The organism is Pseudomonas sp. NPDC087639, assembly GCF_044743385.1.
Lineage (GTDB): Bacteria > Pseudomonadota > Gammaproteobacteria > Pseudomonadales > Pseudomonadaceae > Aquipseudomonas.
On record NZ_JBIUWI010000029.1, the window covers coordinates 23704 to 65691 of the forward strand.

Sequence of the window (41988 nt, forward strand, 5' to 3'; positions counted from 1 at the left end):
GCCGGCACGGCCACGCAGCAGGTTGTCGATACGACGGGATTCGTGACGCTCGGATGCAATCACCTGCAAACCGCCGGACTCCAGCACTTGCTGGTGACGCTTCTGCCAGTCGGCCTTGATCTGGGCGATCTGCTCAGGGGTCGGGTCTTCCAGCGATGCGACTTCCACTTCCCAGTTACCGCCCAACAGGATGTCGGTACCACGACCGGCCATGTTGGTGGCGATGGTCAGTGCGCCCGGACGACCGGCTTGCGCGATGATCTCGGCTTCTTTTTCGTGGAACTTGGCGTTCAGAACCTTGTGTTCGATGCCTTCCTTCACGAGCAGTGCGGACATGTGCTCGGAGGTTTCGATGGTCGCAGTACCCACCAGCACCGGACGGCCAGCGGCCATGCTTTCCTTGATGTCCGTCACGATCGCCGCGTACTTCTCTTCGGCTGTCAGGAATACCAGGTCGTTGAAGTCTTTACGCGCCAACGGCTTGTTCGGCGGAATGACCATGACTTCCAGACCATAGATCTGGTGGAATTCGAACGCTTCGGTATCGGCCGTACCGGTCATGCCGGACAGCTTGGTGTACAGACGGAAGTAGTTCTGGAACGTAGTCGATGCCAGGGTCTGGCTCTCGGCCTGAATGTTCAGGTTTTCCTTGGCCTCGATGGCCTGGTGCAGACCTTCGGACAATCGACGGCCCGGCATGGTACGGCCGGTGTGTTCGTCGACCAGCACGACCTGACCGTCCTGCACAATGTATTCAATGTTGCGATTGAACAGCTTGTGCGCACGCAGACCGGCATAAACGTGGGTCAGCAGGCCCAGGTTATGCGCCGAGTACAGGCTCTCGCCCTCAGCCAGCAGGCCGACACGGGTGAGCATGTCTTCGATGAACTGGTGACCGGCTTCGTTGAGTTCGACCTGACGGGTCTTCTCGTCGACAGTGTAGTGGCCAGCCTTGGTGACTTCGCCTTCGACTTCTTCGACGTGCAGTTCCAGCTGCGGGATCAGTTTGTTGATCTCCATGTACAGCTTGGAGCTGTCCTCGGCCTGACCGGAAATGATCAGCGGGGTACGCGCTTCGTCGATGAGGATGGAGTCGACTTCGTCGATCACGGCAAAATTGAGTTCGCGCTGGAATTTTTCTTCCATGCTGAACGCCATGTTGTCGCGCAGGTAGTCGAAACCGAATTCGTTGTTGGTGCCGTAGGTGATGTCGGCGGCGTAAGCGAGACGCTTCTCTTCCGGCGGCTGGAACGGCGTCACGACGCCGACGGTCAGGCCGAGGAATTCATACAGCGGGCGCATCCAGTTGGCGTCACGGCGGGCCAGGTAGTCGTTCACCGTCACAACGTGCACGCCCTTGCCGGACAGTGCGTTGAGGTAAACACCCAGGGTAGCCACGAGGGTTTTACCCTCACCGGTACGCATTTCGGCGATTTTGCCTTCATGCAAGGTCATGCCGCCGACGAGTTGCACGTCGAAGTGGCGCATACCCATGATGCGCTTGCCGGCTTCGCGGGCGACCGCAAAGGCTTCTGGCAACAGCTTGTCGAGGGTTTCCCCTTTGGCGATGCGGGCCTTGAACTCATCGGTCTTGGCGCGCAATTGATCGTCCGAAAGGGCCACCATTTGCTCTTCGAAGGCATTGACGAGCTGCACCGTCTTGAGCATGCGTTTGACTTCACGCTCGTTCTTGCTTCCAAAAAGTTTCTTTAACAAAGGCTCAAACATATCGGCAGGATCTTCCACACTAACGGGATGGAGGGCGGCCCCGTGAGTCGCCCGTGCAGCCCTCATGGCCGCATGCGAACGAGCATTCTACCCGGAAACGGTGGTGAGGAAAGTGGCGATGTTCCACGATGCTGGCACTGCGCTTTGACGGGGCTCACTTAAAATAGGGGCGTTTTGCTCAACTTCAAGTCGTACGCAAAAGAAGTTAGTCGTTGATTTAATGGGCAAAGCAGGGGCAAAAGCAATGGGCGAGTGAATTCGGTGCTTTCTGCTACCATGGCGCCTCTGTACTTTCAGGTGTTCGATCATGGCGTTTCGCCCTCTTACGGCCAAAGCACCCGCCGTTTTGCTACGCGAAGCCAAGCCGCTCAAAGCCATCCTCGGCCATGCCCAACGACTGGGCCATCTGCAACGCCTGCTCGAAAGCCAACTGCAACCCGCCGCCCGCGAACATTGCCATGTGGCGTCGTGGCGTGAGGGCAGTCTCCTGTTAATTGTCACCGATGGTCATTGGGCCACTCGCCTGCGCTATCAGCAAAAGCGCTTGCAACGGCAATTGCAGATGTTCGACGAGTTCGCCAGCCTGACGCGGATTCTGTTCAAGGTTCAACCACCGACGGTTCAGCGTGGAGCAACCGGGCATACGATGGATCTTTCAACGGATGCAGCGGCGACCATTCAGGCAACGGCGGACGGGATCAGTGATCCGAATCTGCGGGCGGCGCTGGAGCGCCTTGCGGCGCACGCCAAAGCCAAGCCCTGAAAAGATCGCAGCCTGCGGCAGCTTCTACAGCTGGAATGCATCCCCTGTAGGAGGTGCCGCAGGCTCGGGCCGCGATCGGACGATCTTTGCTTTTAGCGGCGTTTGCTGCCTCCGAGCAGCGAACCCATCAGGCCACGCACCAGTTGCTTGCCCAGGTTGTTGGCCGCTTGACGCATCGCCGACTTCAGCGCCTGCCCTGCCGCGGTACCCAGGAACTCGCCAGCCCTGTCCGCCAGACTCGGTTCTTGAGTAGCTGCCGGCGCTTCAGCCTCCGGGGCCAACCCTTTACGCCCCATCAGGATTTCATAAGCCGACTCCCGATCGATCGGTTTGTCATAGCGCCCCTTGAACGGCGATCCGGCAATCAGCATTGTTCGCTCGGTTTCGGTCAACGGCCCGATCCGCGATTGCGGCGGTGCGACCAACACGCGCTGAACCATTTCCGGCGTGCCTTTCTCGGCAAGCGTACCGACCAACGCCTCACCGATCCCAAGCTCGGTCAGCACCGACAGACTGTCGAACGCCGGATTAGGCCGAAACCCATCGGCCACGGCACGCAGGGATTTCTGTTCTTTGGCGGTAAACGCCCGCAAGCCATGCTGGATACGCAACCCCAACTGTGCCAACACGTCATCCGGCAAATCCGTCGGCGATTGGGTGACGAAATACACACCCACGCCTTTGGAACGGATCAACCGCACCACCTGCTCCAGCCGCTCCTGCAACGCCTTTGGCGTATCGCCAAACAACAAGTGCGCCTCATCGAAAAACAGCGCCAGCAGCGGTTTATCGGCATCGCCGCGCTCCGGCAACTGCTCGAACAGTTCGGCCAGCAGCCATAACAGAAACGTCGCATAAACCTTCGGCGCCTCGTGTACCAGACGGCTGGCATCGAGCAGATGAATGCGCCCACGGCCATCGGCAGCGGGTTGCAGGATGTCTTCCAGTTGCAGCGCCGGCTCGCCAAACAAGGCTTCGGCACCCTGCTGCTCCAGCGTTGCCAAGCGGCGTAACAGTGCCTGACTGGAACCGGTGGTCATCAGCGCGGCGTCTTCGCCCAACAGCTGTGGATTGTCCTTGAGGTGATTGAGCAGCGCTTTCAGATCCTTCAGATCCAGCAACAACAGGCCTTCGCGATCGGCGACCTTGAACGCCGCATAGAGCGCCGACTGCTGACTGTCGGTCAGCTCGAGCAGGCTGCCAATCAGCAGCGGCCCCATTTCACTCAACGTGGTGCGCAGTGGATGACCGGACTGACCGTGAATGTCCCACAAGGTCACGGGATAAGCCTGCGGTTTGTAATTGAGCCATGGCATGCCGGCGATGCGCTCGGCGACCTTACCCTGCGGGTTGCCGGCAGCACCGAGGCCGCACAGATCTCCCTTGATATCAGCGGCAAACACCGCGACGCCCGCGTCGCTGAAGGCTTCGGCCAGACGTTGCAAAGTCACGGTCTTACCGGTGCCGGTCGCGCCGGCAACCAGTCCATGTCGGTTGGCCAGGCGCATGGCCTGGGCTATCGGTTGCCCCGCGAGATCGGCGCCGATTACGAGTTGCGATGAGTCAGGCATTTTGTCACCCAATGGTTAATCTTTAATTCGCGATGGCCGATAAATAAAGGCGTGAACCTGACTGAAAAGTCGGGTCGGACATTTCCCTAAGGAGAGACGGAAATATCAGCTTTTTTCACCCTTGCCCATATTGAGCGTCTTTATAAAAGCACGCCCAGGACATTAAGACCTTAGCGGAACCCCAAGCCATGAACAAAAACCTGCGCTTCAGCCATAAAATTTTGCTTGCCGCCGCCCTCATCGTCATCGCCGCTTTCGCCTCGTTCACGCTGTACAACGACTGGCTACAGCGCAACGCAATCCGCGATGACCTGAACAACTATCTCAACGAGATGGGCGAGGTCACCGCCGACAATATCCAGACCTGGCTCAATGGCCGCATTCTGCTGGTCGAGAACGCTGCCCAGAACATCGCCATCAACCCGGAAGCGACCAATGTCGCCAGCCTGCTGGAACAGAAGTCCCTGACCTCGACATTCATGGCGACCTATCTGGGCGATGCCACCGGCCACTTCACCATCCGCCCGGACGTGAAGATGCCGGACGGTTTCGATCCACGCGTTCGTCCTTGGTACAAAGGTGCCGAGAGCAGCAGCACACCGACCCTGACCGAACCGTACATCGACGCCGCGACCGGCCAGTTGATCATCTCCATCGCCACCGCCTCGAAAAAGGCCGGTCAGAGCGTTGGCGTGGTCGGCGGTGACTTGAGCCTGCAATCACTGGTCGACACCCTGGCCGCCCGGGATTTCGACGGCATGGGTTATGTGTTCCTGGTCAGCGCCGACGGCAAGATCCTCGTGCACCCGGACAAAGCCCTGGTGATGAAATCACTGAAGGAGGCCTATCCGCAGGACACCCCGCGCATCAGCAGCGACTTCAGTGAAGTCACTGTCGATGGCAAGACCCGCATCGTCACTTTCGCCCCGATCAAGGGCCTGCCGTCGGTGAACTGGTACATCGGCCTGTCGGTGGACAAAGACAAGGCGTTCGCGATGCTCAGCGAGTTCCGCACCTCGGCAGTAATCGCAACGGTGATTGCCGTGGCGATCATCATTGCCCTGCTCGGCATGCTGATCCGCATCCTGATCCAGCCGCTGCATGTCATGACCCGCGCCATGGAGGACATCGCCGATGGCGAAGGCGACCTGACTAAGCGCCTGACCATCGTCAATAACGATGAATTCGGTGTACTCGGTACCGCGTTCAACCGTTTCGTCGAGCGTATTCATGGCTCGATCCGCGAAGTGTCGTCGGCCACCGGGCAGGTTAACGAAGTCGCCCTGCGTGTGGTCGCGGCGTCGAACTCGTCGATGTACAACTCCGATCAGCAGGCGTCGCGCACCAGCAGTGTCGCCGCCGCGATCAACCAACTTGGCGCCGCCGCCCAGGAAATCGCCCGCAACGCCGCGCAAGCCTCGAACCAGGCCAGCGACGCCCGCGGCCTCGCCGAAGACGGCCAGCAAGTGGTGGATCGCAGCATCAAGGCGATGAATCAACTGTCGAGCATGCTCAGCGCGTCGAGCAGCAATATCGAGTCGCTGAACAGCAAAACCGTGAACATCGGGCAGATTCTCGAAGTGATCACCAGTATTTCCCAGCAAACCAACCTGCTGGCGCTCAACGCGGCGATTGAAGCCGCGCGTGCCGGTGAGGCCGGGCGCGGATTTGCCGTGGTGGCGGACGAAGTGCGTAACCTCGCCCACCGCACCCAGGAATCGGCGCAGCAGGTACAAACCATGATCGAGGAGCTGCAAGTCGGCGCCCGGGAATCGGTGAGCACCATGAGCGACAGCCAGCGTCACAGCCAGGACAGCGTGGAAATCGCCAACCTGGCGGGCGAGCGCTTGAACAGCGTGACCCAACGCATTGGCGAGATCGATGGGATGAACCAGTCGGTGGCTACGGCGACCGAGGAACAAACCGCCGTGGTCGAGTCGATCAACGTCGATATCACCGAGATCAATACGCTGAACCAGGAAGGGGTGGAGAACCTGCACGCGACATTGCGTGCCTGTTCGGATCTGGAACAGCAGGCTTCGAGGTTGAAGCAGTTGGTGGGCAGCTTCCGCATCTAAAAATCTAAAGATCGCAGCCTTGGCAGCTCTTGCAGTTGGAATGTGTTTTCCCTGCAGGAGCTGCCGCAGGCTGCGATCTTTTCGCATCGACCCTACCCCGCGCAATCCCGACCGAACATCTATTCTGGATAAAGGTCAACCAAAGGAGAGCAACGCTGCGGAGGGACGATCACCGTGCATATCGCCGACATCACCATGTTCTACGCCCCGGCCAGCGGTGGCGTACGTACTTATCTGGATGCAAAACACCGTCGGTTGAGCGTCAAGCCCGGGATTCGTCACAGTTTGCTGATCCCCGGCGCGCATTTCGGTGAACACGATGGCGTTTACACGGTTCCCGCCCCCGCCCTGCCCTTCGGCAAGGGCTACCGCTTTCCGGTACGCCTGGCTCCTTGGAGAAATGTTCTGCAGGATTTGCAGCCCGATCTGATCGAGGTCGGCGATCCGTATCTCACCGCGTGGGCAGCTCTGGATGCCCGGCGGCAGCTGGACGTGCCGGTGATCGGTTTCTATCACTCGGACTTGCCGCTGTTGGTCAGCAACCGCATGGGGCATTGGGTCACGCCCAACGTCGAGGCCTATGTCACCAAGTTGTATGGCAACTTCGACCGGGTTCTCGCGCCCAGTCAGGTGATGGCTGACAAGCTCACAGGCCTGGGCGTGCGCAACGTCTTCGTACAGCCGTTGGGCGTTGATCTGCAAACCTTTCACCCCGGCGCCCGCGACCCGGACTTGCGGGCCGAATTGGGCATTGCCGAAGACGTCCGCCTGCTGATCTTCGCCGGGCGCGGTTCGAAAGAGAAAAACCTGCCGGTCTTGCTCAAGTGCATGCAGCGCCTTGGCTCGCGCTATCACTTGTTGCTGGTCGGCTCGGCGATGCCGGCCGCAGTGCCGGACAACGTCAGCGTCATTGATGAGTTCTGCCCGGCACCGACCGTGGCACGCCTGATGGCCAGTGCCGATGCGTTGTTGCATGCCGGCGATCAGGAAACCTTCGGTCTGGTGATCCTCGAAGCGATGGCCAGCGGTATTCCAGTGGTCGCTGTGGCGGCCGGTGCGTTCGAAGAAATCGTCACTGAGTCCTGCGGTCTGCTGTGTGCGCCGAACAATCCCCAGGCCATGGCCAATGCCGTGCGGGAATTGTTCAGTCGCGGCAGCGTGAAACTCGGCCAGCAAGCACGCCAGCATGTCGAACGGCATTACGCCTGGGACACGGTGGTCGACAGTCTGCTCAGTCACTATCACTCCGTCCTCGGCCATGGGATTCCACGGGTGGCTAATGGCTGACTCGCTCAATCGGCCCGCCGTGTTGCTGGTGCTGCACGACGTGGCCCCCTCGACCTGGACGGATTACCGACCCTTTGTTGAAGCCGTCGATGCTTTGGGTGACGTGCCAATGACCTGGCTGGTGGTGCCGAATTTTCATCGCCACAACAACCTCGATGCTCACAAGGACTTTCGCCGGCTGCTGAGCGCACGCGTCGCCCGCGGCGATGAGTTGGCTCTGCACGGTTACTTTCACGACGACCAGGAGCCAGGCCCGACCACGCCGCGCGATTGGTTCATGCGGCGCATTTATACCCATGAAGGCGAGTTTTATCACTTGTCTCGCGAAGCCGCTCTCGCCAGACTGCGCGCCGGCATTGACCTGTTCCGGCGTTACGACTGGCCGCTGCAGGGTTTCGTCGCCCCCGCCTGGCTGATGAGCGACGGCACACGGCAGGCCCTGCGTGAACTGCCGCTAAGCTACACCAGCGACCCGCAGCATCTTTATCGTTTACCGGACTTCACCTCGATCGATGCGCCGGGGCTGGTCTGGAGCGCCCGCAGTGCATGGCGTCGCGGCCTGTCGAAGATCATCAGCGACCAGCGTGAACAGCTCTGGCGCCAGGCGCCGGTGATTCGGCTAGGCTTGCACCCGGTGGACATGCGCCACGAATTCTCCCGCCATTACTGGCTGAACACTCTCGAACGATTGCTGAATGAAGGACGAGTACCGATGACCAAAGTGAACTGGCTCGCCCAACAGCGCGGTCAACAGGAACGCGCCGCATGAGTCGCGGCATTGTGTTGTTGATCGGCCTGCTCGCCGCAGTGCTGATCCCGCTGCTGCTCGGTGGCAGTGAAATCTGGTCGCGCCTGCAAAGCTTTCCGCTGCAATGGCTGCTGATCATGTTCGGCATGATCCTGCTGTGCTGGGGCATCAACACCTTGCGCCTGCGTTTGTTGCTCGGTGATCAACGGGATCGCGTCACGCCGATGAAAAGCCTCGGCGTGGTCATGGCCGCCGAATTCGCCTACTGCGCGACACCCGGCGGTAGCGGCGGGCCGCTGACGATCATGGCGTTGCTGGCCCGCAGCGGCGTACGCCCGGCCCGGGGCAGCGCGGTGTTTGCCATGGATCAGTTGAGCGATTTGTTGTTTTTTCTCTGCGCCCTTAGCGGGATTCTGATTTACGCACTGTTCCAACACCTCAGCGATCGCATGGAATGGCTGCTGATCGTCAGCGCGGTGTCGCTGTTCGGCGGTTTGTGCAGTTGTGTACTGCTGGCGCGCTACCACCGCCAACTGATTCGCCTGAGCGGACGGCTGCTGGCTCGAATGAACGTGCGCGCCAGCACCCGTCGCCGCTGGGCACGCAAGCTGCTGCATTTTCTTGCCGCGTTCATCGATACGCTGAAGTTGCCTTGGCAGACCTTGAGCAAAGTCTTCGCCCTGACCTGCGTGCACTGGCTACTGCGCTATAGCGTGCTGTATCTGGCGCTGCGTGGGCTGGGGGCGGATTTGCAGTGGGCGTGGAGTTTTCTGGTGCAGATGCTCTCGCTGGGCGCCGGCCAGTTCAGCCTGCTGCCGGGCGGCGCAGGTGCCGCAGAATTGACCTCGGCGGCGCTATTGGCACCGATGGTCGGCAAATCCACTGCCGCGGCGGCGATTCTGATCTGGCGGGTGGTGACGTTCTACTTTTATCTGGTGGTGGGCGGGCCGGTGTTTCTGCTGATGCTCGGACGGCCGCTACTCAGAAAGCTGCTGAAGGTCAGGCAGGCTTCTTAGGCTCGCTCTGTTCATCCTTGAGTTGCTCCCACAACTCGGCAGCGCCGGGAAACTCCGTCCCGTCGTCTGGACTCAGGTCATCCGGGTCATACCGACTCAAACAGCCCTCGCCCAATGTCGCGGGTGCTTTGGAAGTGGCTTTGTCCAGTGGATCGCTCATCTGCATGTCCTCTGATTCTGAAACGGCGAAGGGCTTGGGCGATTCAACGCCCAAGCCCTTCGTTTTTCAAGCATGAAGTGATTCGATCAGAACACTACAGTCTTGTTGCCATGTACCAGCACACGATCTTCGAGGTGATAACGAAGGCCACGCGCCAACACCATCTTCTCGACGTCACGACCGAAACGCACCATGTCTTCGATGCTGTCGCTGTGGCTGACGCGGACAACGTCCTGCTCGATGATCGGACCGGCGTCCAGCTCTTCGGTCACGTAGTGGCAGGTCGCACCGATCAGTTTCACGCCACGCAGGGAGGCCTGGTGGTAAGGCTTGGCACCGACGAACGACGGCAGGAAGCTGTGGTGAATGTTGATGACCTGGTGCGCGTATTCGCGGCACAGCGCCGGCGGCAGGATTTGCATGTAGCGCGCCAGCACCACCACTTCGGCATCGTGTTGTTTGACCAGACGCGACACTTCGGCGAAGGCCGGTTCCTTGTCCTGCGGATTGACCGGGACGTGGTAATAAGGAATGCCGTGCCACTCGACCATGCTACGCAGATCGTCGTGGTTGGAAATCACGCAGGAGATTTCGCAATCCAGTTCATCGCTGTGCCAGCGGTGCAGCAGATCGGCCAGGCAATGGGATTCGCGGCTGGCCATCAGCACCACGCGCTTTTTCTGCTCGGTGTCGGTGATGCGCCAGTCCATCGAGAACTCTTCGGCGATCGGTGCAAACTTCTCGCGCAAGACTTCAATACCGAACGGCAGCGAATCGGCACGAATTTCGTGACGCATGAAGAACCAACCGATCTGATTATCCGAGTGGTGGCTCGCTTCGGTGATCCAGCCATTATGGGATGCCAGAAAATTACTGACTTTGGCAACAATGCCAACGCGGTCCGGGCAAGAAATCACCAGCCGAAAAGTGCGCATGAGGGGGAAACTCCAGAACTTCGCAAAGGCCGCCATTCTAGCGACTGCGCAGCAAAACTGCAGTATTGATGAGCTCGGGGGCGTTCGCCCCACCCCGGCGTACAGCTTTTTGACGGGGACAACCGTCAACGGGACGGCGATTCGGAGGTACTGCTAGATCAGATAACTGTGAGTATCTGTGATGACTGCATCACACTATTTAACCGAACATTCAATTTGCCGCTAATTCTTGTAACTAATTTAAATAAAAACCCCGGTTAAATGTTTACTTGATGAAACAGCCTGACTATTATTGCGGCACTGTCCCCTGCCACTCAGCACTCTACTAAGGTAGTAATCATGTCCTTGATCAACGAATATCGCGCCACCGAAGAAGCTATCAAAGAGCTGCAAGCCCGTTTGAAGAACCTGTCGCAAGACGACAAACTGCAAACCGAGCTGGAATTCGAAGGCAAACTGCGCACCCTGATGGGCGAATACTCCAAATCCCTGCGTGACATCATCGCCCTGCTGGATCCAGAATCCAAAACCAAGGCTCCACGCGGCGGCGCAGTAAAAACTACCGGCACCAAGCGTGCTCGCAAAGTTAAACAATACAAAAACCCGCACAACGGCGAAGTCATCGAAACCAAAGGTGGCAACCATAAAACTCTGAAAGAGTGGAAAGCCAAGTGGGGCGGTGACGTGGTTGAAGGCTGGGCTACCCTGCTGGGCTAAGCCGCAACGCCTGCCGCAGACTGATCTGCGGTGAAAAAGAAACGCCAGCGAATGCTGGCGTTTCTTTATGTCCGGAATTAACCCGGTCATGTTCGATTTCAAAGATTCAAACGTTTGCGTAATGCCTGGACATAATTCTGCCATTCATTGAGCACCGCACTCTGCACCGGCGTCGCACTAATCGCCCATTTCTCTGCGGCCTCTGTAAAAGATGTCAGGGTATTTGGAGCCCCCCATTCAGGCGCGGACAAACGCTGCTGACAAAATATTCGCCAACGTTCCTGCTCTTCAAAATTCAAGGTGTCGGGAAAGTTACGCGCTCGATATCGAAAGAGTAATTCAGGCAAACGTTCATCATCGAAAGGCCATTGCTCTTGCGCTAATTGCGCAGGATCGGCCGTTCTCACTTGCTCACATAGACGTCGGTCGCGGTCACCGATAAATCCGTCGTACAACTGTTGTTCCGGATCCTCGCTCGGGGTGAAGTCTTCGCTGGCATAAATCGCCGCAACTTTATCTTTCCAAACTTCTTGTGCGTCAGTTAGTCGCAGCGCTCGGTCCTGATAAAGCGCCATGTCCAGCCCCAGTCTCTGCTGATCTTGCGCACGCAATACCGACAGTGGCGCCACCACCGGGCAACGATTGATATGAATCAGTTTGAGCGGCACCGGCAACTCACCTTCCAGCAAATCGTCACGGCGGGTGTACAGGCGCTGGCGCAGGGTCTGCGCATCGAGATCGAGCAAGCCCTGGGGATCCAGATGCAGATCGCAGATGATCAAGGCGTTGCGGTTCTTCGGATGCCAGGCCAACGGCAGCACCACGCCGACATAACTGCGCGCCGCCGAGAAGCGCCCGGAAATGTGCACCAGCGGCTGCAACAGACGAATCTGATCCATGACCTTTTGCTTGCTGCGCAACTGGAACAACCAGTCATACAGTTTTGGCTGCTTCTCGCGGATCAACCGCGCCAGCGCGATGGTCGCGCGCACGTCCGACAAGGCCTCGTGGGCGTGGCCATGATCAATATTGTTCACGGCCGTCAGGCGCTCGAGCTTGAGCGTTACCCGACCTTCGTCATCGGTCGGCCAGACCAGCCCGTCCGGACGCAGTGCATACGCGGCGCGGACCACATCGATCAGATCCCAGCGACTGTTGCCACCCTGCCATTCACGCGCGTATGGGTCGAAGAAATTGCGGTACAAACTGTAGCGCGTCATCTCGTCGTCGAACCGCAACGTGTTGTAACCGGCGCCGCACGTACCGGGAGCCGCCAGTTGTGCATGCACCCGGGTCATGAAATCGGCCTCGCTCAAGCCCTTGTCGGCGAGCTGGCTCGGAGTAATGCCAGTGATTACGCACGCCGCCGGATGCGGCAGGATGTCTTCGCTGGGTTGGCAGTAGAGATTGACCGGTTCATCGATTTCGTTGAGGTCATGATCGGTGCGAATCCCGGCGACCTGCAGCGGGCGGTCGTTGCGGGGATTGATGCCAGTGGTTTCGTAGTCGTACCAAAAGATGGAAGTCACGGGCGGTTCCTGAACTGAAGATCGGCGAAGTCTAGGCGTTCAACCGCGGTCGCGGCCAGCCTCGCGTCATTCAAACACCTGGCGTCACACGATGTGCAATACATAGTTATGTCGTTTCCCCCCGAGAGGCTGCTAGCATCGGCCCCACTTGCATCCCGAACAGGCGAACATCAGGAAGCCCATGCTCGAGCCCACAGCACCGCCAAGGAAAGCACCGCTGGATACGCGGCATCAGGTCGAAACGCCGGAAGGCATCGACTTGCCGCTGCGACCCGCCGGGTTGATGGTGCGGGCCATCGCCTTCGCGATTGACCTGAGCATTCGCGGCGCGGTCATGGGCGTGCTGTTCATCGTCCTGGCGTTTTTTGGCAAGCTCGGCATGGGCCTCGGCTCGCTGCTGCTGTTTGCGGTCAGCTGGTGGTACATGGTGCTGTTCGAAGTGCTGCGCCAGGGACGCTCGCCGGGTAAGCAATGGATGGGCCTGCGCGTGGTGCACGATGACGGCACGCCGATTGGCTGGTCGGCGTCCTTGCTGCGCAACCTGTTGCGCTTTGTCGATCTGCTGCCATTCGGTTATTTCCTCGGCACCCTCAGTTGCCTTAATCACCCGACCTTCAAGCGTCTGGGCGACATCGCCGCCGGCACGCTGGTGGTCTACAGCGAACGCCCACTAACCCGCCCGCAACTGCCCGCCGCCGAACCGCGCCGCGCGCCGATTGCTCTCACCCTCAGCGAACAGCGAGCGCTGCTCGGATTCGCCGAGCGGCAGGCCGAGCTGACACCGGCGCGGGTCAATGAACTGGCGGCGTTGCTGGCCCAGCCGCTGCATATTTCTGCGCCCAGGGCAGTCACCGAACTCAACGGCATCGCCCGCGGCTTGTTGGGTCCGACATGAAGCAAAGCCTTTTCGAAAATCGACACAAGGCCGAATGGGAGCGTTTTGCGCTGGCCCTTGAACGTCTCGAACGGGGTAAGGAAACCTCACAAGTGGCAGGCTTCCCCAAAGCGTATCGGCACCTCTGCCAACATCTGGCACTGGCGCAGGAACGCGGTTACAGCAGTTTTCTCATCGACTCGCTGCAACAACAGGTATTGCGCGGTCATCAACAGCTTTACCGGCATCGCAGTCGTTTGGGCGCCAACCTGTTGAGCTTCATCCTCGCCGACTTCCCGCGTCTGGTGCGTGCCGAATGGCGTTTCGTGCTGGCCGCCGGCCTGTTGTTTTTCGGCAGCCTGATCGGCGTCGGTGTGCTGGTCTATGTGTTTCCCGAACTGGTCTACAACCTGCTCCCCGCCGATCAGGTGCGCGAGATGGAGGGCATGTACGACCCGGTGGCCGGTCACCTCGGGCGCCCGGCCGAACGCGCGGCCAGCGAAGACTGGGTGATGTTCGGCTACTACGTGATGCACAACATCGGCATCGCCTTTCAGACCTTCGCCAGCGGTTTGCTGATGGGGGTGGGCAGTGCGTTTTTCCTGTTCTACAACGGCCTGGTCATCGGCGCCGTGGCCGGGCATCTGAGTGAAATCGGCTACGGCCAGACCTTCTGGTCATTCGTGGTCGCCCATGGTGCCTTTGAACTGACAGCCATTGCCCTGGCCGGCGCGGCAGGTCTGCAACTGGGCTGGGCGTTGATCGCACCGGGACGCCTGACCCGTGCCGAAGCGTTGAAACGCGCCGCGCGCAAAAGCGTGCTGCTGATCTGTGGGGTCATGTTGTTCCTGCTGATCGCCGCGTTTATAGAAGCCTATTGGTCGTCGAAAACCAGCGTCGCTCCGCTCACCAAATATCTGGTCGGTGCCGCTCTGTGGATGTTAGTGGCGAGCTATTTGCTGTTCGCCGGAAGGACACGCCATGCGCCTGAGTGACGCAACCGTGGTCATCCGTCCGCGTACCACCTGGGAAGCCATGGATCTTGGCGTGCTCATGAGTCAGCAGCATCGACGCTTGTTGATGACCAGTTGGGCCATCGTCACCCTGCCGCTGTTCGCCTTGCTCAGCATATTGCTGTGGGATTCGCCGTCACTGGCGGTGTTTATTTTCTGGTGGCTGAAACCGGCCTATGAACGCCTGCCACTGTACATCCTGTCCAAAGCGCTGTTCGGCGAAACGCCGACGCTCAGACAAGCCCTGCGTGAGTGGCCGCGCCTGCTCAAACCGCAACTGCTGGCCAGCCTGACCTGGCGACGCCTGAGTTTGAGCCGCAGTTTCCTCATGCCCGTGGTGCAACTCGAAAGTCTGGATGGCGACGCCCGTCAGCAGCGTTTGCAGGTGTTGCTACAACGCAACGCCGGCGCCGCACAGTGGCTGACGATCATCGGCGTGCATCTGGAAACGGCGCTGTGGATTGGCCTGATGGTGCTGTTCTACCTGCTGTTACCGCAACAGATCGAAACCGACTGGGACTGGCAGTCGTTGATCCTCGCGGCGGATCAGGACTGGCGCTGGCTGGAGCACCTGACCAACGCCTTTTATGCACTGGTGCTGGTGGTGTGGGAGCCGATTTACGTGGCCTGCGGTTTCAGTCTCTATCTGAATCGGCGCACACAACTGGAGGCATGGGACATTGAACTGGTGTTCCGCCGTTTGCGCCAACGCCTGAACAGCAGCGTGGTCGGCGCGCTGCTGGCGGTGTGTCTGCTGCTGCCGAATGTGCCCCAGGTCTGGGCGGCCGAGCCCGTCAGCAGCCCGGATGCGCCGCGCTTGTTGAATCAGCCGCTGACCAGTCAGGAATCACGTGACAGCGTCAAGGCCCTGCTTGAACAAGCGCCATTCAAGAACAAGGAGTCCGTCACCCGCTACCGCTTTGGCGACGACCCGGCGGCCCCGGCAAAATCCGAGAAGGACGGTGAAGCCCCGCAGTGGCTGAAGACCCTGCTCGGCTGGCTCGACGGCCGCCACTTCAATACCTTGGCCACGCTGATCGAAGTGGTGTTGTGGGGCACATTGATTGCGGGACTCGGCTGGCTGGTCTGGCGCTATCGGGAGTTTCTGCAAACCTTCGTCAGCCGGCCGAAACTGCCCGCCCGCGCCAAGCGACCACCCCCGCAGCAAGCCTTCGGCCTGGATCTGAACCGCGACACCCTGCCAGACGATATCGCCGCCCACGCCGAACAACTCTGGCAGAGCCAGCCCCGCGCAGCCTTGAGTTTGCTCTATCGGGGCCTGCTCAGCCATTTGCTGCACGACTTTGCTCTGCCCCTGAAAGACGCCGACACCGAAAGCCAGGTGCTGGCGCGTGTCGAACAGTTGCAGCGTCCGGAATTGCTCGCCTTCAGCCGCACGCTGACCACGCACTGGCAGAGCATGGCCTACGGGCATCGGATACCGGCGGCGCATCTGCAACAGGAGTTGTGTGATGGCTGGCGCGCCCTGTTCGGCCATGGAGTCAGCCGTTGAACCGGCGCACGCTGTGGTGGATTGGCGCATTGATCGTCGCGCTGCTGGCTGCGCTGAGCATATTCCTGTACCTCAACGCCAAGCCGTATCAGGAGCAGATCGATCACGGCCCCTCACCGGCCGCGCAGGCCAATCCCTATCTGGCGGCAGAAATGTTTTTGCGCGAGCGCGGCATCAAAGTCGCCCATGCCGAAAGTCTGGCAGTGCTGCCGGACACCGATCCACGGGGCCACACATTGCTGCTGTTCAACGACCGTTCGCGAATGACGCCGCGTCAGGTCGATCAAGTGTTGAACTGGACGCGGGCCGGTGGGCGGCTGGTGTTTGTCGCCGAATCGCTGTGGGATGAGCAGGCGAAACAAAGCAACGACCTGTTGCTTGACCGCGTGCAACTGCATCAGTCCATGAGTAAAGATCTGAAGGATCCCCCCACCGATCAGGAACAAGACCCTTTTCCGAAATTGACCAAGCTGTACATGGAAGATGAAGACGCGCCGGCCTATGCGGGGTTCGACACCGACTTTCACCTCGATGATCCGAAAAATCTTGCCCAGGCCTGGGCCAACAGCGCCAAAGCCACGCACATGATGCAACTGCCCTACAGCCTCGGTTCGATCACCGTGGTTACCGATGCCGAGTTGTGGAAAACCCCGGCCATCGCCCAGTACGACAACGCCTGGCTGCTCTGGTACCTGAGCGCCGACACCGACGTCACGCTGATCTACAACACCGAGCACGATGGCCTGTTGACGCTCCTCTGGCGCTATTTCCCACAAGCCATCGTCGCCCTGCTTGCACTGATTGGCCTGTGGTTGTGGCAAGCCGGCGTACGCCACGGCCCGCTTCAGGCGCCCGCCTCGACTGGCCGTCGGCAGTTGCAGGAACACCTGCGTGCCAGTGCCGATTTCATGCTCCGGCACAACGGACAGCAGTCGCTATTGCAGGCGTTGCAACAGGACGTATTGCGTCGTGCCCGGCGACGGCACCCTGGTTTTAATCAATTGAACGTCGCCGAACAATGGCTGGCGCTGTCGCGCCTGACACGGCAACCCACCCGAGCCATCAGCCAGGCCATGAGCCCGGTGCCGAACCGGCGGATGTCCAGCGCCGACTTCTGCCGCCAGGTCGCCCACCTGCAAACCTTGAGGAACACGCTATGACTGAACAGATCGAGCCCGGCAGCGCCAGCCACGCCGCCCAGCAACGCCAGCGTGCCAGTCAACTGGCGCAAGCGGTGCGTGGCGAATTGCAGAAAGCCGTGATCGGCCAGAACGCGGTGATCGACGACGTGCTCACTGCACTCATCGCCGGCGGCCACGTGTTGCTTGAAGGCGTTCCCGGACTGGGTAAAACCCTGCTGGTACGCGCATTGGCGCGGTGCTTCGGCGGCGAGTTCGCACGCATTCAGTTCACCCCGGACCTGATGCCCAGCGACATCACCGGCCACGCGGTCTACGACCTTCAGACAGAGCAGTTCAAGCTGCGCAAAGGCCCGTTGTTCACCCATCTGTTGCTGGCCGACGAGATCAACCGCGCCCCGGCGAAAACTCAGGCCGCGCTGCTCGAAGCCATGCAGGAACGCAAGGTCACCCTTGAAGGCCGCGCACTGCCAATCGCTCAGCCGTTCATGGTGTTGGCCACGCAGAACCCGATCGAACAGGAAGGCACTTATCCACTGCCGGAAGCTGAACTAGACCGCTTCATGCTCAAGGTGCGCATGGACTACCCGGACGCGGATCAGGAATTGAACATGGTGCGACAGGTCAGCCGTTCGACCCGCGCCGACATGCTCGATGTGCAGCCACTGCGCACCGTGCTGCAAGCCAAAGATGTGCAAGCCTTGCAGCGCATTGCCAGTGATTTGCCGCTGGACGATCAGGTGCTCGACTACGCCGTGCGTCTGGCGCGCAGCACCCGCACCTGGCCAGGCCTGATCCTCGGTGCCGGGCCGCGCGCCTCGATCGCACTGGTGCGTTGTGCCCGCGCACGGGCGTTGTTGCGCGGCGGCGAGTTCGTGATCCCGGATGACATCAAGGGCTGCGCACTGGCCGTGCTGCGCCATCGCGTACGCATTGCCCCGGAGCTGGACATCGAAGGCCTGCAAGTCGATCAGGTGCTGCTGCAACTCCTCGACCAGATCCCGGCGCCGCGCCTGTGAAACCCGCACGCCTGCTGCTGATCTGGCTGGCCATGCTGCTGGTCATCGGCATGGTGCTGGGCACTTTGCGGGCACTGGAGGTCGACATCCCGGCCAGCGTGCTATCGATCAACTGGGGATTGCTGCTGGCATTGTTGGCGCTGGCAATGCTCGACGCGCTGCGCCTCAAGCGCCTGCCGGCACTGCGGATCAAACGGCAGATGCCCGGCAGCCTTGCGCTCGGGCGTTGGGGAGACGTGCAGCTTGAGGTTGAGCATGACTTTGCCGAACCCCTGAACATTCAGATATTCGACCATGTCCCCGATGGGCTGAGCTTTGAAAACCTGCCACTCAGCGTCGCGTTGCGGCCCGGTCAAACCAGCCAGATCGGATATCGCCTGCGGCCACTCAAACGCGGTCATTTCAGCGTCGATGTGTGCGAAGTCAACCTGCCAAGTCCGCTGGGTCTATGGTCAGGCAAACGCCTGTTGCAGGTTAGCGATAGCACCCGCGTTTACCCCGACTTTGCCCGGCTATACGGCGGTCAGTTGCTGGCGGTGGACAACTGGCTCAGCCAACTCGGCGTGCGCCAGAGACAACGTCGCGGCCAGGGTCTGGAGTTCCATCAACTGCGCGAATTCCGTGAAGGCGACAGCCTGCGCCAGATCGACTGGAAAGCCACGGCACGCCAGCGCACGCCGATTGCCCGTGAGTATCAGGACGAACGCGATCAGCAGATTATCTTCCTGCTCGACTGCGGCCGGCGCATGCGCAGCCAGGACGATGAACTGTCGCACTTCGATCACGCACTCAACGCCTGTCTGCTGCTCAGTTACATCGCCTTGCGCCAGGGTGATGCCGTTGGCTTGATGACTTTTGCCTGCGATCAACCTCGCTATCTCGCGCCGGTCAAAGGCACCGGCCAACTGAACGCGCTGCTCAACAGTGTCTACGACCTCGACAGCAGCCAGCGCCCCGCCGATTACCAGGCAGCCGCCAATCAGCTGTTGGCCCGGCAAAAGCGCCGGGCGCTGGTGGTACTGGTCAGCAACCTGCGCGATGAGGACGATGAAGAACTGCTCGGCGCCGTCAAACGCTTGAGCACGCAACACCGAGTACTGGTGGCGAGTTTGCGTGAGGAAACACTCGATACGCTGCGTAATACGCCGGTGCAAACATTGCCTGAGGCACTGGCCTACTGCGGGGCGGTGAGCTATCTGAATGAACGGGCAGAACTCCATGAGCGGTTGAGTGCTCACGGAGTTCCGGTGGTGGATGTTCGGCCTGCGGAGTTGGGGGCCGAACTGGTGACGCGGTATCTCAGTTGGAAACGAAGTGCCGCGCTTTAAACTGTCGATCAGCTCACGACCGTGACATACACGGCACCACTGTCCGAGGTGCCATCTGGGTTGTCGAGCTTGACGGCGAGGGAAACGTTATCCGTTATAGCCATCGGTCTCCAATGGCTCTGATATCGCCCCTTGTGATCGGTAGTGGTTTCGAAGAATGGTGCTCCATTATTTGAGACCTGGATCTTTCTGTCAGGCATCGGCTCTCGAGACTCCTTACCCACGATCAATGCAGTCATGGTTACATAGGTCTGCAAGGGAACCGGATTGGGCGAAGCGACAACGGAGGCCACTGCCGCTGGACGTTCAATGACGGTCAACCACAGCGTTTTCACATCCCAGCCAGCCAAACCGCCCTTTACCGACGCCCACAAAGCAGCCTCACCCGATGACCCGAAGGTAAAACTACACGTTGCCTTGCCATCGGCATCCGTCAGTGTTGCCGGTATCGATGTGTTGTCGTGCTCCCACATCACCTCGACATCTGCCATAGGCTCCCCGGTATTTGCCGAAACAACCCATGCCTGTGCGGTCATTTGCTGGCCGGGATAGCCGCCGGGCTCATCAATGACCAACGCGCTGATCTGCCGAGGCTCGCTCAGAAAATACGCCATCGAAACCGAATCCGAATACAGCTCATCCCCCACCGTTGCCGTCAGTGCAAACGCCCCGGGTGTGGTTGGTACAAAGGCTATTTTCGCCACGCCGTAAAAATTGGTGGTCGACGTCACGACACCCAGATCAGGACTGCGCCACGTCACCGTCACCCCCACCATCGGCTTGCCGCTGACCACCGAGATGACGGTGATCTGTTCAGACACAACCTCCCACCACAGCAGCGTCTTGTTGATCCGCTGGCGCTCGGCGATTTTCACCACCTGCGAGCCTTGACCCACCGAAAATGCGTTGACCGGTGACAGGCGCGCCAGCCGAGAGGACGAGAGGCCCAGGCCAAAGCTTCCGTCCTTGAGATCGCCTACCCTGAATTGGTAGGTCAATCCTGCTTCGCTGAAATACCTGGGTTCGCCAAGCCTGGGTTCTTCAAAGCGTATGCCCAGTTCCGTTGGCCCGGTGTCCATCATGCCCAGCGTCAGATACTTGCCAAACAAGGCACTGCCCTGCGGGGCTTTCACGTCAAGTCTGTGTTCCCCATTGCGCCGCGGGAAGAACGTCTGTGTTCCCAATGACTGTTCCACTTGCCCATCAAAATTGAGCGTCACCTCTTCCCACGGATCACTCGCCAGCGCATTGACCGTCATCGAACGGGATTCTTCGAAGCCGTCATACGGACTGATCACCCGGGCCTCGACCGTTTTGCCCCCTCCCGTGGCGGGCACAAAGGGGAAGCCACTCCAACCGTCAGCAGCGGTTTTGTGCTCTTGGTTTTTTTCATCCACGGTCCAGTTCACTGGTACCTGATCCACGGCAAGGTCTGTGAAATGAGACACCAGCTGCACCCACATCCACGCGGGATCCTGCCCGACAACCGGATCCACCGCTGACTCGTGCGACGCCTCGATCCTGAATTTGTTGTGACCCATCTTCATCTGGTTGGCATCGACTCGACCCAAAGGCGTCTGGAAAAGGAGGGAAAAATCAGCCGGTGCCGGAGCGCTTGAACAATCGAGTGTCCAGGTTGCGCCACCATCCTCCAGCCACTGCTCAGTTATCAAAGCAGGCTCGATCGTGATACCCAGCTTGTCCGGTGTGTCGCCACTCACCCACAACGGAGCGATATTCAACCCCACCAAAGGACTCAACGCGTGAGGCCTCAGGGTGTAGCGGTGCCTGGCCCCTAGACATGGGTAGAGTTGCTGCCCCCTCGTCGTGGTCATCTGATCCAGTACCACGGACAATTCATCCTGAAAATCACGCTTCATCAGGCGCCCGAAAAATTCTCGATCTTCAAGCCCTGCACAAGTCAATCTCATCTCAAACATGCTGCTGATGCTGCCCGTAAGATCAGACTCCAGTGTCCAGCTCAGGCCGCCCTCGGCGGGCAAAGTCTTGGGTGTTCCGATGTCACTCGCCACCAGGCCGATACCCGGCTCGCTACCCCGCCACTCGAGCGTAATGTTTTGGCCAATCAATGGGCTGCCGGGTAACGCCTCGACTTGCAAGGTGTGTGTCTCCCCTCGGTAACACACGACTCCCTTGATATGGGGGATGGATAGGTTATCCACCTTGATCTCCACCTTGTCTTTCCAGGAACTGGTCGCAATCGCTTTCACATCGAATTTGCGCTCAATGCCCACCGCACCTTCGTAGGCCTTGACGCTGGCGGTGACGACCTGCTCGCCGACCTGTCTTGGCACGAAAGACAGACTCGCCCAGCCACCGGTGCCGGTGCGGGTCGAAAACGGGCCATCGAGGGTGTCCCAGTCGACCCGAGCGTCGATGACACCCTCGCCGTCGCCGCTTGCTGTGACATGCACCACTTGCAGGCGCAACACCACAATTTCCCTATCCGCCACCACCGGATACTTGTTGGCCTCGCGCACGTCGGCAATCCGCACGATGTTGCGCGCCAGCGACATGATTTTTTCGGGAGCCGGCAATTTGAGCATTGAGCAAACCAGTGACAGTTTGAACCGGCCGTCCAGCCGATCCTCGCAGGTCAGCGTCCAGCCCATGTCGGGTGTTTCAACAAGCACCGGGGACCCGACGGGCGGTTCGACAACCACACCGAGTTGCTCATGCCCATCGCCGCTCCAGCGCAACGCCATCGTGGTGTTCAGCAAAGGACTGTCGGCGGGCAGGCGTACCTGCAATTCATGAGTCGAGCCCCGGTTCGGGTACCCGGGGGTGTCCCAGTCTGTCGGTGCTCCGCCAATGATTTCCTTCAGGTCGCTCCACGGATCCGTGGCCAGGACCTTCACCTCAAACGGCATGCTGACTTCGCCTTCGGTGTAGTAAGGACTGGCAACCGTTGCGGTGACAACAACATCACCCGCCGCCTCCGGCTGGTAATAGAACTCGGCCCAGCCTTGCTCATTGGTAACCGAAGCGGCTTTGACGCCTTGCCCTGCAACCGACCAGTTCACCGTTTGGTCTGCAATCGCCTGGCTGGTGTAATACGACACCACACGCACACCCAGCCATACGCCCTGGTCTTCATACTCAAGCACCGGATAATGACTGGCTTGCTGCTCATCACGAAATGCCAGACGGTGATGTCCCAGTGAAATCGGGATAGTGAAAGGTTCGGCGGAGTACCGGTTGCGCAAGGTCAACGCAAACTCATAGCGCTCCTCATCCCCCACCCACGGGCAATCGAGCAGCCATTCGGATTCCAGCGATTGATCGACACCCCAATCAGGTGTCGCGATGATTGCTTCCCGAGGGTTGCCGACGCTGCTCAACGAAGCCTCGGTGTTTTCCCAGGCATTTCCCGGCTCAGGCAAGAACGTCAACCGATGTGGAGTGCCAAGGATCGTCGTTCCCAGGCACAGGTGTAACGCAGCGCCTGGCGCCAGAGTCTGATCATCGAGGCGCATCTCTTGCAGCCTCAATGGTTCCAGATGCAATTGGAGGTCAATGCGGGTGATACAGACAGACGAACGGGTATCTAAAGGGTTGGCCGCGACACCACTGACCTGAACACTCAGCTCCTCCCCACTATCAAACGCCAACTCATCCAGTGACGCTCTATAGGCAATCGGCAGGAACTCCAACGGCTGCCCTGCCGCCAGCCGGGCTTGATCCTGTTCAAGGTTGCGTGAATCCCCTTTCCTGAGCTCGATGCTCAATAGCACGTCGTCGCCCTTAAGGATGCGCAACCAGCCGGAATCGCCTGACCAAGACACTCCGGGCCGCAGTTCGCAGAGGAACGACAATTCGTACCTGGCATTGGCGTCGGGTTTTTTAGGGATCGCAAAGGCCTGTGTGGCAAAGCTTCCAACCCCGACATCCATAAAATTGGTGAGCCAGCCCTCATACATTTCCGCTGCCAAACCTACTTGGCCTTTTCGAGTCCACTCGTTCAGCCGGTCATTGAAATCGCCATTACGCACCAGACTTTCATTCGCTTGGATGACTGGATCATTCATGACTGCGTGCCCCTTTGAACGGTTTGTCCAGCCTGGCGTTTTCAGCCTCGGTGACCAGATCCATGACTTTTTGGATGAAGGTCTGCTCACCAGCCTTGGCGGTGTAGCGGATGCGCACAATGATGTCGGTCAACGAGGCGAGCATTGCTGCCTGCGGCTGTTTTTCCGGCCACGGGCACTTCAGTTGCCAACTGGAGATCGCACCGGTGTTCTCAAACGGATTAAGCATCCCCTCATCGGGCTTCATGGCGCTCAGGCCGTTGTCGGCAACCCCGAGCGACAACGCTATTTGCTGAGCGCTGCGCAGATTGATCACCACATCCGATGGCGCGACCCCGATCGGATTGTGCAAGTACTGCACCGACTGCGTGGTCGATCGGGTCGCCGTCATACTGCTGATCTGGAGCAAGGTCGCGCGGACATCTTCGAAGGGTCCGGTCAGTACCGGCAGATCGACTTCCACCGAACTGATCTGCCGGCAGAAGTGGCCCGGATGATCACGATCAAACAGCAACTGGGTCAGCTTGAACTCCAGCACGCCAGTATCTTTCAATTGCTCCAAGGCATCCGCCCAGTCGGCAACCCCCACCTGGCGCTCAACTTCGTCACTGAACAAGTGCCGCAAGGAGACGGTTTTGACCAGTTCCAGCCGTCGCTCCTGACGTTGCAGGTGTTCACGTTCCAGACGCAGCAGATGCCCACGCAACTGCTCACCGGCGGTCAGGCCATGGCGGTGGTCGAGCCAGACCTGGGGCAAGGGGATCTGCGCATCGTAATCGCCGGTTTCGGCAGCCAGTGAAGCCTGGGCGCTGAGGCACAGGCTGATCACCGCATCGTAGGCCTGATAATGCAGCGCCTTGAGCTGACCGAGCATCCAGCCGAACAGCTCGGCGTTGCTGGCGCGTTTTTTCAGGTAGTTGTAAACCGTCAATGCCTGAGCGTTGCCCCTGAGGGTTTGCTCAAGGTTGGATCGGGCAGCGGTGACTGAATGGGTTTGCGCTACGATCTGCGCATCGATGGCCCGCACCTCCGCCAGAGCCTGGTCGCGTTGCAGGCCCCATTCGCCACGGCGGCGACGGTAACCTTCGGTAGTGGCCTGACTATCGGCGTCGATCTGCAATAGCGAAGAGGCAACCTCCAGGCCGAAAGCGACTGCATCGAATGCATTTTCGGGCTTGAAACCACCATTGGACATACCATAGATTTTTGGCAATGCCGCAATGACCCCGCCTGCGGTTTTGACGACTTTGGCCTGCAAGGTGAATGTTTTCGACTGTTTCAGGCTTGCCATGACCTGATACTCAATCGCCGAGACGTTGTCGTTGTAGCGCGCTGCGTAAGCATCGGCCCGTTCCTGCGCCACTGCCCGGCTATGCTGCAGCGCCGTCACGCTGGCCTCCAACTGAGCGATGGACTGTTCCTGCACCGTCTCGGCGTAGCTGCCCAACTCCACCAGATGGTTTTGCTGCAACTCTTCCTGCTCGGCGCGATCGCGTCTTTCAAGCAAATTCAGCACCTGACTGCCGTAATCCTGCAACGCCTGCACCGCGCGCAGCGCGACTTCGAACGTCACGCGCCAGCGGAACGCATTGACCACCAGCCGCCCGCCCATCGGTCTAGGCCCGGCCACGCCACCGGACGCCAGGTCACGCAACAATTGATTAGGATCAGTGGCGGGGCTGAACAGGGGGATATCCAGCGGTTTGCCATCAATGGTCTGGTTGTTGCGCAGGCCATACATCCGTCGATGGGGGGCTTCGAACAGGTCGAGCAACGACTGATTGATCGGAATTTCAAAAGGCCCGCACGCCAACAGGCCGAGCATGGGCGGGGTATCCGAGGCGAGCGGAAAATCCGCCAGGCTGAAATTCAGCGTCTGCTCAAAAGCTTCGAGCCTGGGCCGCGAAGCGCTCTGATTCAAGAGGCTTTCGACTGTATTGGTTTGCCAACGGGTTGCCGTGCTGGCGGAGGGCGCCTCGCCCATCAGAAACCCGGCCTGGACATAGCACAACTTGGCCGCCACCAGACTGTCACGGGTCAGTTGCCGGTAATACCAGTCACCCCAGGCCATCAGGTTTTTCACATAATCGGTGAACACCAGAATCTGGAAGTGCGCGGGGGCGGCGTAGCCAATGGCATCCGGGTCTGTGGGGTCTTGCGTTTCGCAACCCGGCTCGCCTTGAACGGTGTCCAAAGGGCGGCAGCGCCAATACCTCGGTTTCGGATTGGCAGTGGGTGGATCTGTGACAGGATCGGCAGGTGCCTGAGGATCGAACAGGTAATGCAGCCAGTTTTGTGCTTCACGGAAGCGCTCTTCATCGCGCAAGCGCGTGGCCATCAAATGCGGCAGATGAAAAAACAGTTCCCAGAAAAACAGGCCGTTGGCCCCGTTGAACGCACCGTTGGGTTCATCAAACACCACACCGGTGGGCGGTGGCTCCGGCAAGAACTGGGTTTCCCAGTCCAGGACGGCATCCACGGAAATATTCGAGCGCTGCACCAGTTCCGGCCCAAACAATGAATTGAGCCGGGTGAACTTCAATGCAAGTCCGGTCTGGTTGAAGGAAAGAAACTGCGCGGCATCAACGGTATTTTTGTGCAGGGTCGGCGGGGTGAAGTCCATGAGGTCGACAATCCTCAGGTCGAACAACACTTCTCCCCCCGCCCAATTGGGAAAACCTAATGAGAACGTGGTCGGGTTCGGCCATGATCCTTTGGCTCGACTGCTTATCCACGGCGCCGTGACCCAGCCGCCCGCCTCATCAACATCCTGGACTATCGGGCTTGGGTCCCCGCCTGCCTGGTTTATCCCCAACGTCATTTTTTGCAAGGCACTGTCACGTCCCGTGGGCCGGCAAAAACCCTGCACCATCAGTAGATCGCTTTCATCCACCCGCAGAGCCATGACCTGCACATCCAGATGCGGCGTCATGACGCCCGGTACCTGCACCCGTGGAACAACCGTCACCTGACTGCTCAGCGGGTGCTGAACCGTTTCGTTGCTGACGAATCGGTGTTGCAGCGCCAAATCCAGCCAGCCCCCGCCGTCGCCGCTGACGGGGCGCATCAGTACGTCATAAACGGCGAAAACCCTCAGATCATCAGGTTCAGACCCTGCCGGTACGAACTTGCCCGACATCAAAACACCCAGCTTGCCCTTGGGATCCAGATAGTCGGTGCGCACGCTCGCAATCAACCGCGTGTCCGGCAAAAGCGCACGGTCATACTCCGAACTGTGCAGGTTCAACGGTGCCGACCATTGGCCGTTCTGCGCCATGAACGCCAGATTGATTTCAAGTTTGTTCGGGGTGTATTCGCCCGCTACTTTGCTGGCGACCTTGTCACGCCATTCGGCCCAGACCAGACACAACCGGCCATTCCACACCACCGGGCGAATATCCAGCACGCGGTTGCCGGACGGAATCTCCACGGCTTGCCACTCACTCCAGGCGGCCGGATTGACTGCAACGGTGGAGGCGCCTAGTTCAATTTCGGCCTTGCGCCAGAAATACTGGAACGGCTGCACACGTTGACGCCCGACAAAGTAATAATCGGCGCGGGCAGGCGTTGTGCCCTCCATGTAGCAACTGATCACGTCCAGATCGCAGGTCTTTTCGAAGTCCTGCAAATAGTCCTGCAGGGCAGCCTGAACGGAATCGTTGTTCAAACGCGCCTGGTTGAGGTTGTTTTCCAGGTTTTTGAACAGACTGGTCTTGCGCAGACGCACAAAGGGATTGATGAAGTTTTCCGGGTAGCACGAAATCATCTGCACCGCCGCCCAGTCTGGGTAGTTGTTGCAAAGCTCCCACTCCTCCAGATGCCGCTTGTCGAACCGCTGTGTTTCAAAGCCTGGCTCAAGCTTGCGATACACCGCATGAATGTACTGCTGCGCACAACTTGTTGCTTCGGCCACCCAGGAGCTCTGCACCTGATAGGTGTCCAGCGGATCCATGCGCAGCAGTTCGAACAAATCGGTCGGCGTTTTCACAAAAGGGTATTTCGCATTGCCAACCTGGCCGATGCAGTATTCGAGCAGCGCCGAACGGCGCTTTTCCAGCAGCCCGCCAATATTACTCAGTGCCATGATTCAGCTCCTTGGGGTAGAACCCGGGGACAAACGTTCGCCAAGCAACATCGCTTACCCCGGTGTCGAACCACTCGCAAAGGTGATGGAGTCGACGAATGTTCTTTCGGCATCTCCACCTTGAGTGCGAACCGAGAAGATGAAGGTGCCGCCCGTCGAACTGGAAACAAAAGCCCGTGTGAGCCCCTGCTGGTCGGTGAACCCCTGCGATGGCCGTATCGTCGCCAGTGCATTTTTTTCGGGGCCGACGCTCTCTGCAAACCATTCAACCAGCGAGTTTTTTCCACGGTTTGCGTACCTGTCCTCAAGCAGGGCATAGAGTTCGACTTCCTGGCCTTGCGGCACATCCCCCAAGGGGGTTGGCGACAGTTCCGCAAGCGGAAAAGACAGTGATTGGACTTCGAACCCGATCTCCAAAGGAGGGGCGTACTCCGGGTCAAACAAGTCCAGCCAGAAGATTGGCGTATCGGTGCCCATGACCTTGCCTGGGATGAACTCGGCCAACAGCGTTCCGTCTATCTGGGTCGCGCCTGTTTCCATGCGGCCCAAGGTGGCCTGCCAGTAAACGTTGACACCACTGAGCGCAGCCCCTTTGGCATCGCACAGGGTCACCTTATAAGTGATGTGTTCGCCAGGCTTGTTGGCCACCACGTTGTTGTCACCCTGCACTTCGCACGTGGTCGTGACCAACGCCTTGAGGTCGCCCGGCACATGCACCGTTGGCGCGCGCGTATGAGACTCGCCCAACAGGGCAAGTTCGGCAGCGTTTTCATAAGCTTGTTTGTCGACGGTCTCGGGCAAGCTGCCGATCAGGAAAATCGTCAACGCATCCATTCCGGTTTCCGCGGACAGCACCCGGATCCGCATCAACAGATCAAGTTGACTGAGGTTTTTCAGCACCTTGAGGTCCGTGGGATCAATGCGACTGACGCACTCACGTACTTCCTGCACGCTCCAGCCAAAAAAGTCGGCCAGTTTGATGGCGGCAGCCTGTTGGGCAAGCTTCATCGCATCCCCCGTGACGGTGGGCAGTGCATTCACCTGGCGCAGGTAGTCCAAGAGTTTCTGCGCCGGCTGTTCGCTCAAGCCGAAGGCCCGGGTAAGCGTCGTCAGGTAATACAGCGTGCGCAGCGACAACTCATGCTTGTTGGTCTGAGCAAGCCAATCCCTGTAGCCGTAATCCAGATAATCGAGCAACAGCGCGGCACTCAGTCCCAGCGTCGTCACTACCTCGCTGCGACGTCGTACCTCCGCCAACAGATCGAGCATCGGGTTGGCAATGCGGATGCGCGTTCGTTCGGGTTGCTCCGAACTCGCGTCGGTTAGCTCAAGCACTTGTTGCAGTAACTGATGAACCGTGGCATTTGCCCAGTTAAGGATCGGTATTGCCTGTTCCACACCCACGCCGGCATACACGGCCAGCGTCTCTTTCACCAGCGACGTCTGAGCATCCCGGACCTGCAACAGCACTCGGGTCATGATGTCGATGATGTTCTGGCGCAACAGTGGTTCGATCACGCCCAAGGCACTGTCGACCGCCCACTCGATTTTTGCGTGGACAAAGACCAGGTACTGCTCGGCAGTTCCGACATATGGCAATACCAGACCATAGGCATCGACAATCGGACTCAGGTTATTGGCATGTATTGCGAGGAATTCCAGCCAGTTGGCGGCCCCGGCAGGCGGCACACCCGCCATCAGAAAAGCGCTATTGGACAACAGTGCCGTCGGCAGCAAATTGCGCAGCTGCTCGAAAAACTGCAGATCCTGCTCAGTCGGTTCCAGCGCCGGTTGCGCAGCGACGGCGTGTTGCAACACCCACAGCACCGGCAGATTGCTTTGCGCGCACCATTGAACGCAGCTTTGCATGGCTTCGATCAGTTCCAGCACATCCGGTGAACCAGCCGGCACGGTGTGGATATAAGGAACACCCGCCACGCCTTTGACCCACGAATCCCCACCCATCAACGACAGCATCAGCACACCTTCGACGGGAGTAATGTTCAACAGTCGGGGCAGTCTCACCAGGCGGTAAAAGGCGCTGATAATCGCCGGACTGCGCGTCAGTTTTTCCGTCAGGCCGTGCGCGTTGGCCACCGTCATTGCCAGGTAGTAATAAGTCTGCAGGTCGATCGCCAGACCGCTGCACAACTGGCTGATCGTCAAATCAACCTCGCCCGGCACCGGCGCCAGTGCAAACTCACCGTTGTCGAGTCTCAAGGGTTCGCGATAGCCCACCTGATTATTGAAAATCCGGTCGAACTGCGAGAGCGCGTCGCCACGGCCATAAACCGCCAGTTCGCCCATAAACACAGCAAAGTCGGCGGCTGTGCATTCGTAGCGCTCGCGCAAGGTCTGAAACAGGCCAAGTGCATGCACGACGCCGCTCGACATGTTCATTTGTTGCAAATCGATTTTCGGTCCACTGCCGCGCGGCACCGCCCTGATGGCTGCCACCAACACTGCATCCAGCTCGTCAAAAGGCAATCCGACCCAATTGGCCAGACGCACCATCTGATTCATCCGGTCATAGCGGTTGAAGCCAGTTTCGTCGTCGGGATTTGCTGTCAGGCGAGGGAGTAACAATGACTCGTCGTCGATCCGCACCGGCGGAAAGGTGTTGTTGTTGATGTAGACCGATCCTGAACGCTCGCTTTGCGGTATCTCGGGCGCCTCATCCGGGTAGGTCACATTGGCTGAACGTACCGGTGCAAAATCGCGAATCGACAGCAAGGCTTCGATCTGCGTACTGGTCAACTTTGTCCGCTGGCCTAAAAACGCAAACTGATTAAGGTTTTGATACTTATCGAGATTATCAGTACCGAAATTGTGCGCGTAGAAAGCCTCGGCCTCATCGAGCCCCGCACGCGGCTCTGTCAATATTTGCCGCTGATAAGGGCCTAGCCGCGACGCATGAGCAAAACCGGGACCGGTATTGGGGCCACGGGCACTGGCTTGCAGAAAATACGGGTACGCTAGATCAACCCTGTGCTCGAAATCGCCCACCGACAGGCCATGAGACTGGGCAATGCCATCAAGCGTGACCCAATGCTGGTAGTACGGCAGGCCATTGGGGTAGCGGGCTTCGATCAACGCGTCTTCAATCGACGCACTGTTCTCGCTTTCCGTGTTCGCAACAATGAAAGCTTCCAGCACCGAGACAATGATGTCGACCGAAGATATCGACTGATAAACCGCATTGAAGTCGACAGACAACGGCAGCAAATCAGTACGGCGGTTATGCAGTCGAAATTCCGCCGGCGGATTGTCTACAGACTCGATACGGTCTCGAATCCAGCGCAACAGTTCAATCAGATAAGCCACTGGCGACAACAGTGACTCCAGTGCATTCGGCGGACACAGTGCGGCAAAACGTGTACCGATCAGATATTCATAACTGGGGCCGTCAACCATTGATAACAAACCGCTTGAACTACGTGTTGCAGTGGTCTTTTCGCCGGTCAGGGTTTGCTCGATAAACTGGCGACGCAAAAACGTGGCCATGCTGTTGGCCGAGCGCAGAAACCGCCGCGCGTCATCGGGGGTTACCCGCTGTTCCCTGACCAAGCCTTGAACGCCCTTCTCCACCAAAGGAAAAATCGATCCGCCCTTCTCGAGGTAGGCTTTCAGGTTTCCCAGCCCGATGTTTTGTACTTGTTGCTCCTCAGCAAACAACTGATCGAACAGTTGCAGGACTGGGCGGCGCGAATCGACCATGATCAGGTTCCTTGAGGCGACAACTGGCCCGAACAGCCTGCCGCTTCCGGCAGACTGCGTATTGAGTGAGTACGATTTGGCGCTTTGAAAAGATCAACGTCTACTGTCAGATCTGACAGGTCTATTGACCGTTCGTCGGATGGTCTGGCTCAGGTCGGTTTTGAGTTTTTGATCTCAAAGCGCGCGCTCAACGCCCAGTCCGAAGCCTCTACCCCGGTAGGATCGTCGACAAGCGTTTGCCCGACGCGGCACCAGTTGCCTCCGGGTGGCAGTGGCACTTCGGATTCGCCGCGCCATGCGTCGCCGGACACAGCCAGTGGCGGCGACCATTTCACGTCCGGGTTGAACCAGCTCACCACATGCACGCTGCCCGCGCGCCCCTTGCCGGCGAGCGTCACCGGATCACTGAGCCAGCGCCCGGCTGCCGGCTCGTCGATGACGGGTCGATAAGTGCTCTGTTCGAGCGTTCGCTGCGCGGGATCCGACTCGAAGTTGTTGTACATTGCCGTCGCTTGCAAAACGTGAAAGCCGCTCCTCACACCCGAGGTCACCTTCACCGACCAGGTGCGATCCTCCAGCACGACGGTGCTTTGCGTGCCAAGGTTCAACTGCACAGTGACGGTATCGCCCGGCACACCGAAGCCGGACACCACGACCTGCTGGCCGACCTGGTCATTTTCAACTGGGGACTCTACAAACGGCGCCGCCGGCACGAGGTCAAATTGCAGCAGTGGCGTGTCTTCTGATTCCTGCAATTTGCCGGTTTCATCCATGAACGTTTGCCGCGCCCAGATGGTTTTATGTCCTACCGGCAACGTCACTTCAGCTTCCCAATGGCCCTCCCGGTTCACCGGAACATCCGTGAGCAGAGGCTCGGTGAGGCCTTCGAGAAAAATCTCGACATACCCGTTCGCCATGCCGCGCCCCTCCAGCTTCGCCATGCGGGGCAGCTTGCCGTTTTGCGTCGGCTGGAGAAATTCCGGGGGCAGCAACACCACTTCAAAAGTGCGCGCGTCACTGCGAGCCGAAGGCCTGCCCAGCAGGGTCTGCTGCGCATCGAAGGTGTAGAGCCTGAACTCCAGAGCGCTGAGGTCAATCGACCAGTCACCGTCCTTATCCAGTACCTTGGGACTGCCGAGCGGGCGGTCGAAACGCACGTCACGCAACTGCATCGTGGCGCCCTCCATACCGTTTTTACCCTGGATCGTGACAACGCGACCGACTTTCGCCCCGTCCTCGGGCTGGGTAATCAGCGGTTGGAGCATGAGTATTTTGACAGTGAAGGTCTTTGACACCGGCGGCGAGGTTTGCTCGGCGGCGAATTGGGTGACGGTGACGGTATGTGACACATCCGGCGCAAATTCCTTGTCCCGCCGGAACTGCCAGGTACCACCACTGACAATCCCGTCATGCTCGACCTGGTCTTCGTCGCTGTACCGAATTTTGACCGCGGCACCTGGCCAGCAAGTACCGCTGAGCTTTGGGGAAAGACCATCTTCCACCGGGTCGTTCAGGCCGGGGGCCAAGGGCGGGATGGTCACATCCAGATAGACCCACTCTGTTTCCTGCCCGTCTCCCGCCTGTTTGATACGAACTCGTCGATTGTACGTTGGCCCCCAGATTTCAGAGGCCTTGCTCGACCATTTGCCACTGACCGTCAGCGGCACATGAGGCGCCACCGCCTCGTCCTTGTCGATTTTCCACAGCCACACGGTCGCACGAGCATTGCCCTTGCCGCTGAAGGTCGGTTGATATTCCGGGGTGAAGGCCAACTCACTCACATCAGGCAATCTATTTTCGACCGTAAACTCAAACGGTAACGACTCGATCCAGCCACTGGCACCGTCGCCGACCTTTTGTATGATGTGCGCAGTGTAAATGCCGTACGGCCAGCCTGTAGCCGTGGTTGTCCAATTGCCTCCGTTCGCCACAACGGGCGCTGGTGGCGTGACAGTCGAACCGGGAACGGTGATCACGACCGTTGCTCCAAGGTGTGCGCTACCCGAAAATTTTATTGATGTGTCGGTGAGCTCGACGGTGACACCGGTAAATTTTGCAGGCCGAACCTTGAATCCTCGCGGGAGACTGCGCCTGGAATGTTCCGCCAAGCCGCTGACAAACTGTTCTGCCACCAGACTCAGGGGGCCCGGCGGCATGTTGCTGACAGTCACGCGCCATGACTCCGTGCCCTCTGGAACCGGACCGGTGGCAATCGGATTGTGCTCACCCGTATCGCGCAGAATCTCGACAGTAGCCCCAGGCATGCCCTTTGAACCTTCAATCGTAAAGGTTGAGTCCACCAATGAACCCGAACCTGGGGAAGAAATGACGGGCGCATGAATGACATTAAGCACTACCACACTGGACCAAGCCGCCAGGTTTTCTAACATCCCCCTGACATGCATCTGAATCCTGCCTTCAGGCAGATCGTTTGACGTTATGGTCCATTTGCCATTGAGAACTGGAGCGCTGCCGTAGTGCTCAATTGCGCCGTTATATCGGTAAAGGTCGACGGTTGAACCGCTCAAACCATCGCCCCAAAACGTTGTTTTTTTACCCACAAGAAGTTCATTTGCAGGACCAAGAAGCAACGGGGCCAAAACCCGCACCGTTATGATGTCTGACGCCCGACTGTTGACGCTGTCAGACCAAAAAACAAACAAACTCAAGCTTGGCGATTGTCGTGGGGTCGCGACCATGATCGAAAAATTGCCGTTTCCATCGGCATTTCCCTCACCAATAACCTCATGAGTCGAGCTGTGTTCGCTCACCACCTTCGCATAGGGCGGACAACCGGTCCCCGTCAGCAGGAATGAATTCCCCACCAACTGATTGTTATGTTTCGAAGAGATGAGCGGCGCCGTAATGTTATAAACCGTCCACACCTTACTGCGCATATGAGACTCCGGCCTTGACTCCCATTGCAGTACCTGAAATTCACTTTTTCCTGGTTTCAGCCCATTTATAAGCGGCAACGAAAAACTCCCGTCACCGTCCATTTGCTTTTCGTAACTCAAATAGTCCTCTTTTCCAGGCGTGACAATTCGCACATGGCGCCTGGCGTGCCCGCCCCCAGTGACCGTCACCAGGGCTCCAACTTTTCCACCGTCGAAAGGGGTCAGAATGTAGGGCGGAGAATCAAGGGTTTGCGCATCACCTGATGGACCCGTTGTACCCTCTTCTTCAAAGGTCGCCATGATCAGTTCCTTCTTGTTACTGGGGCGGGATGGCTTGCAGGAAACCTTTTAATACGCCTCCGCCCTTGCCTTTCGCACCTGTAAAATCTGACAGTACCGACGGACGGTAACTTTTCCCGCACTGCCGTTCAGTGACGTCCTACAGCCGCCAACATCCGGCTACGCCGGGTTGCGCCATTGCCTACACATCACTCAGAATCCGCCGGCTTGTGCGCTTGGCTGATGCCCCGTAACTTGATCCGTGCCGCTGCCAATCAGTGGTCGGGTTTAGTCGCCCGGGGTGTGTCATCAATGTGTATAAGCGTCATCCAGTCGGGTATTCCCTATCCCTGCACTCGATGGTGGCTGTACGTAGGGCGCTTCGGCGCGCCGGTTTTTGGTGATACCCCCCGGTCGACTAACCTGCGTCCAGCCGCCACCCTCCGTTTAGTCGCGAAGTGGTGAAGGCCCCAACTTAGGGTTATCACTATGTTCAAAGACACGCCGAATCCCCCCGAAACCGACTCGGTTTCCCCCTACAAATCCGCCGAATCAAAAAAACTCCACGAGGCCGCCGAAAAAGCCCTCGATCACTACCTCAAACCGAAACCTGACCCGCGCAATTCCGTTGATCGCGGCATGCAGATGTTCAGGGTCGCCCCCGACCTCAACCCCGAAGCCGTGGCCATTCAGACGTACGAGACGTTTTCGTCGGTGAGCATTCTGCTGCTGGATCTGGCGGACAGCCTGGACGACAAGCCGCGGCATCTGGCGATGGCGATTTATCAATTGAGCGAAATGGGGTTGTTGCTGGCGGAGCAGGCGCTGGATAACGAACGGGCGATTGCCGTTACCTGACCGTTAACCATGCGGCGCCTGAACTGACGCCATCGCGGGCAAGCCCGCTCCCACAGGTTCAGCGAGCGGACACAACATCAGTGAACGACGCAAACCCTTTGGAAGCTGGCTTGCCAGCGATTGCAATGGTGAAGGCGCCGCAGAACTCAGGCCGAAGCCGGCAACGGCTGAAAACTGAAGTATTGCCGTAGCGCCTCGACCAGTTGTCCGTATTCCACCGGCGGTCGTTGCAGGCTGAAGCCGGCGTCGTAGTGCAGCGGGGTCGCGTCTTCGTGGCACCAAAGGCAGCAGGCAGCCAGATCGATCACCTGCTGGCAGCCATCGCCGCAGGGGATCTTCAGACGCAAATGGAAATCCGCACCGATCATCATCGGCAACTGGCTGATGAGCATCAGCCCGTCTTCGGACACATTGCCGAGAAAGCCGATGGGTTTGTCGGTGACGCTGTTGAACACTCTGAGGAAGTACGGCAGCTGATGCCGTTCAATCCGGCGGTCGGTAAACATGCGCAGTTCGCCATGCAAGGCTCCATCACAGAGCCGCACCTTTGCTTCGGAACGCACCTGTATGGCAGGCACGCTCTCCCCGCTTCCGGTGTGACGGTCGCTAAATCGCCGTCACCTGACAACTGGCCAGTCGCAGGTGTTGCACGGTATTAGAGACACGGCTCTAAACCCGATTCATTCGACTATAGCTCAGCTTGTACAACCGGCCAGCTTTTGTATGATAACCACCATCAAAAACGGGTCGGACGCACCACGGCTGCGGCACTGCGGGTCGGGTAATGGCCCAGGCTCTGCAAGGTTTCCAGGCGCGCGCGGGCGCGGTAGGCGTATTCGCTGTTGGGGTACGAGGCGATGATGAACTGGTAGGTCTGCGCGGCATCGACAAACAGCTTCTGCCGTTCCAGGCACTGGCCGCGCATCATCGACACTTCCGGCCACACATACGGGCGGGCACGGCTGGCGCGTTCGACCTTGGACAGTTCGAGCATCACCTGCTCGCAATTGCCGCGATCATAGGCGCTGTAGGCGTTGTTCAAATGATGGTTCATCGACCAACGGGTGCAGCCCGTGACGGCGAGGACGCTGAGGGCAAGGGCGGCAATGGGCAACAATCGCATGGGGGTTCTCCTGTCTTGTGCTCTGTATCGACCCCTGGTCGGAAATCTTCAGGCGCGTTTGTCCCAAAGTTACCGCGTTCAATAAAGAAAATAGAAAGTAGTGCAAACGAACAATGACTACACCCCTCGAGCATAGTAGCCTTCGCTAGCGCTTGAACTCAGGAGTCTTTGCATGTCCGTCCGTCGTACCAAAATCGTCGCTACCCTTGGCCCGGCCAGTAACTCGCCGGAAGTTCTCGAACAGCTGATTCTGGCTGGTCTGGACGTTGCCCGTCTGAACTTCTCCCACGGCACCCCCGACGAGCACAAGGCTCGCGCGAAACTGGTGCGTGACCTCGCTGCCAAGCACGGCCGCTTCGTCGCCCTGCTCGGTGACCTGCAAGGCCCGAAAATCCGTATCGCCAAATTCGCCAACAAAAAGATCGAGCTGAAAATCGGTGACCAGTTCACCTTCTCCACCAGCTATCCGTTGACCGAAGGCAACCAGCAAGTGGTCGGCATCGACTACCCGGATCTGGTGAAAGACTGCGGCGTGGGCGACGAGCTGCTGCTCGACGACGGTCGCGTCGTGATGCGCGTTGATACCGCCACTGCCACTGAACTGCATTGCACTGTGACCATCGGCGGCCCGCTGTCCGACCACAAAGGCATCAACCGTCGCGGTGGCGGCCTGACCGCGCCGGCCCTGACTGAAAAAGACAAGGCCGACATCAAGCTCGCCGCCGAAATGGAAGTCGACTACCTCGCGGTGTCCTTCCCGCGTGACGCCGCCGACATGGACTACGCCCGTCAACTGCGCGACGAAGCCGGCGGTACTGCCTGGCTGGTGGCGAAGAGCGCACGCGCCGAAGCCGTGGCCGACGACGAAACCCTCGACGGCCTGATCAAGGCGTCCGACGCAGTGATGGTTGCCCGTGGTGACCTCGGTGTGGAAATCGGCGACGCCGAACTGGTGGGCATTCAGAAGAAAATCATTCTGCACGCACGCCGCCACAACAAGGCTGTGATCGTTGCGACCCAGATGATGGAGTCGATGATCCAGAACCCGATGCCGACCCGCGCCGAAGTGTCCGACGTGGCCAACGCCGTGCTCGACTACACCGACGCCGTGATGCTCTCGGCCGAATCCGCCGCAGGCCTGTACCCGCTGGAAGCCGTGCAAGCGATGGCGCGCATCTGCGTCGGCGCTGAAAAGCATCCGACCGGTAAAACCTCCAGCCACCGCATCGGCAAAGTGTTCGAAAGCTGCGACCAGAGCATCGCGCTGGCAGCCATGTACACCGCCAACCACTTCCCGGGTGTCAAAGCGATCATCGCCCTGACTGAAAGTGGCTACACCCCGCTGATCATGTCGCGCATCCGTTCTTCGGTGCCGATCTACGCGTTCTCTCCGCACCGTGAAACTCAGGCCCGTGCGGCCATGTTCCGTGGCGTGTACACCGTGCCGTTCGACCCGGCATCGCTACCGCCGCACGAAGTGAGCCAGAAGGCGATCGACGAACTGGTCAAGCGCGGCGTTGTGGAAAAAGGCGACTGGGTCATCCTGACCAAGGGCGACAGCTACCACACCACCGGCGGCACCAACGGCATGAAGATCCTGCACGTGGGCGACCCGCAGGTCTGAGTGACCGGTTGCTGAAAAGCGAAAGCCCCGCCATGTGAATGGCGGGGCTTTTTGCATTCTGATCCAACAGGTGCGGCGCCTGTTCGGCCCTCATCGCTGCCAAGGCCGCGAAGATTCAGTGCCGTTTGATAAACCCGGTCAATGCCGCCAGCGCTTCGGGCGATCGCAGCCTTTGGGTGAACAACGCGCCCTCCGCTTCGATCACTTTGCGGATCAGCTCGCGATCCGGCGCTTTCATCAGTTGCTTGCTGATACGCACGGCTGCGGGCGGCAACTCATCGAAGCGCAGGGCCATTTCCCGCGCCTTGGCCAGTGCCGCTTCGCCGCTGCCCAACGCTTCGCTGGCAATGCCCCACTCGGCGGCTTGTTCACCGCTGAAGCCTTCACCGAGCAACAGCAACTCAGAAGCTTTGGCCTGGCCGAGCAAGCGCGGCAGGATCAGGCTGGAGCCGAACTCCGGGCACAAACCAAGGTTGACGAACGGCATGCGCAGGCGCGCATCACGGCTGACGTAGACCAGATCACAGTGCAGCAACAGCGTGGTGCCAATCCCCACCGCCGCCCCGGCCACGGCAGCGATCACTGGTTTGCGGAACTCAAGCAGGTTGAGCATGAAGTGGAACACCGGGCTGTCGAGATCGCTCGGCGGTTGCTGGATGAAGTCGGCGATGTCGTTGCCGGCGGTGAAGCAATCGGCGCTGCCGGTGATCAGCACGGCGTTGATTTCAGGATCGCTTTCAGCCTTCTTCAGCGCCTCGGCGAGACGACTGTACATCGCCCGGGTCAGGGCATTTTTCTTGTCAGGGCGGTTGAGGCGCAGGGTCAGTAAACCGCGTTCGCGTTCCAGCAGGATGGCTTCGGGCATGGCGTGTCTCGCGTCTGATGGATCAGCGCTCAACCACGGCTGAGGAAGACGTCGGCCAGCAGTTGATTGCGCGGCAGTCCAGCGAGGTACAGCCGCCGGGCAAAGGCGTCTACGCTGGTCGGTGAGCCGCAGACTAAGGCCAGGGTTTGCCGGGAAACAAGGCGCAGTTGCGCCAAAGCGGCGGGCGACTCGGCCGCCGTCCAGAGTTCGACGGTCAGGTTATCCCGCTGCGCGGCCAGTGCCGCAAGGGGTTTGGCCAGATAGTGCTCGCTGGCGTCATGGGCCAGGTGAATGACGCGGATTGCGCCTTGGTGATCCTGGCGCAAGGCTTCACGCAGCACACCGAACAAAGGGCCCAGACCTGTACCGGCGGCCAGCAGCCACAGCGGTCTTGCATGCCAGTCGGGGTCGTAATGCAATGCGCCGCCGCGCAGTTCGCCGAGGCGGATCGGGTCACCGATCTGCAAGCGCCGCGCCGCATCGCTGAATTCGCCGGGCTGGCGGCAGTCGAGGTGAAACTCAAGAAAGCGGTCTTCTTCCGGCAGGCTGGCCAGCGAATACGGCCGCGCGATGTGATCGATCCACAGCACCAGATGTTGGCCGGCGCTGTAGCGCAAGGGCCGTTGCGGGGTCAGGCGCAGACGCAGGACGTTGTCACCGAGCCAGTCCAGCGCTTCGACGACGGCCGGGCGACCGTCCTTGATCGGGTCAAAGGTGTGCACCTGCAAATCTTCGATCACCTGACACTGGCAGGCCAGCCGCCAACCCTGCTCACGCTGTTCGGCGCTCAAGGCATCCGGGCGGTTATCTGCCGGCAGGCCTTGTACGCACTGCACCAGGCAGGCATGGCAACTGCCGGCGCGACAACTGTAGGGCACAGCCACGCCGTTCTGGTTGAGTGCATCGAGCAGATTGCTGCCCGCCGCCACCGACCAGTGCCGTTCACCGACGCGAAGTTCAGGCATCGACGTTCTCCCACGCGGCCGCACAGCGGTTGCGCCCGTCACGCTTGGCTCGATAGAGCGCCTGATCGGCGCGCTGCAAGGCGTCGTCCAGATCATCGTCCAGCGCCAATAAGGTCATGCCGGCCGAGAGGCTGAGATCTCGCACGTTCAGACCGATCAGTTCGACGTCGGTAAAGGCGATGCGCAGCCGTTCACAACAAGCCGTAAGGCGTTCGGCGTCGCAGTCGGGCAGCAATACCACGAATTCCTCACCACCATAACGCGCCAGCACATCGCCGTCGCGCAGGCATGCTTGAGCAACGCCGGCAAAGGCTTGCAACACCTGATCGCCAGCGGCATGGCCGTGCAGATCATTGATGCGCTTGAAATGGTCGAGGTCGATCAGCGCCAGCCCGTGTACCACGTCATCGTCCATCGCATTCAGTTCACGCGAGGCCAGGCGCAGAAAATGCCGGCGATTGAACAGGCCGGTCAGTTCGTCGGTGGCGACCAGGTCTTCAAGCTGGCGCATCATCCCGCGCAGGGTGTCCTGATGCGCCTGCAAGGCAAAGCGACGCTGGCGCATGCGTTGGCGCGAGACCTGGACGAAACGTGCGTAAATCACCAGCCACGCCAGCACCATCGCCAAGACGCACACTTGCAAGGCTGCGAGCGCCGGTTCCGGCAAGCGCATGTGATAGCCGTCCCACAGGGTAATTGCGCAGAAACTGAAGAACACCAGCAGCGCACAGCGAATAAACGCCCGCCGACTCAGATGAAACAGACCGAATAACAGGATCAGCACGTAGAACACCAGAAACGCGCTGCGTGCTTCATCCAGATGGGCGATCAGCCAGGTCTGCCAGCCGAGCCCGAGCAGCACTTGCGCTTCGGTCAGGCTGGGATCGGCAAAACGCAGGTTCCGGCCAGACCAGAACAGGCCGAACAGGATGGCCTGAGTGATCACCACCAGCGCGCTGCCGATGGTCACTGCGCTCAAGGATTGGTCGTAATGCCCGGTGAAAAACGCCAGCCACAACAGCACCAAAGCCAATCCATAGGTGGCTGCAGCGAGGGCAAAGCGTTTGAGCAAAAGACGTTGAATGGCGTTATGGGTCAATCGTTGACTCACCGTGCGATTGGAGGCTGACCGAGTGTCCTACTCTACAGACCGGCTGCCACTTTAGTGGCGTAGTCGATAAATGACCACCGATTTTCGGGCTCGAAATTTGACGTCAAAAGTGTGGCCTCAAAAGCCCCTCACCCTAGCCCTCTCCCGGTGGGAGAGGGGACTGACCGCGTTTCACTCACAAGCTACACCGACCTGAAATACCGAGCCGAATCGAGGTTTTGAAAACCACACAAATCGGCTCCCCTTCCCCCCAAGTTGTCTGAGCCCGACTCAGATTTTGAACAGCATGAGGATCGGCTCCCTCTCCCAAGGGAGAGGGCTGGGCTGAGCGGGTGATGTAGAAGTAAAACCCGATGTCCGATATTCGCCCAACCATGCGACCAACGAATGACTACCTGCGCGTGTACGCCCCTTTGATGCGCGTTATACTGCCGCGCCTTTTTAGCGTCGCGCCAGCAGCCCCGGCGTGCCTTGAAAGGTGCTTGCGACCGACCGATACACCCAAGCCGCAGGCACCTTATTGAATGTTCCCGTCTTTTAGAGGAGCGCGACTCATGACCGTGATCAAGCAAGACGACCTGATTCAGAGCGTTGCCGACGCCCTACAGTTCATTTCCTATTACCACCCCGTGGATTTCATCCAGGCGATGCACGAAGCCTACCTGCGCGAAGAATCGCCAGCGGCCCGTGACTCGATGGCGCAGATCCTGATCAACTCGCGCATGTGCGCCACCGGCCACCGGCCGATCTGCCAGGACACCGGTATCGTTACCGTGTTTGTCCGCGTAGGTATGGACGTGCGTTGGGATGGCGCCACCATGGGCCTGGACGACATGATCAACGAAGGCGTGCGTCGCGCCTACAACCTGCCGGAAAACGTCCTGCGTGCTTCGATCCTCGCCGACCCGGCGGGCGCTCGTAAAAACACCAAGGACAACACTCCGGCGGTCATCCACTACTCCAGCGTCCCGGGCACCACCGTGGAAGTGGCCGTGGCG

At 59.3% G+C, this 41988-nt stretch carries 29 protein-coding genes and 1 pseudogene; 16 read left to right on the plus strand and 14 right to left on the minus strand.

Annotated elements, in window-relative coordinates; all coding sequences use genetic code 11:
- The coding region (gene secA, locus ACIOVB_RS14370) for a preprotein translocase subunit SecA (protein WP_401268644.1) at window positions 1–1728 on the minus strand (1728 nt) is incomplete at its 3' end.
- Between the two features lie 307 nt (window positions 1729–2035).
- Between secA and ACIOVB_RS14375 the strand changes: the two genes are divergently transcribed.
- Complete coding sequence (locus ACIOVB_RS14375; RefSeq protein ID WP_187678089.1) at window positions 2036–2491, plus strand: DUF721 domain-containing protein; 456 nt, start codon at window positions 2036–2038, stop codon at window positions 2489–2491.
- A gap of 92 nt (window positions 2492–2583) precedes the next feature.
- On the opposite strand, the gene ACIOVB_RS14380 is transcribed toward ACIOVB_RS14375, so the two are convergent.
- Window positions 2584–4062 carry a helicase HerA-like domain-containing protein gene (locus tag ACIOVB_RS14380; protein WP_401268647.1) on the minus strand — a complete coding sequence of 493 codons (1479 nt, stop codon included), beginning with the start codon at window positions 4060–4062 and terminating at the stop codon, window positions 2584–2586.
- Window positions 4063–4250: 188 nt separating this feature from the next.
- On the opposite strand from ACIOVB_RS14380, the pseudogene ACIOVB_RS14385 reads away from it, so the two are divergent.
- The 5 genes and pseudogenes from ACIOVB_RS14385 to ACIOVB_RS14405 form a co-directional block, all read left to right on the plus strand.
- Window positions 4251–5282, plus strand: a pseudogene (locus ACIOVB_RS14385) (cache domain-containing protein); the annotation flags it as partial.
- A 93-nt stretch (window positions 5283–5375) separates the two neighbouring features.
- The gene (locus ACIOVB_RS14390; RefSeq protein WP_370872677.1) at window positions 5376–6140 is read left to right on the plus strand and encodes a methyl-accepting chemotaxis protein; all 765 of its coding nucleotides are present in this window, start codon (window positions 5376–5378) and stop codon (window positions 6138–6140) included.
- A 174-nt stretch (window positions 6141–6314) separates the two neighbouring features.
- On the plus strand, window positions 6315–7427 hold the full coding sequence (locus tag ACIOVB_RS14395) for a glycosyltransferase family 4 protein (protein ID WP_401268648.1): 1113 nt from the start codon (window positions 6315–6317) through the stop codon (window positions 7425–7427).
- A complete protein-coding gene (locus ACIOVB_RS14400) occupies window positions 7420–8196 on the plus strand; it encodes a DUF2334 domain-containing protein (RefSeq protein WP_401268651.1) in 777 nt (258 codons plus the stop codon). The genes ACIOVB_RS14395 and ACIOVB_RS14400 overlap by 8 nt, the downstream gene beginning before the upstream one ends.
- The gene (locus ACIOVB_RS14405) at window positions 8193–9191 is read left to right on the plus strand and encodes a YbhN family protein (RefSeq protein WP_401268653.1); all 999 of its coding nucleotides are present in this window, start codon (window positions 8193–8195) and stop codon (window positions 9189–9191) included. Before ACIOVB_RS14400 ends, ACIOVB_RS14405 begins: the two co-directional genes overlap by 4 nt.
- Here ACIOVB_RS14405 and ACIOVB_RS14410 read toward each other — a convergent pair.
- Both ACIOVB_RS14410 and purU read right to left on the minus strand, forming a co-directional pair.
- Complete coding sequence (locus ACIOVB_RS14410) at window positions 9175–9351, minus strand: hypothetical protein (RefSeq protein ID WP_401268656.1); 177 nt, start codon at window positions 9349–9351, stop codon at window positions 9175–9177. The two genes, ACIOVB_RS14405 and ACIOVB_RS14410, sit on opposite strands and share 17 nt — an antisense overlap.
- An 86-nt stretch (window positions 9352–9437) precedes the next feature.
- On the minus strand, window positions 9438–10286 hold the full coding sequence (gene purU, locus ACIOVB_RS14415) for a formyltetrahydrofolate deformylase (protein WP_187678095.1): 849 nt from the start codon (window positions 10284–10286) through the stop codon (window positions 9438–9440).
- Between the two features lie 339 nt (window positions 10287–10625).
- Between purU and mvaT the strand changes: the two genes are divergently transcribed.
- On the plus strand, window positions 10626–11003 hold the full coding sequence (gene mvaT / locus ACIOVB_RS14420; RefSeq protein ID WP_007933316.1) for a histone-like nucleoid-structuring protein MvaT: 378 nt from the start codon (window positions 10626–10628) through the stop codon (window positions 11001–11003).
- 98 nt (window positions 11004–11101) lie between these two features.
- Here mvaT and sbcB read toward each other — a convergent pair whose 3' ends face one another.
- Window positions 11102–12532: an exodeoxyribonuclease I gene (sbcB, locus tag ACIOVB_RS14425; protein ID WP_401268659.1), complete on the minus strand. Its 1431-nt coding sequence runs from the start codon at window positions 12530–12532 to the stop codon at window positions 11102–11104.
- Between the two features lie 181 nt (window positions 12533–12713).
- Between sbcB and ACIOVB_RS14430 the strand changes: the two genes are divergently transcribed.
- Genes ACIOVB_RS14430 through ACIOVB_RS14455 form a run of 6 tightly spaced genes read left to right on the plus strand, consistent with a single transcriptional unit; the run spans window position 12714 to window position 19418 of the window.
- Window positions 12714–13427: an RDD family protein gene (locus ACIOVB_RS14430; RefSeq protein WP_401268662.1), complete on the plus strand. Its 714-nt coding sequence runs from the start codon at window positions 12714–12716 to the stop codon at window positions 13425–13427.
- Window positions 13424–14401, plus strand: a complete 978-nt coding sequence (locus ACIOVB_RS14435) for a stage II sporulation protein M (protein ID WP_401268664.1) — start codon at window positions 13424–13426, stop codon at window positions 14399–14401. Before ACIOVB_RS14430 ends, ACIOVB_RS14435 begins: the two co-directional genes overlap by 4 nt.
- Window positions 14388–15932, plus strand: coding sequence for a DUF4129 domain-containing protein (locus tag ACIOVB_RS14440; protein ID WP_401268666.1), 1545 nt, complete (start codon window positions 14388–14390; stop codon window positions 15930–15932). The genes ACIOVB_RS14435 and ACIOVB_RS14440 overlap by 14 nt, the downstream gene beginning before the upstream one ends.
- Window positions 15929–17092, plus strand: coding sequence for a DUF4350 domain-containing protein (locus tag ACIOVB_RS14445; protein WP_401268668.1), 1164 nt, complete (start codon window positions 15929–15931; stop codon window positions 17090–17092). Before ACIOVB_RS14440 ends, ACIOVB_RS14445 begins: the two co-directional genes overlap by 4 nt.
- A complete protein-coding gene (locus ACIOVB_RS14450; protein WP_401268671.1) occupies window positions 17089–18090 on the plus strand; it encodes an AAA family ATPase in 1002 nt (333 codons plus the stop codon). The genes ACIOVB_RS14445 and ACIOVB_RS14450 overlap by 4 nt, the downstream gene beginning before the upstream one ends.
- Window positions 18087–19418 carry a DUF58 domain-containing protein gene (locus tag ACIOVB_RS14455; protein ID WP_401268673.1) on the plus strand — a complete coding sequence of 444 codons (1332 nt, stop codon included), beginning with the start codon at window positions 18087–18089 and terminating at the stop codon, window positions 19416–19418. The genes ACIOVB_RS14450 and ACIOVB_RS14455 overlap by 4 nt, the downstream gene beginning before the upstream one ends.
- Before the next feature lie 8 nt (window positions 19419–19426).
- Here ACIOVB_RS14455 and ACIOVB_RS14460 read toward each other — a convergent pair whose 3' ends face one another.
- The 4 genes from ACIOVB_RS14460 to ACIOVB_RS14475 all read right to left on the minus strand — a co-directional run bounded on the left by ACIOVB_RS14460 (window position 19427) and on the right by ACIOVB_RS14475 (window position 34465).
- A complete protein-coding gene (locus ACIOVB_RS14460) occupies window positions 19427–23467 on the minus strand; it encodes a hypothetical protein (RefSeq protein WP_401268675.1) in 4041 nt (1346 codons plus the stop codon).
- Window positions 23460–27551, minus strand: a complete 4092-nt coding sequence (locus ACIOVB_RS14465) for a neuraminidase-like domain-containing protein (protein ID WP_401268677.1) — start codon at window positions 27549–27551, stop codon at window positions 23460–23462. Before ACIOVB_RS14465 ends, ACIOVB_RS14460 begins: the two co-directional genes overlap by 8 nt.
- A 54-nt stretch (window positions 27552–27605) precedes the next feature.
- Entirely contained in the window at window positions 27606–31268 is a 3663-nt protein-coding gene (locus tag ACIOVB_RS14470) for a Tc toxin subunit A (RefSeq protein WP_401268678.1), read from the minus strand.
- Window positions 31269–31417: 149 nt separating this feature from the next.
- Entirely contained in the window at window positions 31418–34465 is a 3048-nt protein-coding gene (locus tag ACIOVB_RS14475) for a hypothetical protein (protein WP_401268681.1), read from the minus strand.
- A 468-nt stretch (window positions 34466–34933) separates the two neighbouring features.
- Here ACIOVB_RS14475 and ACIOVB_RS14480 point away from each other — a divergent pair, with 468 nt between their 5' ends.
- Window positions 34934–35302, plus strand: coding sequence for a DUF6124 family protein (locus ACIOVB_RS14480; protein WP_401268683.1), 369 nt, complete (start codon window positions 34934–34936; stop codon window positions 35300–35302).
- A gap of 146 nt (window positions 35303–35448) precedes the next feature.
- On the opposite strand, the gene ACIOVB_RS14485 is transcribed toward ACIOVB_RS14480, so the two are convergent.
- Together ACIOVB_RS14485 and ACIOVB_RS14490 are read right to left on the minus strand one after the other, a co-directional pair.
- Window positions 35449–35808, minus strand: a complete 360-nt coding sequence (locus ACIOVB_RS14485; RefSeq protein ID WP_187678107.1) for a PilZ domain-containing protein — start codon at window positions 35806–35808, stop codon at window positions 35449–35451.
- A gap of 230 nt (window positions 35809–36038) precedes the next feature.
- Complete coding sequence (locus tag ACIOVB_RS14490; RefSeq protein ID WP_401268686.1) at window positions 36039–36425, minus strand: tol-pal system YbgF family protein; 387 nt, start codon at window positions 36423–36425, stop codon at window positions 36039–36041.
- A 172-nt stretch (window positions 36426–36597) separates the two neighbouring features.
- On the opposite strand from ACIOVB_RS14490, the gene pyk reads away from it, so the two are divergent.
- The gene (gene pyk / locus ACIOVB_RS14495) at window positions 36598–38049 is read left to right on the plus strand and encodes a pyruvate kinase (protein ID WP_401268688.1); all 1452 of its coding nucleotides are present in this window, start codon (window positions 36598–36600) and stop codon (window positions 38047–38049) included.
- A 115-nt stretch (window positions 38050–38164) separates the two neighbouring features.
- Here the strand turns inward: pyk and ACIOVB_RS14500 are convergent, their stop codons facing one another.
- Genes ACIOVB_RS14500 through ACIOVB_RS14510 form a run of 3 tightly spaced genes read right to left on the minus strand, consistent with a single transcriptional unit; the run spans window position 38165 to window position 40978 of the window.
- Window positions 38165–38914, minus strand: a complete 750-nt coding sequence (locus tag ACIOVB_RS14500) for an enoyl-CoA hydratase-related protein (RefSeq protein WP_401268691.1) — start codon at window positions 38912–38914, stop codon at window positions 38165–38167.
- A 29-nt stretch (window positions 38915–38943) separates the two neighbouring features.
- Window positions 38944–39879 (minus strand): iron-sulfur-binding ferredoxin reductase, encoded by a 936-nt coding sequence (locus tag ACIOVB_RS14505; protein ID WP_401268693.1) that lies wholly within the window; start codon window positions 39877–39879, stop codon window positions 38944–38946.
- A complete protein-coding gene (locus ACIOVB_RS14510; protein WP_401268696.1) occupies window positions 39872–40978 on the minus strand; it encodes a diguanylate cyclase domain-containing protein in 1107 nt (368 codons plus the stop codon). Before ACIOVB_RS14510 ends, ACIOVB_RS14505 begins: the two co-directional genes overlap by 8 nt.
- A 566-nt stretch (window positions 40979–41544) precedes the next feature.
- Between ACIOVB_RS14510 and ACIOVB_RS14515 the strand changes: the two genes are divergently transcribed.
- On the plus strand, window positions 41545–41988 hold a 444-nt coding region (locus tag ACIOVB_RS14515; protein WP_401268698.1), incomplete at its 3' end, for a fumarate hydratase.

Excerpts from the sequence above, each read along its gene's own strand:
- ACIOVB_RS14375 (WP_187678089.1), top strand. The coding sequence starts at position 2,036 with ATGGCGTTTCGCCCTCTTACGGCCAAAGCACCCGCCGTTTTGCTACGC.
- ACIOVB_RS14380 (WP_401268647.1), bottom strand. The coding sequence starts at position 4,062 with ATGCCTGACTCATCGCAACTCGTAATCGGCGCCGATCTCGCGGGGCAA.
- ACIOVB_RS14390 (WP_370872677.1), top strand. The coding sequence starts at position 5,376 with ATGTACAACTCCGATCAGCAGGCGTCGCGCACCAGCAGTGTCGCCGCC.
- ACIOVB_RS14400 (WP_401268651.1), top strand. The coding sequence starts at position 7,420 with ATGGCTGACTCGCTCAATCGGCCCGCCGTGTTGCTGGTGCTGCACGAC.
- ACIOVB_RS14405 (WP_401268653.1), top strand. The coding sequence starts at position 8,193 with ATGAGTCGCGGCATTGTGTTGTTGATCGGCCTGCTCGCCGCAGTGCTG.
- ACIOVB_RS14410 (WP_401268656.1), bottom strand. The coding sequence starts at position 9,351 with ATGAGCGATCCACTGGACAAAGCCACTTCCAAAGCACCCGCGACATTG.
- purU (WP_187678095.1), bottom strand. The coding sequence starts at position 10,286 with ATGCGCACTTTTCGGCTGGTGATTTCTTGCCCGGACCGCGTTGGCATT.
- mvaT (WP_007933316.1), top strand. The coding sequence starts at position 10,626 with ATGTCCTTGATCAACGAATATCGCGCCACCGAAGAAGCTATCAAAGAG.
- ACIOVB_RS14430 (WP_401268662.1), top strand. The coding sequence starts at position 12,714 with ATGCTCGAGCCCACAGCACCGCCAAGGAAAGCACCGCTGGATACGCGG.
- ACIOVB_RS14435 (WP_401268664.1), top strand. The coding sequence starts at position 13,424 with ATGAAGCAAAGCCTTTTCGAAAATCGACACAAGGCCGAATGGGAGCGT.
- ACIOVB_RS14440 (WP_401268666.1), top strand. The coding sequence starts at position 14,388 with ATGCGCCTGAGTGACGCAACCGTGGTCATCCGTCCGCGTACCACCTGG.
- ACIOVB_RS14450 (WP_401268671.1), top strand. The coding sequence starts at position 17,089 with ATGACTGAACAGATCGAGCCCGGCAGCGCCAGCCACGCCGCCCAGCAA.
- ACIOVB_RS14460 (WP_401268675.1), bottom strand. The coding sequence starts at position 23,467 with ATGAATGATCCAGTCATCCAAGCGAATGAAAGTCTGGTGCGTAATGGC.
- ACIOVB_RS14465 (WP_401268677.1), bottom strand. The coding sequence starts at position 27,551 with ATGGCACTGAGTAATATTGGCGGGCTGCTGGAAAAGCGCCGTTCGGCG.
- ACIOVB_RS14470 (WP_401268678.1), bottom strand. The coding sequence starts at position 31,268 with ATGGTCGATTCGCGCCGCCCAGTCCTGCAACTGTTCGATCAGTTGTTT.
- ACIOVB_RS14475 (WP_401268681.1), bottom strand. The coding sequence starts at position 34,465 with ATGGCGACCTTTGAAGAAGAGGGTACAACGGGTCCATCAGGTGATGCG.
- ACIOVB_RS14480 (WP_401268683.1), top strand. The coding sequence starts at position 34,934 with ATGTTCAAAGACACGCCGAATCCCCCCGAAACCGACTCGGTTTCCCCC.
- ACIOVB_RS14485 (WP_187678107.1), bottom strand. The coding sequence starts at position 35,808 with ATGTTTACCGACCGCCGGATTGAACGGCATCAGCTGCCGTACTTCCTC.
- ACIOVB_RS14490 (WP_401268686.1), bottom strand. The coding sequence starts at position 36,425 with ATGCGATTGTTGCCCATTGCCGCCCTTGCCCTCAGCGTCCTCGCCGTC.
- pyk (WP_401268688.1), top strand. The coding sequence starts at position 36,598 with ATGTCCGTCCGTCGTACCAAAATCGTCGCTACCCTTGGCCCGGCCAGT.
- ACIOVB_RS14500 (WP_401268691.1), bottom strand. The coding sequence starts at position 38,914 with ATGCCCGAAGCCATCCTGCTGGAACGCGAACGCGGTTTACTGACCCTG.
- ACIOVB_RS14505 (WP_401268693.1), bottom strand. The coding sequence starts at position 39,879 with ATGCCTGAACTTCGCGTCGGTGAACGGCACTGGTCGGTGGCGGCGGGC.